The sequence below is a fragment of the Pseudomonas sp. LAMO17WK12:I1 genome, from assembly GCF_900177315.1.
In the GTDB taxonomy this organism is placed as follows: domain Bacteria; phylum Pseudomonadota; class Gammaproteobacteria; order Pseudomonadales; family Pseudomonadaceae; genus Aquipseudomonas; species Aquipseudomonas marginalis.
The window spans coordinates 55,378-110,214 of sequence record NZ_FWZV01000014.1 but is presented as its reverse complement, the minus strand read 5'-3'; the positions used below and the strand labels follow the sequence as shown (position 1 = coordinate 110,214).

Sequence of the window (54,837 nt, the reverse complement as noted above, 5' to 3'; positions counted from 1 at the left end):
TGAAAGTGGTCAGCATCGCCATGTTCGACTGTGCTTCAACCAGGCGCTTGGCCACGGTGGCACGCACGCGGGTCATCGGCACACGCTTCTCGGTGCGGTCGCCGGCAGCGAACACAGGCGCAGCGGCAGCCGGGGCAGCAGCCTTGACAGGCGCGGCAGCCGGAGCGTTTTTCTTGGCTTCAACAGCAGCGACCACGTCTTCCTTGGTCACACGGCCGTCTTTGCCGGTGCCTTTGATGGAAGCCAGGTTGATGCCGTTTTCTTCAGCCAACTGGCGAGCAGCCGGTGCGGCGATTGGATCTTCGCCACCCGCAGCCGGAGCGGCAGCAGGTGCCGAGGCAGCGGCCGGTGCAGCAGCGGCAGCAGGAGCAGCGGCAGCGCTGCCCTCTTCGATCGAGCCGAGTACCTGGTTCGACAGAACGGTAGCGCCCTCTTCGGCAACGATTGCGCCCAGCACGCCGTCAGCTTCGGCCAACACTTCCAGCACGACTTTGTCGGTCTCGATGTCGACGATCAGGTCGTCACGCTTGACGGCCTCACCTGGTTTCTTGTGCCAGGTGGCAACGGTGCCATCGGCAACCGATTCCGGGAATGACGGGGCTTTGATTTCGATAGCCATTATCTGTGGGTCCTTAAAATTCGGTTTCAGTCAGCGCGAAGGCGTTAAACAGTGAAAGCATCTTGCAGCAGTTTTTCCTGCTGCTCGGCGTGCATCGACGCATAACCACACGCAGGTGCAGCGGAAGCATCACGGCCGGCGTACTCCAGGCCCAGGGCCTTGTTGTGGTTACCGATGCTGCGACGCAGGTGATGCTGGCTGCTGTACCAAGCGCCCTGGTTCATCGGCTCTTCCTGACACCACACCACGTTAGTGAGGTTGGTGTAAGGCGCGATGGCCTCCATCAGGTCGTCTTCCGGGAACGGATAAAGCTGCTCGATACGCACGATGGCGATGTCTTCGCGGCCTTCGGCACGGCGTTTTTCCAGCAGGTCGTAGTAGACCTTGCCGCTGCACAGCACCAGGCGAGTCACCTTGGCCGGGTCCAGCGTGTCGATTTCTGGAATAACGGTCTGGAACGAGCCATCCGCCAGATCTTCCAGGGTCGAGATGGCCAGTTTGTGACGCAGCAGCGACTTCGGCGTCAGCACGACCAGCGGCTTGCGCAGCGGGCGGATTACCTGGCGACGCAGCAAGTGGTAGATCTGTGCCGGGGTGGTCGGCACGCACACCTGGATGTTGTGCTCGGCGCACAGTTGCAGGTAACGCTCCAGACGGGCCGAGGAGTGCTCAGGGCCCTGACCTTCATAGCCATGTGGCAGCAGCATGGTCAGACCGCACAGGCGACCCCACTTGTGCTCGCCGCTGGTGATGAACTGGTCGATAACCACTTGGGCGCCGTTGGCGAAGTCGCCGAACTGGGCTTCCCAGATCACCAGCGCATTCGGCGTGGTGGTCGAGTAACCGTATTCGAACGCCAGTACCGCTTCTTCGGACAGGAACGAATCGTACAGGTCGAAACGTGGCTGGCCTTCGTAGAGGTGCTTCAGCGGAACGTAGGTGCTTGCGTCTTTCTGGTTGTGCAGAACCGCGTGACGGTGCGAGAACGTACCACGGCCGATGTCCTGGCCAGTCATGCGGATCGGGTGACCTTCGAACGCCAGGGTCGCGTACGCCATGGTTTCGGCGTAACCCCAGTTGATCGGCAGGCCGCCGGCTTGCATCTTCTGACGGTCTTCGTAGATCTTCGCAACCTGGCGCTGCACCACGAAGCCTTCCGGAATTTCCAGCAGCTTGGCGGACAGTTCCTGCAGGGTCTTCAGATCGAACGAGGTGTCGTGACGCGCCGTCCAGGTGTGACCCAGGTACGGACGCCAGTCAACGAACAGCTCTTTGTTCGGCTCCTTGACCAGGCTTTTTACGACATGCAGACCATTGTCCAGCGCGTTGCGGTATTCATCGATCTTCGCCTGAACACGTTCATCGTCAACGATACCGGCCTTGGTCAGGCTTTCGGCATACAGCTCACGGGTGGTGCGCTGCTTGGTGATCTGCTGGTACATCAACGGCTGGGTGCCGCTTGGTTCGTCGGCTTCGTTGTGACCGCGGCGGCGGTAGCAAACCAGGTCGATCACCACGTCACGCTTGAATTGCATGCGGTAGTCGACAGCCAGTTGGGTCACGAACAGCACGGCCTCCGGATCATCGCCATTCACATGGAGGATCGGCGCCTGGATCATCTTGGCAACGTCGGTGGCGTACTCGGTGGAACGCGCGTCCAACGGGTTGCTGATGGTGAAGCCAACCTGGTTGTTGATGACGATGTGAACGGTACCGCCGGTCTTGAAGCCGCGGGTCTGCGACATCTGGAACGTTTCCAGGACCACGCCTTGACCGGCGAATGCCGCGTCACCGTGGATGGAAATCGGCAGGACCTTTTCACCGGTGGTGTCGTTACGACGATCCTGGCGAGCACGGACCGAACCCTCGACCACTGGAGAAACGATTTCCAGGTGGGATGGGTTGAACGCCATGGCCAGGTGAACTTCACCGCCGGTGGTCATCACGTTGGACGAGAAGCCCTGGTGGTATTTAACGTCACCGGAACCCAGCTCGACCTTCTTCTTGCCTTCGAACTCGTCGAACAGCTCACGCGGGTTCTTGCCGAAGGTGTTGACCAACACGTTCAAGCGACCACGGTGGGCCATGCCGATCACGATTTCCTTGGTGCCGTAGGAACCGGAACGCTGGATCAGCTCGTCGAGCATCGGAATCAGGCTCTCGCCGCCTTCCAGGCCGAAACGCTTGGTGCCCGGGTATTTGGTACCCAGGTATTTTTCCAGGCCCTCGGCTGCGGTCACGCGCTCAAGCAGGTGGCTGCGCACGTCGGCGGACAATACCGGACGGCCACGCACGCCTTCCAGGCGATGCTGGAACCAGTGGCGTTGCTCCGAATCGGTGATGTGCGTGAACTCAGCGCCGATGGTGCGGCAATATGTCTGCTGCAACGCTTCGTGAATTTCGCGTAGGCTCGCTTCCTCTTTGCCGATGAACAGGTCGCCGGCACGGAAGGTCGTATCAAGATCGGCATTGGTCAAGCCGTAATGATTGATCGACAGGTCAGCAGGTGCAGGACGCTGCCAGAGCCCCAGCGGGTCAAGCTGGGCCGCCTGGTGGCCACGCATCCGGTAGGCCTGGATCAGTCGCAGTACTTCAACTTGCTTCTTCTCGTGCTCACTGCTCACGCTGCCGGCGGAAACCGGTTGGGCGCGGCGCTGGTTCTTTGCCAGCAGCACGAACTGATCGCGAATTGTTGCGTGCGATACATCGGTGGCAGCGTTGCCGTCTGAAGACAACGTCTGAAATTTGGTGCGCCATTCTTCTGGCACAGCGTTAGGGTCGTGCAGGTAGAGCTCATAAAGCTCTTCCACATAGGCAGCGTTACCACCTGAAAGATAGCCGCTGTTCCACATGCGCTGCATCACGCTTTCTTGCATGCTTGGTCACCCTCGATTTGGGGACACCACCGGCGAAAACACCGAGTTTGCTTGCAAAAGGCCAAGTGCAGCGACCAAAACAAGCCACTTAGGATCACGCTGATAGTTCGGGTACCAACCCGAATGCCCCTGCTTGTCTCATTTCTTCAAAATAAGAGCTGCGGCTTTGTAAGTCGCTGCTCAAGTTAAAACTACGGCGCCGGTTGAAGCCTGCGCCGTAGCATTTACGGGCACAACGGTCCTGCTTTGTTACAACGTCAGTTACACACCGCTTTGCAGCAGCATGTTACGGATGTGACCAATGGCCTTAGTCGGGTTCAGGCCTTTGGGACATACGTTGACGCAGTTCATGATCCCGCGGCAGCGGAATACGCTGAACGGGTCATCCAGCGAAGCCAGGCGCTCGGACGTCTTGGTGTCGCGGCTGTCTGCCAGGAAGCGGTACGCTTGCAGCAGGGCAGCTGGACCCAGGAACTTGTCCGGGTTCCACCAGAAGGACGGGCACGACGTCGAGCAGCAGGCGCACAGGATGCACTCGTACAGGCCATCGAGCTTTTCACGCTCTTCTGGGGACTGCAGACGCTCGATGGCCGGAGCCGGCGTGTCGTTCTGCAGGAACGGCTTAACTTTCTCGTATTGCTTGTAGAAGATGCTCATATCGACGACCAGGTCACGGATAACCGGCAAACCTGGCAGAGGACGAACGATCAGCTTGTTGCCTTTGACAACGGCGGACAGCGGCGTGATGCACGCCAGGCCGTTTTTGCCGTTGATGTTCATGCCGTCGGAACCGCACACACCTTCACGGCAAGAGCGACGATAGGAGAAACCTTCGTCCTGCTCTTTGATCAGTGCCAATACATCCAGCACCATCAGGTCTTTACCACCGGTATCGACCTGGAACTCCTGCATGAACGGCGCAGCGTCCTGATCAGGGTTGTAGCGATAAACACTGACTTTCAACATGGCAGCCACCCTTAGTAAGTCCGAATCTTCGGTTCAAACGTCGGAACCGTCTTCGGCGAGAAGTTCACGGCACGCTTGGTTACGCGCTTGTCACCCGGGAAGTACAGGGTGTGGCACAACCAGTTTTCGTCATCGCGATCTTCAAAGTCTTCACGAGCGTGGGCACCACGGGATTCCTTACGAACCTCGGCGGCGATCGCAGTCGCTTCAGCCACTTCCAGCAGGTTTTGCAGTTCAAGGGCTTCGATACGAGCGGTGTTGAACGCCTGGCTCTTATCGTTGATCTTGACGTTGGCGATGCGCTTGCGCAGATCGGCCAGCTGGGCAATACCCTTCTGCATGTATTCGCCGGTACGGAATACACCGAAGTAGTTCTGCATGCAGCTTTGCAGCTCGCGACGCAGGGTTGCCACGTCTTCGCCATCAGTGCGCTCGTTCAGAGCGTTCAGGCGCGCCAGGGCGGCCTCGATGTTGGCGTCGGTGGCGTCATCGTATTCGATGCCGTCGGTCAGGGCTTTTTCCAGGTGCAGGCCAGCCGCGCGGCCGAATACCACCAGGTCGAGCAGCGAGTTGCCGCCCAGGCGGTTGGCACCGTGTACCGATACGCAGGCCACTTCGCCTACCGCGAACAGACCGTGGATGATCTCGTCCACGCCTTCGGCGTTCTGGGTGATCGCCTGGCCATGAATGTTGGTCGGAACACCGCCCATCATGTAGTGGCAGGTTGGAACAACCGGAACCGGAGCAACCACCGGGTCCACGTGGGCAAAGGTCTTGGACAGCTCACAGATACCCGGCAGGCGGCTGTGCAGCACTTCTTCACCCAGGTGATCGAGCTTCAGCAGTACGTGGTCGCCATTCGGGCCACAGCCGTTACCGGCGATGATTTCCTTGACCATCGAACGGGCAACGACGTCACGACCCGCCAGGTCTTTCGCGTTCGGAGCATAACGCTCCATGAAACGCTCGCCGTGCTTGTTGATCAGGTAACCACCTTCACCACGGCAACCTTCGGTGACCAGTACACCGGCGCCGGCGATGCCGGTCGGGTGGAACTGCCACATTTCGATGTCCTGCACCGGCACGCCGGCACGCAGTGCCATGCCGACGCCGTCACCGGTGTTGATCAGGGCATTGGTGGTGGAAGCGTAGATACGGCCTGCACCGCCGGTCGCCAGAACGGTAGCCTTGGCGCGGATGTAGGTGGTTTCACCGGTTTCGATGCAGATGGCGATCACGCCAACGAATGCACCGTCGGCGTTCTTCACCAGATCCACTGCGTAGTATTCGTTCAGGAACGTGGTGCCGGCTTTCAGGTTGCCCTGATAAAGCGTGTGCAGCAGCGCGTGACCGGTACGGTCGGACGCGGCGCAGGTACGGGCAGCCTGGCCGCCTTTACCGTAGTCCTTCGACTGGCCGCCGAATGGACGCTGGTAGATGCGACCCTGTTCGGTACGGGAGAACGGCAGGCCCATGTGGTCCAGCTCGAACACCGCGGCCGGGCCTTCCTGGCACATGTATTCGATAGCGTCCTGGTCACCGATGTAGTCGGAACCCTTGACGGTATCGTACATGTGCCAGCGCCAGTCATCGTTCGGGTCGGCGGACGCGATGGCGCAGGTGATGCCACCCTGGGCCGACACGGTGTGGGAGCGCGTCGGGAATACCTTGGTGATCACGGCAGTCTTGTGACCGCCCTGGGCCAGCTGCAGCGCTGCGCGCATGCCGGCACCGCCGCCACCAATGATGATGGCGTCGAAGGAAATAGTTGGAATGTTAGCCATGAATCAGATACCCCAAAGAATCTGCACACCCCAGACGAAGTAAGCGAACATCGCGACGCCGCATACTGCCTGGAAGAGGAAACGGACTGCGGTCGCGGACTTGCCCAGCGCCATCGGCGTCAGGTAGTCGGTCGCGATGGTCCACATGCCGACCCAGGCGTGAGCGCCCAGGGCTACAAGGGCCAGCAGGCTGAAGATTCGCATCGCATTGTGGGAAAACAGCCCGTGCCATTGCTCGTAGCCGATGCCCGGGTTTGCGACGAGGTATCCGATCAGGAAAATGAAATAAGCCGCGAGAACGACCGCAGACACACGCTGCGCCATCCAGTCATAGAGGCCCGAACGCGATAGGTTCGTAACGCTGGTTACCATATCCAAACTCCTGCCAGAACGATCAGCACCACGGAAATGGCGATGATGATTTTCGAGCCCAGGCGGCCGCCTTCCAGCGTCTCACCGATGCCCATGTCCATGATCAAGTGGCGCACACCGGCTACCAGGTGATACAGCAGAGCGGACAGGAGGCCCCATGCTACGAACTTGGCCAGCGGGCTGGTCAAGCATGCCTTCACCTCGGCGTATCCTTCCTCGGAACCCAGGGATTTGCTCAATGCATAAAGCATGATGCCCAAGCCCAGGAACAGGATGATGCCGGAAACACGGTGCAGGAACGACGTAACGCCGGTGATGGGGAGTTTGATGGTCCTTAGGTCTAGGTTTACAGGTCGTTGGCTATTCACGGCTTTTTTTCACACTGAAGAGCCCCTAACAATCAGGGCAAAGTTGTTGGGGAGTGCGACTGGTCAGGTAAGCACCACCCAGGGAGTGCGACCCCCAATGAAAGCAAGCCCAAAAGCCCTTGGCGGTCGGTGGCCGAGTATAGACAGTTAGGTTACTAATGACAACGCGCGCACCTCACCCTAATAGCGGATTGCGCTGGCGGGATAAAAGGCGTAAATGGCAGGCAATTTCGAGGAAAAAGTCCGGTTAAAGCCTTCTGGGGCAAGACTTTAGGCAAATTGACATCTGAATTTATCTCACTATAGTGGTGCGGGCCCTGCGTGGGGGGTCTGTCTGATGATTTGAAGCATAAATAGGAGGCCACATGGCTGACAAAAAAGCGCAGTTGATCATCGAGGGCGCAGCCCCCGTCGAGCTGCCCATTTTAACCGGCACCGTTGGTCCCGATGTTATCGACGTACGGGGCCTGACGGCCACGGGCCGTTTCACTTTCGACCCAGGCTTCATGTCGACCGCCTCTTGCGAGTCGAAGATCACCTATATCGACGGCGACAATGGCATCCTGCTGCACCGGGGCTACCCGATCGAGCAACTGGCGGAAAAATCGGACTATCTGGAAACCTGCTACCTGCTGCTAAATGGCGAATTGCCAACAGCCGAGCAAAAAGCCCAGTTTGTCAGCACCGTGAAGAACCACACCATGGTTCACGAGCAGTTGAAGACCTTCTTCAACGGCTTCCGTCGCGACGCCCACCCGATGGCGGTCATGTGCGGCGTGGTCGGCGCCCTGTCGGCCTTCTATCACGACTCCCTCGACATCAATAACCCGCAGCATCGCGAAATTTCCGCGATCCGCCTGGTTGCCAAGATGCCGACCCTGGCCGCAATGGTTTACAAGTACTCCATGGGCCAACCCATGATGTACCCGCGCAACGACCTGACGTACGCGGAAAACTTCCTGCACATGATGTTCAACACCCCGTGCGAGATCAAACCGATCAGCCCGGTGCTGGCCAAGGCAATGGACCGGATCTTCATCCTCCACGCCGACCACGAGCAAAACGCCTCCACCTCCACCGTGCGCCTGGCAGGCTCTTCGGGTGCCAACCCGTTCGCCTGTATCGCCGCCGGTATCGCCGCACTGTGGGGCCCTGCCCACGGCGGTGCGAACGAAGCCGTATTGACCATGCTCGATGAAATCGGCGATGTGTCCAACATCGACACGTTCATCGCCAAGGCCAAGGACAAGAACGATCCGTTCAAGTTGATGGGCTTCGGTCACCGGGTCTACAAGAACCGCGACCCACGCGCCACCGTCATGAAGCAGACCTGCGACGAAGTGCTGAAGGAACTGGGCATCAACAACGATCCGCAACTCGAACTGGCCATGCGCCTGGAAGAGATCGCCCTGACCGACCCGTACTTCATCGAACGCTCGCTGTACCCGAACGTCGACTTCTACTCGGGGATCATCCTCAAGGCGATCGGCATTCCAACCAGCATGTTCACCGTGATCTTCGCCCTGGCGCGGACCGTGGGCTGGATCTCCCACTGGAAAGAAATGCTCTCCAGCCCATACAAGATTGGCCGCCCGCGCCAGCTGTACACAGGCTACGAGTCGCGTGACATTACCAAGCTGGAAGATCGCAAGTAAGCACCTTTCAGCAGCACCGAAAACGGCCTCCCTCAGTGGAGGCCGTTTTTATTTGTGGCGCCTGATCTACCGCCATCGGGGGCAAGCCCCCTCACACATTTGAACGTATTCATAGATCAAGTGTGGGAGGGGGCTTGCCCCCGATGAGGCCAGTAGCAGCCCCCCCCATAAACCCCAGGCAAAAAAATACCCCGGCCTTTCGACCGGGGCATTTCTTTATCCAGCTACAACCTTAGTGATTAACCGCCCCACTCGCCCCCAGGCCAGTCTGCGAACGCACAAACTGCGGGAAGTACAGCGCACGCTCTTTCTCTGCCGCCGCCGACTTGTCGGTGATGGAGAAGAACCAGATACCGATGAACGCAATGATCATCGAGAACAGCGCCGGGTATTCGTACGGGAAGATGGCTTTTTCGTGATGCAGGATCGAGACCCAGATGGTCGGACCCAGGATCATCAGGCCAACGGCACTGATCAGGCCCAGCCAACCGCCAATCATCGCGCCACGGGTGGTGAGGTTTTTCCAGTACATGGAAAGCAGCAACACCGGGAAGTTACAGCTGGCGGCAATCGAGAACGCCAGGCCGACCATGAACGCGATGTTCTGGCTTTCGAACAGGATGCCCAGGCCAATCGCCAACACTGCGAGGGCGATGGTGGTGATCTTCGATACGCGAATCTCATCCTTTTCGTTGGCCTTGCCTTTCTTGATCACGCTGGCGTACAGGTCATGGGACACCGCCGAAGCACCGGCCAGGGTCAAGCCGGCAACCACGGCGAGGATGGTGGCGAAGGCCACCGCCGAGATGAAGCCCAGGAAGATACTGCCGCCCACCGCGTTGGCCAGGTGCACCGCCGCCATGTTGTTACCGCCCAGCAAGGCGCCTGCAGCATCCTTGAACGCCGGGTTGGTGCTGACCAGCAGGATCGCGCCGAAGCCGATGATAAAGGTCAGGATATAGAAGTAGCCGATGAAGCCCGTGGCATACAGCACGCTCTTACGCGCTTCCTTGGCGTCGCTTACGGTGAAGAAGCGCATCAGGATATGCGGCAGGCCGGCGGTACCGAACATCAGTGCCAGGCCCAGGGAGAACGCGGAGATCGGGTCTTTCACCAGGCCGCCGGGGCTCATGATCGCTTCACCTTTAGGGTGGACCTTGATCGCCTCGGAGAACAGCGTGTTGAAGTCGAAGTTGACGTGCTTCATCACCATCAGCGCCATGAACGAAGCACCGGACAGCAACAGCACCGCCTTGATGATCTGCACCCAGGTGGTCGCCAGCATGCCGCCGAACAGCACATACAGGCACATCAGGATCCCGACCAGGATCACCGCCACATGGTAGTCGAGGCCGAACAGCAGCTGGATCAGCTTGCCCGCCCCCACCATTTGCGCGATCAGGTAGAACGCCACCACGACCAGGGAACCACAGGCCGACAGGCTGCGGATCTGGGTTTGCCCGAGGCGATAGGACGCCACGTCGGCAAAGGTGTACTTGCCCAGGTTACGCAGGCGCTCGGCGATCAGGAACAGAATGATCGGCCAGCCCACCAGGAAGCCGATCGAGTAGATCAGGCCGTCGTAGCCGGAGGTGAACACCAGTGCGGAAATACCCAGGAAGGACGCGGCCGACATGTAGTCGCCGGCAATCGCCAGGCCGTTCTGGAAACCGGTGATCTTGCCGCCGGCCGCATAGTAGTCGGCCGCCGACTTGTTGCGCTTGGACGCCCAGTAGGTGATGCACAACGTCGCGCCGACAAAGGCCACGAACATCAGGATCGCTGCGATATTCAGCGGTTGTTTGTGCACTTCACCGGTCAATGCATCCGCCGCCCACACCGCAGGAGCGAAGACCGAAGCGCCGAATACTGCCAATAGACGACGGATCATTGCGCAGCCTCCTTGAGAATCGCATTGTTCAGGTCGTCGAATTCGCCGTTGGCGCGTCGCACATAGATGCCGGTGAGGACAAAGGCCGACACAATCAGCCCGACCCCGATGGGGATGCCCCAGGTGATGGATGAGCCGGGGCTGAGTTTAGCCCCCAGTACTTGTGGCCCGTAGGCGATCAACAGGATGAATCCGGAGTACAGCCCTAGCATGATCGCCGAGAGAATCCAGGCGAACCTTTCCCTTTTTCTTACCAGCTCCTTGAAACGCGGGCTGTTTTGAATCGAGAGGTAAATGCTGTCGTTCATTGTTTTTATCCTCGCAGCACAGCTTTTTTATTATTGGTACGTATCCACTGTATGCGGCTACGGAACAGGTTCCAGACGACCTTAGTATTAGACGGAGTGTAGCGAGGGATTGAGAGGGCGCAGAAACATTTGCGGGTGACGAAAATAATGTGGGAGGGGGCTTGCTCCCGATAGTGGTGAGCCAGTCAGATCATTGACGACTGACACACCGCAATCGGGGGCAAGCCCCCTCCCACAGGGGGTTGTATCAAGGCATTGGGGGGTTATTTACCGGTCCACTCGGCTACGCGCTCAGGGTGCTTGGCCACCCAGTCCTTGGCCGCTGCATCAGGCTTGGCGCCTTCCTGGATAGCGAGCATGACTTCGCCGATCTCATCCTTGGAGGCCCACTGGAATTTCTTCAGGAACGCCGCGACTTCCGGCGCTTTCTTCTCCAGGCCCTTGCTGCCGATGCTGTTGACGGTTTCAGCAGCACCATAAATCCCTTTTGGATCGTCCAGGAAACGCAGTTTCCACTTGGCGAACATCCAGTGTGGCACCCAGCCGGTGACCGCAATGGATTCCTGTTTGTCTTCGGCACGGGTCAGCTCGGCGATCATCGCCGCACCCGAACTGGCTTGCAGTTTGTAGTCGAGGCCGTACTGCTTGATGGCTTCGTCGGTCTTGAGCATCACGCCTGAACCGGCGTCGATGCCGACGATCTTGTTCTTGAAGGTGGTGTCGGTCTTGAGGTCTTCGATGGACTTGGCCTTGACGTACTCCGGCACGATCAAGCCGATCTTCGCATCCTTGAAGTTGGGGCCGTAGTCGACCACCTTGTCCTTGTTCTTGGTCCAATACTCGCCGTGGGTCACCGGCAGCCAGGCGGAGAGCATGGCATCGAGCTTGCCGGTGGCCACGCCCTGCCACATGATCCCGGTGGCGACCGCTTGCAGTTTGACGTCATAACCGAGCTTTTCCCTGATCACCTCTGCCGCCACATGCGTGGTGGCAACGCTGTCGGACCAGCCATCTACATAACCGATGCTCAGGGTTTTGCTGTCGGCGCTGGCCAGTGTGGAGCTCATCGCAACTACCAGAGTGGCAGCTGCGCCCAAGAGTCGTCGCATCTTCATCGTACTTCCCCGAAAGTGCTGCGCCCGACGGATGTCGAGCGACGTCAACCTGTTGTTATGTGGTGCGCCGCGCCCCCTTCACGCGCATCGATCCGGCTGCTGCGACATCAGTGGAGTGCTGACACGTCGATCATCAACCTGCCGCAGCCTTCGACCTGCTCTGTCAGCGACCTCATGCAAGCAAGAAACGACATCACATCGCCAGTAGGACTTTTTGTAGGACTTAACCCCACGATCCCGCCTGAACTTTGCATGTCAAAATTATGCAGCCCCACTGGGATAGCGCAAATCCGGGTAAGATGCGCGCCTTTGCTCCCCCAGATAAGCCGACCATGCCCGCGACTGCCCGCTTCCCTGCCCTGCCCTATTGCTTCGCTTTGATCCTCGGCCTGCTGGCCCTTGTCGGCTACTGGTATGGCCTCGGCCGGCCGGTGGTGCTGCCGGATGTGGCCAGTGCCAGTCACAAGCTGCAATGCGCGTCGTACACACCGTTCGACAAGGACCAATCGCCCTTCGACCAACCGTTCACACTGCGCCCCGCGCGCATGGACGCCGACCTGGCCCTGCTGGCCACCCGCTTCGAGTGCATCCGCACTTACTCCATGACCGGCCTGGAAGCCTTGCCGGACCTGGCGCGCAAGCATGGGTTAAAGGTGATGGCGGGCGCCTGGGTCAGCAGCGACCCGGTCGCGACCGAAAAAGAGGTCGACCAACTGATCGCCTCGGCGAATGCCAACCCCGATGTGGTTACCTCGGTGATCGTCGGCAACGAAGCGCTACTGCGCAAGGAAGTCACCGCCAAACAGCTGGTGGCGCTGATCCATAAGGTCAAAAGCCAGATCAAGCAGCCGGTCACCTACGCCGACGTCTGGGAGTTCTGGCTGCAGCACCCGGAAATCGCGCCGGCGGTGGACTTCCTGACCATCCACCTGCTGCCTTACTGGGAAGATGACCCCTCCGGCATCGACCAGGCCCTCAAGCATGTGGGCGATGTACGCCAGACCTTTGGCAACAAATTCGCGCCCAAGGACATATTGATCGGCGAGACGGGCTGGCCCAGCGAAGGCCGCCAACGCGAAACCGCGGTGCCAAGCCGGGTCAATGAGGCCAAGTTCATGCGTGGCTTCGTGGCCATGGCTGAAGCCAACGGCTGGCACTACAACCTGATCGAAGCGTTTGACCAGCCGTGGAAGCGCGCCAGTGAAGGTGCCGTGGGCGGTTACTGGGGCCTGTTCGATGCCGACCGCCAGGACAAGGGCATCCTCGCCGGGCCGGTGACCAATGTGCCGCACTGGCCGCTGTGGCTGGGGGTCGGCGGGATTATCCTGCTGGGCACGCTGGTGCTCGGTGGTCGCGTCCGCAGCACGCGCGCCGCGATCGCCCTGCCCCTGCTGGGTGCAGTGGCTGCCTGCGCCATCGGCACCTGGGCCGAACTGACCCGCGTGACTGCGCGCTTCAACGATGAGTGGGCATGGGCCGGTTTACTCGTGGCGCTGAACCTGCTGGTACTGGCCCACGCGGCCCTGGCCCTGAGTGCCCGTGAAGGCTGGCGCGAACGCCTGTTCAGCTGGCTGGAACACCGTGCCGGCTGGCTGGTGGCAATCGCCGGGTTCGCGGGCGCCGTGATGATGCTGGCACTGGTGTTTGACCCACGCTACCGCAGCTTCCCGAGTGCGGCGCTGCTGCTGCCGGCGTTGGTGTACCTGGTCCGTCCGGTGACCGGACCACGCCGGGAGATTGCCTTGCTGACCTTTATCATCGGGGCCGGCATTGCGCCACAGCTGTACCGTGAAGGCTTGCTGAACCAGCAGGCGTGGGGTTGGGCGGTGGTCAGTGGGTTGATGGTTGTGGCTTTGTGGCGGTGCTTGCGGATGCGCAAGGCTTAAGAGCGCCATCGGGGGCAAGCCCCCTCCCACCTTTGGACTGCGTTCTCATGTGGGAGGGGGGTTGCTCCCGATTGGTCTTGTCAGGCGCCCCGCGACTGCCTGACCAACCGCAACCCCGCAATCACCACCGCAAACACCGCAAAGGTGGTGTTGTACAACGCCAGTGCCGGAAAGCCGAACACCAGCCCCAGCACCGCCAAGCCCCAGCCCGCACGGCCCGGCACGAAAAACGCCAGCACCGAGGTCACCAGCGCGGCCCAGCCCAGCACCTTGAAGTGAATCATCAAGCCCAGGTTCGAACGTACCTGGCATTCCCAGCGGCTGGCCTCGTCGGCACAAATGCCGACCCACTGGCCATCTTCCATAAAGCCGTAACGCGCGCCATAACTGGCAGCCAGCCATAACGGCAGGGCAATAAGCAGCAAAATCAACGGCAAGCGGCGGGACATGGAGCACTCCGATAGGCAAAAACGGCGCTCAGCTTAATGCGCCGGCGGCCGTTAGCAAGGTGCATACACACAATTAGTGTTCACTAATGCATGGCAAAGTGTATCGTCTCGCTACTATTACCCCGAATCCGACGTTATTTTCCGACTTTTCGTGCCGAGAGCTGGCACTTCGGTGGCAACGCGGTGGTCATAGCCTGCGAACTTCATTAAGCACGTTTCCTCTTAGGGATTAAGTCATGCTCCGTTCCTTGCGCTGTGCTGCCTTACTGGGCAGCCTTTTTTTGAGTGCGTCAGCACTGGCCGTCGATATCGACCAAGCCAGCTATGGCTACCCTTTGACCAACCCATTCGAAGCGACCATCGCCACCACACCGCCTGACCTTCGGCCGACATTGCCGACCGATGACGAGATCAACCAGTCCGACTACACCCTGAACATGCGCCCCGAGCGCGAGTTCAGCCTGCCGGACAACTTCTGGGCAGTGAAGAAACTCACGTACCGCATCGCCAAGCAGGACCGGGCCGCGCCGCTGATCTTCCTGATCGCAGGCACCGGTGCGCGGTTTGACAGCAGCATCAACGAATACCTGAAAAAACTGTATTACCAGGCCGGCTACCACGTGGTGCAACTGTCGTCGCCCACCAGCTTCGACTTCATCGCCTCTGCGTCGCGCTTCGCCACCCCCGGCATCAGCCAGGAAGATGCCGAAGACATGTACCGCGTGATGCAGGCCGTGCGCGCCCAGAACGCTTCGCTGCCGGTGACCGACTTCTACCTCACCGGCTACAGCCTCGGCGCGCTGGATGCGGCATTTGTCAGCAAGCTCGACGAGACCCGCCGCAGCTTCAACTTCAAGAAAGTGCTGCTGCTCAACCCGCCGGTCAACCTCTACACCTCGATCACCAACCTCGACAAGCTGGTACAGACCGAGGTCAAGGGCATCAACAACACCACCACCTTCTATGAACTGGTGTTGAACAAGCTGACCCGTTACTTCCAGCAAAAGGGCTACATCGACCTCAACGACGCCCTGCTCTACGACTTCCAGCAATCCAAGCAGCACCTGACCAACGAACAGATGGCCATGCTGATCGGCACCTCGTTCCGCTTCTCGGCGGCCGACATCGCCTTTACTTCGGACCTGATCAACCGCCGTGGCCTGATCATCCCGCCGAAGTACCCGATCAGCGAAGGCACCAGCCTCACGCCGTTCCTCAAGCGCGCACTGCAATGCGACTTCGATTGCTACCTCACCGAACAGGTGATCCCAATGTGGCGCGCCCGCTCCGACGGCGGCAGCCTGTTGCAACTGGTTGACCAGGTCAGCCTGTACGCCCTCAAGGACTACCTGCACGCCAGCCCGAAAATCGCCGTCATGCACAACGCCGATGACGTGATCCTCGGCCCGGGCGACCTTGGTTTCCTGCGCAAGACCTTCGGCGATCGCTTGACCGTCTACCCCCTGGGCGGCCACTGCGGCAACCTCAATTACCGCGTCAACGCCGACGCCATGCTGGAGTTCTTCCGTGGCTAAATATCTTCTGCTGCTTGCCGCCCTGATGTGCGCAGGCGTTGCCAATGCCGACAACAGCAAGGCTCACGCGCCTGTGGTGATGGACTCCGACGGATTCAAGGAGCCGTTGAGCAAACTCAAGTTCAACCCGGGTCTGGACCAACGCGAATTCGAACGCTCGTCGGTCAACGCCCTCAACGTGTATGACCCGCTCGAATCGTGGAACCGCCGCGTGTACCACTTCAACTACCGCTTTGACCAATGGGTGTTCCTGCCGGTGGTCGACGGTTACCGCTACGTCACGCCAAGCTTCCTGCGCACCGGCGTGAGCAACTTCTTCAACAACCTGGGCGACGTGCCCAACCTGTTGAACAGCCTGCTGCAACTCAAGGGCCACCGTTCCCTGGAAACCACCGGGCGCCTGCTGCTCAACACCACCGTCGGCATCGCCGGCCTGTGGGACCCGGCGACCGCCATGGGCCTGCCGCGCCAGAGCGAAGACTTCGGCCAGACCCTGGGCTTCTACGGCGTGCCCGGCGGTGCCTACCTGGTGCTGCCGATCTTCGGCCCGTCGAACCTGCGCGACACCGGCGGCCTGCTGGTGGACTACACCGCCGAGTCCCAGATCAACTTCCTCAACGTCTCCGAAGTCAGCTCCAACCACCCGGAAATCTGGGCCCTGCGCGCGGTGGACAAGCGCTACCAGACCAGCTTCCGCTACGGTCAGATGAACTCGCCGTTCGAGTATGAGAAGGTGCGGTATATCTACACGGAATCGCGCAAGTTGCAGATTGCCGAGTAAATAACGCCCGTAAAAAAGGCCATTCGATTGAATGGCCTTTTTTGTGTCGGCGATTTATGCCCTGAGCGCTTTCCAGCTCTTGCCCACCACACTGACCACTGCCACTACCACCGCCCCGGCAACAATCCCCGCCACCGCATTCAGTAACGTCGGCATCAACCACGCCAATCCACCTGTGCTCTGGCTCACACCCTCGATCCAGTGATGCACCACCGGCACGCCATGGGTAAGGATGCCACCGCCGACCATGAACATCGCCGCCGTGCCGATCACCGACAGGCTCTTCATCATGTACGGTGCCGCCCGCAGGATGCCGCCACCGATACGGCGAGCCATCTGGCCAGGCTTCTGGGTAAGCCACAGGCCCAGGTCATCCAGCTTGACGATGCCAGCCACAAGCCCGTAGACGCCGATGGTCATGACGATGGCGATGCCCGACAACACGATCACCTGCTGCATCAGCTGCGCATCAGCCACGATACCGAGGGTGATCGCGATGATTTCCGCCGAGAGGATGAAGTCGGTGCGGATAGCGCCTTTGATCTTGTCCTTTTCGAAAGCCACCAGATCGGTCGCCGGGTCGGCCACGGCTTCGACCAATTGGGTGTGTTCGGCCTGGTCTTCAGCCTGGCTGTGCAGAAATTTATGCGCGAGTTTTTCGAAGCCTTCGAAACACAGGTACGCACCGCCGAGCATCAACAAGGGCGTCACCGCCCAGGGTGCAAAGGCGCTGATCAACAGCGCCGTCGGCACCAGGATCAGCTTATTGACGAATGACCCCTTGGCCACCGCCCACACCACGGGAATTTCCCGCTCGGCGCGCACACCGGAAACCTGCTGGGCGTTAAGCGCCAGGTCGTCACCCAGCACGCCGGAGGTCTTCTTCGCGGCCACCTTTGTCATCAAGGCAACGTCATCGAGTACCGCGGCGATATCATCAATCAACACCAACAAGCTGCTTCCTGCCATGAATCGGGCTTCCTTAAGAGAGGGATGGGCGGAGCATAACGCGGCGCAGGGCTTTGCGGGCACATTGTTGAGGCCCGCGGATAGCCGGTGCTACCATGCGCAACCGCCTGTCCTGGCAAGGAAACTCCCCGTGCTCAGTTTCATAGATACGTTTCTCTTTTGGCGAGTGGCTGTTGTCGTCAGGCAAGGAGCCGCGACGACTCATAGCTCGCTATGGGGAGGAGCGGCGACGCAGAATGGCGGCAACAGACGCCGTCAAACAGAAACAGTATCTGTGAGACTGAGCACTTTATGAGCACCATTCGCGAGCGCAACAAAGAAAAGATCCTGCGGGCGGCGAGCGAGGAGTTTGCCGACAAGGGCTTCGCCGCGACCAAAACCAGCGACATCGCCGCCAAGGCCGGGCTGCCCAAGCCCAACGTCTATTACTACTTCAAGTCCAAGGACAACCTCTACCGCGAGGTGCTCGAAAGCATTATCGAGCCGATCCTGGCGGCGTCCACGCCGTTCAACCCCGAGGGCGAGCCTTCAGCGGTGCTGAGCAACTACATCCGCTCGAAAATCCGCATCTCCCGCGACCTGCCCTTCGCCTCCAAGGTGTTCGCCAGCGAAATCATGCATGGCGCACCGCACCTGAGTGCCGAGCAGGTCCAACAACTCAATGCCCAGGCCAAGCACAATATCGACTGCATCCAGAGTTGGGTGGATCGCGGGGTGATCGCGGCTATCGACCCTCATCACCTGATGTTCAGCATCTGGGCGGCGACGCAGACCTATGCGGATTTCGACTGGCAGATTTCCGCGGTGACCGGCAAGGCCAAGCTGGATGAGGCCGATTATGAAGCGGCGGCGCAGACGATTATTCGGTTGGTGCTCAAAGGCTGCGCGCCGGACTGATGCACCGAGGTGCCTGTGCCAATCGGGGGCAAGCCCCCTCCTACCTATTGAACCGTGAATACGCTCAAGACTGTGGGAGGGGCTTGCTCCCGGTGAGGCCCTTACAGTCACACACCACTCAAGCTGATACCCCCGCATCCGCCCTCAACCCAAGCCCTTCGATCGCCGTGATCGCACACTGCTCATCAATATCCGACGTATCCCCGCTGATCCCGATCGCCCCCAGTACCGCCCCCGCCTGATCCCGAATCAACACCCCACCCGGCGCCGGCACCACGCTGCCTTGCCCCAGGCTGTTCAACGCCGCGATAAACGCCGGCCGTTGCTGTGCGTCCAGCGCCAGCAAGCGCGAGCCCTTGCCCAGCGCAATCGCGCCCCAGGCCTTGCCGATGGCGATGTGCGGGCGCAGCAGGCTGGCGCCGTCTTCGCGCTGCACGGTGATCAAGTGGCCACCGCTGTCGAGCACCGCAACGGTCAGCGGTGCGGCTGAGATCGTGCGCCCTGCGCTGAGGGCCTGGCTGGCCAGTTGGGTGGCAATCTTCAAGGTTAAAGCGCTCATGGTGCCGTCCTTCTTTTGTTATTGGGAAAGCGGTGGAGGTCTGTTTGATCAGATGCTCGATCAAACAAATAGAACACAATGACATTTATTTTTGTATACAATATTTTCAAACAAAGGCTCCACACGTCGAAAAAAGCGGTTCCGACGAACGCAAAGACCAACCAATAAAATGGATTGACCTGCGCCGCCCGCCGTGAATACACTTTGGACAGACACCACTTGTATACAATTACAAAACGCAAGAGGCACCAAAATCATGAGCAAAATGAGAGCAATCGAAGCCGCCGTCCTCGTCATGCGCCGCGAGGGCGTGGACACCGCCTTCGGTATCCCAGGCGCTGCGATCAACCCGCTGTACTCAGCCTTGCATAAGGTGGGTGGCATCGATCACGTCCTTGCTCGCCACGTTGAAGGCGCCTCGCACATGGCCGAGGGTTACACCCGCACCAAGGCCGGCAATATCGGCGTATGCATCGGCACCTCGGGCCCGGCGGGCACCGACATGGTCACCGGCCTCTACAGCGCCTCCGCCGACTCGATCCCGATCCTGTGCATCACCGGCCAGGCACCGCGGGCCCGCATGCACAAGGAAGATTTCCAGGCCGTGGACATCACCAGCATCGTCAAGCCGGTGACCAAGTGGGCGACCACCGTCCTCGAGCCGGGCCAAGTGCCGTACGCGTTCCAGAAAGCCTTCTATGAAATGCGCTCCGGGCGACCTGGTCCGGTGCTGATCGACCTGCCGTTCGACGTGCAGATGGCCGAGATCGAATTCGATATCGACGCCTACCAGCCGCTGCCACTGGCCAAGCCATTGGCCACCCGCATCCAGGTCGAAAAGGCCCTGGCCCTGCTGGATCAGGCTGAACGCCCGTTGCTGGTGAGCGGCGGCGGTGTGATCAACGCCGACGCCAGCGAGCTGCTGGTGGAGTTCGCCGAACTGACCGGCATCCCGGTGATCCCAACGCTGATGGGCTGGGGCACCATTCCCGACGATCACCCACAGATGGTCGGTATGGTCGGCCTGCAAACCTCCCACCGCTACGGCAACGCAACGCTGCTCAAATCGGACGTGGTGCTGGGTATCGGCAACCGTTGGGCCAACCGCCACACCGGTTCGGTCGAGGTCTACACCGAAGGGCGTAAATTCATTCACGTCGACATCGAACCGACGCAGATTGGTCGCGTATTCACCCCGGACCTGGGCATCGTGTCCGACGCCGGCTCCGCGCTGACGATGTTCATTGAAGTGGCCCGTGAGTGGAAAGCCGCCGGCAAGCTCAAGGACCGCAGTGCCTGGCTGCATGACTGCCAGCAGCGCAAGTCGACCCTGCAGCGCAAGACCCACTTCGACAACGTGCCGGTCAAGCCGCAACGGGTGTACGAAGAGATGAACCAGGTGTTCGGCAAAGACACCTGCTACGTCAGTACCATCGGCCTGTCGCAGATTGCCGGCGCGCAGTTCCTACATGTGTACAAGCCCCGCCACTGGATCAACTGCGGCCAGGCCGGCCCGTTGGGCTGGACCATTCCGGCGGCGCTGGGCGTGGTCAAGGCCGACCCGGGCCGCAAGGTGGTGGCGCTGTCCGGCGACTATGACTTCCAGTTCATGATCGAAGAGCTGGCCGTGGGCGCGCAGTTCAAGCTGCCGTACATCCACGTGGTGGTGAACAACTCTTACCTGGGGCTGATCCGCCAGGCCCAGCGCGGGTTTGAAATGGACTACTGCGTGCAATTGTCTTTCGACAACCTCAACGCACCGGAGCTGAACGGTTATGGCGTCGACCACGTCGCAGTTGCCGAAGGCCTGGGTTGCAAGGCCCTGCGCGTATTCGAGCCGGGGCAAATCCAGCCGGCATTGCGCCGCGCCGAGGAAATGATCGAAGAGTTCAAGGTGCCGGTGATCGTCGAGATCATTCTGGAGCGCGTGACCAATATTTCCATGGGCACCGAGATCAACGCCGTCAACGAATTCGAAGACCTGGCCCTGGTCGGCAACGATGCGCCGACCGCCATTTCCCTGCTCGATTAAGGAGAACCCTATGCCACGCTTTGCCGCCAACCTGTCCATGCTGTTTACCGAACAGGACTTTCTCGCGCGCTTCAAGGCCGCTGCCGAGGCCGGGTTCCAAGGTGTCGAGTACCTGTTCCCCTATGAATTCAGCTCGGCTGACATCAAGGCCCAGCTCGACACCCATGGCCTGACCCAGGTGCTGTTCAACCTGCCGGCCGGTGACTGGGCCAAGGGCGAACGCGGCCTGGCTTGCCACCCGGACCGGGTCGAGGAGTTCCGCGCCGGGGTCACCCTGGCCATCGCCTACGCCCAGGTGCTGGGCAATACCCAGATCAACTGCCTGGCGGGGATTCGGCCGCAGGGTGTGGATGATGAAACCGTGGAAAAGACCTTTGTCGCCAACCTCAAGTACGCCGCCGACAAGCTGCAAGCAGTAGGCATCAAGCTGGTCATGGAAATGATCAACACCCGCGACATTCCGGGCTTCTACCTCAACAACACCGCCCAGGCCCTGTCGATTCGCGAACAGGTGGGCAGTGACAACCTGTTCCTGCAGTACGACATCTACCACATGCAAATCATGGAAGGCGATCTGGCCCGGACCATGGCCGCGCACTTGGAGGAGATCAATCACATCCAGCTGGCGGACAACCCTGGGCGCAATGAGCCGGGAACCGGGGAGATCAACTACCGCTTCCTGTTCGAACATCTGGACCGCATCGGGTACGCGGGCTGGGTCGGCTGTGAATACAAGCCGCTGACCACCACCGAAGCGGGTTTGGGCTGGCTTAAAACCCACAACGCCGTCTAACCGACACCACACAAAATCTTGTGGGAGGGGGTTTGCTGTGGTGATGGGGGGCTTTACCACTGCCCCCCATGGGGCTGCTACGCAGCCAGCGCGGGACAAGCCCGCTCACCACAACAAGCCCGCTCACCACTGCAAGCCCAGCGCCCACAGAGCATAAAAAGAGGATTTCATCATGGCTAAAATCGGATTTATCGGCACCGGCATCATGGGCCAACCCATGGCCGCAAACCTGCAGAAAGCCGGTCATCAACTGTTGCTTTCCGAACACCACGGCAAGGCGCCGGCCGAGCTGATCAGCGCCGGCGCAGTGGCCCTGGCCACCCCGCAGCAAGTGGCCCAGGAAGCCGAGTTCATTATCGTCATGGTCCCCGACACCCCGCAGGTCGACGACGTGCTGTTCCGCGCCGACGGTGTGGCGGCGGGCCTGTCGCCGAACAAGGTGGTGATCGACATGAGTTCGATCTCTCCCACAGCCACCAAGGCGTTTGCGGCAAAGATCAACGAGCACGGCGCGCAGTACCTCGACGCCCCGGTGTCCGGCGGTGAAGTCGGCGCCAAGGCCGGTACCTTGAGCATCATGGTCGGTGGCGAACCACAGACCTTCGAACGTGCCCTGCCGCTGTTCCAGAGCATGGGCAAGAACATCACCCTGGTGGGCGGCAATGGCGATGGCCAGACCGCCAAAGTGGCCAACCAGATCATCGTCGCGCTGAATATCCAGGCGGTGGCCGAAGCGCTGCTGTTCGCCTCCAGGAACGGCGCCGACCCGGCCAAGGTACGTGAAGCGCTGATGGGCGGCTTTGCCTCATCAAAGATCCTCGAAGTGCACAGCGAACGCATGATCAAGGGCACCTTCGATCCGGGTTTCCGCATCAACCTGCACCAGAAGGACCTGAACCTGGCCCTGGCCGGTGCCAGGGAACTGGGGATCAACCTGCCGAACACCGCCGGCACCCAGCAGGTGTTCAGCACCTGCGCGGCGCTTGGCGGCGGTAACTGGGACCACTCGGCGCTGATCAAGGGGCTGGAGCATATGGCGAATTTCTCGATTCGCGATAAGTAATCCCCCTTTGAAAGGGCTGTACCTCTAATAACAAAAATACCCGGGAGCCCGCTTATGTCGGTCGATCCGCAACACCTGCTTCGCGAGCTGTTTGCCACAGCCATCGATGCCGCCCACCCCCGGCACGTCCTCGAACCCTGCCTGCCCGCCGACCGCAGCGGCCGCGTGATCGTGATCGGCGCCGGCAAGGCGGCGGCCGCCATGGCGCTGGTCGTCGAGAATTGCTGGCAAGGCGACGTCTCAGGCCTGGTGGTGACCCGCTACGGCCACGGCGCCCCTTGCCAGAAAATCGAAGTGGTCGAAGCCGCCCACCCGGTGCCCGATGCCGCCGGCCTGGCGGTGGCCAAGCGCGTGCTGGAATTGATCAGCAACCTGAGCGAAGACGACCGGGTGATCTTCCTGCTCTCCGGCGGCGGCTCGGCACTCCTGGCACTGCCTGCCGAAGGCATCAGCCTGGCCGACAAGCAGGCCATCAACAAAGCCCTGCTCAAATCCGGCGCCACCATTGGCGAGATGAATTGCGTACGCAAGCACCTCTCGGCGATCAAGGGCGGTCGGCTGGCAAAGGCGGCCTGGCCGGCCACGGTCTACACCTACGCGATTTCCGATGTGCCGGGCGACCAGGCCACGGTCATCGCCTCCGGCCCCACGGTCGGCGACCCGAGCACTTCGCAACAGGCTCTGGCAATCCTCAAGCGCTACGGTATCGATGCCCCGGCGTCCGTGCGCAGCTGGTTGCAGAACCCGGCCTCGGAAACCGTCAAGCCCGGCGACCCGGTACTCGCCCGCAGCCACTTCCAGTTGATCGCACGCCCACAACAATCACTGGAAGCGGTCGCGGTGAAAGTCCGCCAGGCCGGTTTCAGCGCGCTGATCCTCGGCGACCTGGAAGGCGAAGCACGGGACGTGGCCAAAGTGCACGCCGGCATCGCGCGGCAAATCGTGCAGCACGGCCAGCCGTTGGCGGCGCCGTGCGTGATCCTCTCCGGTGGGGAAACCACCGTCACCGTGCGCGGCAATGGCCGTGGCGGGCGCAACGCCGAATTCCTGTTGAGCCTGACCGACAGCCTCAAAGGCCTGCCGGGCGTGTACGCCCTGGCCGGCGACACCGACGGCATCGACGGCTCGGAAGACAACGCCGGCGCAATCATGACCCCATGCAGCTATGCGCGCGCCGAAGCCCTGGGCCTGTCGGCCAGCGACGAGCTGGACAACAACAACGGTTATGGCTACTTCGCCGCCCTCGACGGCTTGATCGTTACCGAGCCGACCCGCACCAATGTCAATGACGTGCGCGCCATCCTGATCCTTGAGACTGCCCGCCATGACGCCTGACAAGAAGGTCAAGATCCTCGCCACCCTGGGCCCGGCCACCGACGGTATCGACGACATCCGCGAGCTGGTGCAAGCCGGGGTGAATATCTTCCGCCTCAACTTCAGCCACGGTGAGCATGCCGATCACGCCCGGCGCTACCACTGGATTCGCCAGGTGGAGCGCCAGCTCAACTACCCGCTGGGCATCCTCATGGACCTGCAAGGGCCGAAGCTGCGCGTCGGCACGTTTGCCGAGGGCAAGGTGCAACTGGTGCGTGGCCAGGCCCTGCGCCTGGACCTGGACCCGACGCCGGGTGACCAGCGCCGGGTCAACCTGCCCCACCCGGAAATCATCGCCGCCCTGGAACCGGGCATGGACCTGTTGCTCGACGACGGCAAGCTGCGCCTGCGCGTGATCACCCGGCACGCCGATGCCATCGACACCACCGTACTGAATGGCGGCGAGTTGTCCGACCGTAAAGGCGTCAACGTCCCACAAGCCTTGCTGGAACTCAGCCCGCTCACCGCCAAGGACCGTCGCGACCTGAGCTTCGGCCTGGAGCTGGGTGTGGACTGGGTGGCGCTGTCGTTTGTGCAGCGCCCGGAAGACATCCGCGAGGCTCGCGAGCTGATCGGCGACAAGGCCTTCCTGATGGCCAAGATCGAGAAGCCCTCAGCCGTACAACGCCTGCGGGAAATCGCCGAGCTGAGCGACGCGATCATGGTGGCCCGGGGCGACCTGGGCGTGGAAGTGCCGGCGGAGAGCGTGCCGCAAATCCAGAAAGACATCATCCGCACCTGCCGCCAGTTGGGCAAACCGGTGGTAGTGGCGACGCAGATGCTGGAGTCCATGCGCTTTTCGCCGGCGCCAACCCGCGCGGAAGTGACGGATGTCGCCAATGCAGTGGCCGAAGGCGCGGATGCGGTGATGCTGTCGGCGGAAACCGCGTCGGGCGAGTACCCGCTGGAAGCCGTGCAGATGATGAGCAAGATCATCCGCCAGGTGGAAAACGGCCCGGACTACCAGACCCAACTCGACGTCAGCCGGCCCAAGGCCGATGCCACGGTGTCGGACGCCATCAGCTGCGCGATCCGGCGCATCAGCAGCATCCTGCCGGTGGCGGTGCTGGTGAACTACAGCGAGTCGGGCAGCTCCAGCCTGCGCGCGGCGCGGGAACGGCCGGTGGCGCCGATTCTCAACCTCACGCCGAACCTGTCCACCGCACGCCGCTTGAGTGTGGCGTGGGGCGTGCATTCGGTGGTCAATGATCGACTGAGGCAGGTGGATGAGGTGTGTTCCACCGCGCTGGAGATTGCCCAGGCCCAGGGCATGGCGCAGCGCGGGGATACCTTGGTGATTACTGCCGGGGTGCCGTTCGGGCAGCTGGGGTCGACCAACTCCTTGCGCATAGAGACGCTGATCTAGCGCCTGTAGAGGCCCCATCGGGGGCAAGCCCCCTCCCACATTGGACTGCATTCACACATCTAACTATGTGAACCCCGATCAAGTGTGGGAGGGGGCTTGCCCCCGATGGAGACAACTCGGTCCCACTGACTCACTAAACATGCACAACCCAACCTGCCCCGACTGGGCCGAAGCCCTGCTCAACGGCTTCAGCCAGATCTTCCTGCAACGCCATCCGCTGTGCGGCCTGCTGTGCCTGTTGGCGATCCTGGTCGGCGCTCCGGCCTTGCTCGGCGGTGCACTGCTGGGTGGTGTCGCCGGGTTGCTCACGGCCCAGCGGCGCGGCTATCCCAAGGCCGAGCGCCAGGCGGGTGTCTATAGCTACAACGGCGTATTGCTGGGCCTGTTGATCAGCCAGCATTTCGCCTGGTCGGCGTTGTTGCCGCCGCTGATCCTGGCGTGCGGCGGCCTGAGCGCGATCCTCACGCGGCAGTGGCTGAAACACGCCAGCCGGCCGCATGACCTGCCCGCCTACACCGCGCCCTTTGTCGGCCTGGGCTGGCTGCTGCTGGGCAGCGTCCCACACAGTGCCTTGGCCCTGGGCGAGCCCGATACCCTGGCGGTGCTCGGCGCGCCGTTCACCGGCCTCGCGCAAATCATGCTGCTGGACCAGCCGCTGGCGGGCGTGCTGATTGCCCTCGGCCTGTGGCTGGCGAACCGGCGTGCCGCGGTCTGGGCCGTGATCGGCGCCAGCAGCGGCGTACTGATCGGATGGCTGCTGGACGACACCAGCGCCGCCCTCCTCGGCCTGCACAGCTACAACCCCGCTCTCGCGGCCCTGGCGCTGAGCCAGGCACGGCGCCAACCCTGGCTGCCGCTGCTCGGCATCCTGCTGGCGATCCTTCTCACACCGGGCTTTGCCGCCGTGCACCTGCCCGCACTCACCGCGCCGTTTATCCTCGCCTGCTGGCTGGTACGCGCCGGCGCCCGAATACTCAGGAAACCCCGCATGGACAGCCCCTTCGAATCCCCCTAGGCTTGCTCGATATTCGATTCAGGCGGGCTTTATGGACAGCAACAACGACTGGCGTCAGCGGCTCTACATCATGGTTTTTCAGAGCGACACCGTCGCCGGGCGGCGCTTTGACGGCATCCTGCTGTTGATCATCCTCGCCAGCCTGGTGATCGTGATGCTCGACAGCATCGACCAGGTCCACCAGAACTACGCCGATGTGCTGGCCTACATTGAATGGGGCTTCACCCTGATCTTCCTGATCGAGTACGGGTTGCGCCTGTACTGTTCGCCCAAGCCGTTGCGCTACGCCTTCAGCTTTTACGGGCTGGTGGATCTGCTCGCCATCGTGCCCGGCATCCTTGCGCTGTACTACAGCGACGCGCAATACCTGCTGATCATCCGCATCATCCGCATGCTGCGGATTTTCCGCGTGCTCAAGCTCAGCCCGTACCTCAAGCAGGCCAACTACCTGATGGCGGCGCTGCGCGGCAGCAAGCAGAAGATCGTGGTGTTCCTGGTGAGCGTATGCACCCTGGTCACGGTGTTCGGCACCTTGATGTATGTGATCGAAGGGCCGGAGCACGGCTTCACCAGTATCCCCAAAGGCATCTATTGGGCGATCGTGACGCTGACCACTGTGGGCTTTGGCGATATCGTGCCCAAGACGCCGTTGGGCCAGGTGATTTCGTCGCTGGTGATGATCACCGGTTACTCGATCATCGCCGTGCCCACGGGTATTTTTACGGCCGAACTGGCCAGTGCCATGCGTGGTGAGCAACTGCAGCACGACTGCCCGGTGTGCAGGAAAAACAGCCATGAGCCCAACGCGGCGTTCTGTTCGCGCTGTGGCAGCGCTCTTTTTAAGAAAGTGGAATAAGCAAAGTTCTTTTTAATCTTTAAGCGACTAAGTGCCCCCGGCTATAGTCGCTGGCAATGTGCCTCCCCTCTTCTCCCGAACAACAAGGAATGAGCAGTGAAAAAACTCGTAAGCGCCTCTCTCCTGGCCGCCGGCCTTGCCCTTGCGGGCGCCGTCCAGGCCGCCCCGGTCACTCTGCTCAACGTCTCCTACGACGTGATGCGCGATTTCTACAAGGACTACAACGCCGCCTTCCAGAAGCACTGGGAAGCCGAGCACCCGAACGACAAGCTGACCCTGCAGATGTCCTTCGGCGGTTCCAGCAAACAAGCGCGCTCGGTGATCGACGGCCTGCCGGCTGACGTGATTACCATGAACATGGCCACCGACATCAACGCCCTGGTCGACAACGGCAAACTGGTGCCGGACAACTGGGTCACCCGCCTGCCGAACAACAGCGCGCCGTTTACCTCGGCCACCGTGTTCATCGTGCGCAAGGGCAACCCGAAAGCCCTGAAAGACTGGCCGGACCTGCTCAAGGATGGCGTGCAGGTGATCGTGCCCAACCCGAAAACCTCGGGTAACGGCCGCTACACCTACCTGTCGGCCTGGGGTTATGTGCTCAAGAACGGCGGCGACGAAGACAAGGCCAAGGCCTTTGTCGGCAAGCTGTTCAAACAGGCGCCCGTGCTGGACACCGGTGGCCGCGCCGCCACCACCACGTTCATGACCAACCAGATCGGCGACGTGCTGGTGACCTTCGAGAACGAAGCGGAAATGATCGCCCGTGAATTCGGTCGCGATCAGTTCGAAGTGATCTACCCAAGCGTCTCCGCCGAAGCTGAGCCGCCGGTGTCGGTGGTGGATAAAGTGGTCGAGAAGAAAGGCACCCGCGTGGCGGCTGAAGACTACCTGAAGTACCTGTGGTCGCCGCAAGGCCAGGAAATCGCTGCCAACAACTACCTGCGCCCGCGTGACCCGAAGGTGCTGGCCAAGTACACCGACCGCTTCCCGAAAGTCGACTTCCTGTCGGTGGAGAAGACCTTTGGTGACTGGCGCACCGTGCAGAAAACCCACTTCAATGATGGTGGGGTTTTCGACCAGATCTACTCCGGTCAGTAACTGACAAATGTGGGAGGGGGCTTGAACCCTCCCACATTTAGATCCGGGTTTTGCAGTTACATCGGCGGTGTCACGCCATCCTTGCCGGCTGAAATGGCTTGGGCAGTGATTTTCCCATCCGCCCCCTGCGCGGCAAACAACACCACCTTCACCCCCGGCTTGAGCAAGCTGCGGTCCCCCGGTTCCAGGTTGACGATCGGCACATCCTCCGGCACCACGATCTTCTGTTCGCCGCCTTTGTATTTCACGGTCAACGTCCGCCCTTTGCTGACCACCAGGTCGCCGACGGTGCCGTTGGTCATGCTGCTGCCTTCCTTCAGGTCAAACGCCCGATGCCCGTCCCCCGTGCCGGCCATGGCCGGTGGGAACACATGCACTTCCAGCGCCGTCAGGGTGCCGTCGGCGTTGGGCATGGCGGCCGAGCCGATGTAGCTGCCGGGTTTTATTTCGTCGATCCTGGCCAGGGTAACGGCGCGCACCTGGGTGTCCTTGGTCAGGTGCACGGTGACGTCTTCACCGCTGTTGACCTTGACCTGCATCGCATCACCGTCCATCGCGGTGATTGCCCCGCGTACGCCTACGCGCGGTGCATCGGCGGCATTGGCCAGGCCGAGGGCCATCGCAACAGCGAGGCTTGAAGCCAGGAGTATCTTGTTGAGCGTGATTTTCATGGCGCTGGATTTCCTGTTTCGGCAGTTGTTTCTGAATGTATCATCACCCGGCATAAGTGATATCACCACAAACGGCCTACTCGCCGTTGAGCCTTGTCTTTACTCTCGCTCGCCATCTACCTTCGCTTTTATGAGAACACCATGAATGCTACCCCCCATGCTACGAGCACCATGACCCGCGCAATGGTGATGCTGTTTGCGTTTTGCTGCGGCGCCATCGTCGCCAACATCTACTACGCCCAGCCGATCATCGAACTGATCGCACCGGACATCGGCCTCACCCCGGCGATGGCCAGCCTGATTGTGTCCCTGACGCAGATCGGCTATGCCCTCGGCCTGTTCTTCCTGGTCCCCCTGGGCGACCTGCTGGAAAACCGCAAGCTGATGATCATCACGACCCTGGTGGCGATTGCCAGCCTGCTGGGTGCGGCCTTTACCGAACAACCGAACCTGTTCCTGCTGGTGTCGTTGCTGATCGGCTTCAGTTCGGTGTCGGTACAGATCCTGATCCCCCTGGCCGCACACCTGGCGCCCGCCGAGTCTCGGGGTCGGGTGGTCGGCAGCATCATGGGTGGGCTGCTGTTGGGCATCCTGCTGGCGCGGCCAGTGTCCAGCGTCGTGGCTGACCATTTTGGCTGGCGCGCGATGTTCATGGCCGCCGCCGCGTTGATGGTATTTATCAGCGTGGTGCTGATGCTGACCATCCCCAAGCGCCAGCCGGACCACAGCGCCAGCTATGGCCAATTGCTGCGCTCCCTGGGCACCCTGTTGCGAGAACAACCGCTGCTGCGTCAACGCGCGTTTTACCAAGGTTGCATGTTCGCCACGTTCAGCCTGTTCTGGACCGCCGCCCCGCTGGAGCTGGTGCGCAACCACGGCCTGAGCCAGACCCAGATCGCGATCTTCGCCCTGGTCGGTGCTATCGGCGCCATTGCCGCCCCCATCGCCGGACGCCTGGCCGATGCCGGTCACACCCACCGCGCATCGCTGCTGGCCATGGTCTTTGCGGTATTGAGCTTCCTGCCGGCCTTCGTGCACCCGCTGTACAGCGTCATCGGCCTGGCGGTGACCGGCGTGGTTCTGGACTTCTGCGTGCAGATGAACATGGTCCTCGGCCAACGCGCCATCTATGCACTCGACGCCAACAGCCGCAGCCGCTTGAACGCGCTGTACATGACCAGCATCTTCATCGGTGGTGCCTTCGGCTCGGCGATTGCCAGCAGCGTGTACGAACACGGCGGCTGGCTGGGTGTGATGCTGGTGGGCAGCGCGTTCCCGCTGGTGGCGTTGTTGCGGTTCCTCAGTGCGTCGCGGCAAACGGCTGTCGCCACCGCCTAGGAACGCACCAACTTCTCCAAAGCCGCATCCGCCAGAAATGACGAGCGGCTTTTGACCTTGTGCTCGCGCACATACCGGTCAATTCGCTGGATGACATAGCCGGGCAAGGTCACATTGACCTTCTCGGTCTTGCCCAGATACGGCGAGATGTCCAGTTCCAGCATGCCCCAGCCCATCCCGGCATAGTCTTCATGGGTGTGATGAGTGCCCACCGACCTTGGCATCGGAATCACCCCGCCCTCGGCGGCGATCTCCTGCAGCAGGATGTGCGCGACTTCCACCGCGGCGTTGTAGGCCTCTTCGAAACTGTCCCCGGCGGTGACTGCGCCTGGAATATCGGGGATCTGGATACCGGTGGCGGTGAAGTCATCGCCCCATTCGATACAGATTGGGTATTGCATGAATGCTCTCCTTAAAACTGAAACAGCCCGGCACGTTTCCTGATGCTTCTGATGGTGCCCAGCGGCAGATCCTTCTTCGGATGCGGCACCGGGATCGTGTACGGGTTATAGCGGTGGGTAAAAATAGGATGACTGCCCGTGACCCGATCCAGCACCCAACCCGCCTCTTGCAGCGCCTTGATCAATAGCCTGCCTTGCACACCAGCCTCCTTGGCTCGGCCTAAATAAAAGCAACCCTAGAGTTATCTTTACTCAAGCACAAAATAGGTCAGGCTGACTGATGGTTGTTTTGCGCGATGTTGAAAACCGCCAACCGAATGACATGCCATGGGTATTCCCCACAGGCTTGTCTGTGCATGGCAAGGGCCAGGGCGCCGGCGTTTGCCGACCATGGCAGGCGCTGATCAAGGCCTGAGCCTGTCAGCGCCTCGTCATGGCAGTGTTATCTGCGGGCATCCGACGGCTGGACGATGTTTTGTATCCACTGCAACAAGGCTGAGAACGCCTTGATCATTACCTCGCGTAACGCTGCAAGCGGGTCCGTGCTGCTATCCAGCGGGGGCGCCGGCGGCGGCGCAGGGGCCGGTGTGGGGACAACCTTCGGTGCGGGTTTAACCTCCGGCTTTTGCCCCTGCCACTGCACATCGCCGGGTTTGATCTGGCCAATGCTCTTGACCACCAGGTCGGCGCTGCCGCTCCCCTTCAGATCTATCTCCAGGCTTGAACGCCCGGTGGCCGCGTCGTGCCTGAGCAATGCCTCGCCGGCGCGACCAGAGAATCGATCAGTGAACGTCAGGGCACCGACGCGCGCCTCTTTCAATGCACCCGAGACGTCAATCTTGTCCGTCCCGCTGGTAAAGTCCTCGATCAGGTCAGGCTGCTGCGGTGTGGAGTCGCTGGCCTTGTCGTAGTCAAAAATATCCGCCCCGCCGCCGCCCCGCAGCCTGTCTGCACCCAAGCCGCCCTTGAGCCGATTGTCCGCGTCATTCCCCGTCAAGACATCACGTCCGGCCCCTCCGATGGCGTTTTCAACCACGCAGCCCTTGGCGATGGAAACATTGCCCTTCAAGCCGCCCACATCAGAAAACGACTCGGCTTTCAAATTGATGTTCTGGTTCTGGGAAAACCCGGAACAATCCAGGGTGTCGTTACCGCCCCCATCCCATATGCAAAAGATAGCTTTATCCCTCGCACTGGTGAGGGTCATGGCGTCGCGGCCGGTATTGGAATTGAAGCCGTAGGTGGTGTCGGTGTTGCGGGTTTTGTGATTGGCCCCATAGAGCCGCTGAGCGGCTGCGATGTCATCCATCATCGGGGCAGAGGGATTCGAATACCGAAAATTATGGCCGGCCTGGTTCGTCTCCGACCAGTAGCTCATCACACTGCGTGCCTTGGTATCGCCGGCATACCTGGCACCATTGTTGTAATCAGCGCCGCCGCCATTGTAGTCACCCGGATGCTGCAGGCCGATGGCGTGGCCGATTTCATGCACGGTAGTGACTGAAAAGTGACTGCCCTGCGCCGGCGAACTACTTTCTCGCAGTGTGCCGACCGTGGCCGTGGTGGTGGTAATGCCGCGCGAGGGTGAGCTGGCGACGCCACGGTCACCGTGCGGGTTGTTTTTGATGTGAACCGTGCCGTCGGCGCCGGCTGCCCGCTCCTTGAAACTGATGTTGGCCACGTCCTCCCAATATTGCACCGCCTGGCGCACTCGGCGCTGCTGCGCGGCGCTGAACGTCGGGTCCACCGTATAGGAGAGATCGATCCGCTTGTCGCCATTACGGTCGTGGAAGTGCAGGTTGTCGCGGGTGATGTACTTTCCGGCCTGTTCCGTCGTGAAGGTTGGTTTGCGACCGGCGCCCACACCATAGGGGCCAGGATCGGAAGGCGGCAGGTTTTCAAGTGAGAAGTTGAGCCGAGAACGTTCAGAGCAAATCATGGGACAGTGCGCTCCCTATAGTAAGTTGATGAGTCGAGTCAATCAGAATCGACGCAATAAACTCCCATGCAGAAAACGCTCAGGACAGCGCTGATTTAGTTCGTACTGAAACACCTTAAGGCGGCGCAACATGCGCTAAGACAGGCACTAAACCACTTGCAATTTAAACAACTGAACACACACTTTCGCGCAAAAAAACCTATTGGATTCTCAGGAAAAAAACATAATCCTACAAAACCGTGCTGCTTCGACTACACCAAATCCGCCTTCACCCAGATACATGCACTTAACTTTTTCCGCCGAGTTCGCTGCATGTCAGGATCTCGCCGCTTGACATGCCCCGCACCTCACCGGTGCAGAGCAGGGTCAGGTCAATACGCAATGCCTCTGGTTCAGGCAACACAGCAGGCGCTCGACCGTGTGCTCCAGTGGCCCGGAGTTATCCAGCACAAACAACCCCGAGCCATTGCCGGCGATCAGGTCGGCGGTGAACCGTGCATTGCGCGCCAGGCGCTCCTCGATATCCGCCAGGGCCTCACGCCCCCGCGCCACCAGGCGCTGGCGCAATACGGCTTGATCCACCGCCAGCAACAGCACCCACACATCCGGGTAGCGCTCGCGGGTCTGCGCCAGGTGCGCGCGAGAACCATTGACCAGCACGTCCTCCCCCGCCGCCAGCCATTCGTCGATGACCTTGGGAATGCCGTAGGACAACCCGTTGGCGTGCCAACTGAGGGCAAACGCGCCCTCGGCCTGCATCACGGCGAATTGCTCCGGGCTGACACCCTGGGCCGCCTCACCCACCGCTTCCGCCGAGCGCGTGATCACGCGGCGCACAATCCGGCAACCGCGCTCGGCCAATCGTGGGCGTGCAGCCTCCAACAGGCTGTCCTTGCCCGAACCCGATGGCCCGATGAGATAGATCAACCTGCCCGCCATCAAAACACCCTCTTCGCTTGTTGCCAGATTGGTTGCACCACGGGTCGCCCTGCGCGGCTCCTGGCTTGGACCAGGTCGGCGCGCAGGCCAATGGCGATTTGGCCCCACACTGGAAAGTATATCCAGCAATCCCTCGGCAGCGGCCACATTACCGAAGTGCGCGCCGCCTCAATATTTTCTGGGCGTAGTGCTTACTCAACCCTGACGGGTTGGTGAGGTTTTTTGAAAGTCGCGTGTTGCGGTGATTCAGTCCGTTTCAAAGGGCGAGATAGCCGGAAGTATCTTCAATTCAAAATCTTCCAGAGCCAACATCGCCCCATTTGAAAGCTGCCAGGTGTAGAAATCCGAGAAGTCCCCTCTGGCCAATGCACGAATCACCTTTGCCACAAAACCATGTGCCACCAGCAAAACAACCTGTGTTGGATAAAGCGACGTTAACTGGACCAAGCCTTGGTGTACTCGCGTGACCACATCAGCTATCGACTCACCACCGTCAGGCCCTGCCGCCCATTGGCGCGTGATGTCCTGTGCCCAAAGCGCTGGATGCATGGCCTTGGCCTCCGCCTGAGTCAACCCTTCGAACACACCCACATCGCGCTCGCGGAAGCTGTCAATCGTCACAGGTTCAAGGTTTAACACACGGTTAAGAATCTGCGCCGTTTGCCGCGCCCGCAAGCGTGGAGAAACGATCAACACCTCAATACCGCCGGGTAGTTTTTCGCTGAGCAAAACAGCCTGTTCCCGGCCCCGCTCGGTCAGTTCCGGGTCGAGTGCGCCGAGGTAGCGATGCTCCGCGTTGGCCCACGTTTCGCCGTGGCGTATGACGTAGAGGTTCATGAGGGTCCGTCTCGTTGAAGGGTGGGGAGTTAATCTGGTCCTGATGATAGTGCCGCCTATCGCCTAATGATCGCTCCCATGCTCCGGGTGATCAATCAAATCAGCGAAACGCTAACAGGACGTTTCCTACGATCTCTGTGGCTTGCAGTAGCTATAACGCACCGTTAGCCTCTCGCAGTCGCTGCTCATCAGCGATCAGGCTTGGTCGCCTGGATTAGAATGGCGCACAGTGCCGCGCAAGCGGCATTATTGTGTTCGCGTTATGGCGAGCTGTGCGTGGGAGGGCTTAGGGCCCTGCCGGGTTTCCATTCCCTGGTCGACCAACCTGCGTACAGCTCGCCGCCTTTCCGCTTGGTCGCGGATGTGGTGAGCTCCAACTGAATGGAGATTTACTGCATGAAAAAAGTCACGCCAAATCCCCCGCCATCCTCCATGGATGACACCCCGCAAACCCCACCCAACCTCATCTTCAGCGTCCACCCCGGCCTCAGCACCGAAGCTGCCTTGAGCAATGCCAGCGAGATGCTGGAGTCGGCGACTGTGTGTGCCTACGACTGTGCCGAGCACTTGGATGGTTCAAGCCGCAGGCAGGTGCTGGCGGTGGTACAGATGGTTGAGATTGCGCAGTTGTTAGTGGGGGCGGCGCTGGAGCGGGAGTGTCCCGTGGCTTGATGGCTGAGGAGATCTCCTGTGGGAGGGGGCTTGCTCCCGATAGCGGTAGGTCAGTCAGACATTAATCAACTGAAACACCGCTATCGAGGGCAAGCCCCCTCCCACATTTGCCCTCCAGTGTTTGGAAGAATGGGTTTCACAGGCATGAAGAAGGCGACCCGAAGGTCGCCTTTTGTCATTGCGCGTACTGCTTGCTCAAGCCCGGCGGCACGCCCTGCACGTCGGTGTCTTCCCAGGGTCCGTTGGGGCTGATGGAGCGGCTCCAGCCGTTGCTCCAGCGGTAGTAGGTGCGCTGGCGGTAGAAGGTGTCGGGCTGGTCGTCGAGCACGTACACCTGCATCTTGCCGTCCCAGTGGCTGGCGGCGCCCGGTGGTGGGGCGAAGGTGGGCGATTTGGTCGGCAGTGGCTTCGGCGGCGGGGTCACCGGGCCAGAGGGCTTGGTGCTCGGCTGGGTCGAAGGGCCTGACGGCGGGATGGTCGGGCCGGTCGGCGCAGGCGGTGGGCGGTGGACCGCACAGGCGCTCAGGCCCACTACCAGGCTGAGCAGGGTGATGCGTGCAAATGCGGTCATGGGCGTTTCCTCGAAATTACTTGTCCGGACTGTCGATGGTCAGCTGCTGCAGCGCAGTGGTGCTGCTGGCCAGGGGTTGGCTGCGGCCGATCCACTCGCCGGTGGTCGGTTGACCGGCCCGGGATATGCGCGCAACCAGTTGGACTTCGGGGAAGTTGGACAGTTTCAACTGCGGCATCATCGCGTCGGCATCGCCGAGTTCAACGGTGACGGGCAGTTCGGCGACGGTGACGCGTTTGGCCGCCAGGGGGGCCGGCGGGCCTTTTACCGCGCGGGCGAAGATGAATACGCTGTCGCTGGGCAAGGCCTTGGCCTTGACCTCGGCGGACAGGTCCACGCGGACGTTCATCACCGCTTTCTGCGCCACGCTACCGCCGCCTTCCTTGAGTTTTTCCGCAGCACGGTCAATGCCGCCTTGCAGCGCCACGCGGGAATTGTCTTGCGGTGGCAGTTGCGCCAGCAGGCGGCTCCAGTAGTCGATGGCCTCTTGATAACGCTGGCCTTCGAAGGCGGCGATACCGAGCAGGCCGAGGCTGGTGACTTCCTTCGGGTCAAGCTTCAAGGCTTCGTCGGTCAGCGCCTGGACCTTGGGCGACCACTGTTTGTTGTCGGCAAAGTACTGCGCCTGGGCCCACTGGCCGAGCAGTTCCGGCTGGCGCCCGGCCAGCGCCACGGTACGCTCGAAGACCTTGGCGGCATCGGCGGAACGGTCCTGGGCCATATAGGCGCGACCGAGGAAGTACAGGCCTTCCGCCGAGTCCGGTTGGGCGGCGGCGGCGCGTTCCAGGCGCCGGGTCATGTCTTCCATGGACACCGGCGGCTGGGAAAATTCGCGGGTCAGTTCAACCTTGTCGCTGGCACCGAAATGCATATACAGGCCCAGGCCAAGCACCGGCACAAGGACGGCGGCGAGCAAGGGCAGCGGCTTGCCCAGGCGCGATTCGCGGGGCTTTTCCACGCCTTCGGTGTCGGCCAGCAGCTCGCGGGCGGCTTCGGCGCGGCCGCTGTCGAGCTGCGCGGCGTTGAGCACACCTTCGTCCTGCTGCACTTGCAGCTCGGCCACACGTTCTTGGTAAAGCGCCACGTTCAGCGCGGTGCGATCCTCTTCACGCTGGGCGCGGCGGCCGCGCAACACAGGGATCAACAGGAAACTCAGGGCAATCAGAAGCAGCAAGCCGGCTGCGAGCCAGAAATCAATCATCAGTCTTGGTGTCCAGCAATTGGTCGAGGCGTTTACGCTCTTCGGGGGATAGCGCGTCGGAACCATCGGTAGTCGCGGCGCGGCGACGGCGGACGATCACGGCCATCACCACCACGCCGGCCAGCAGCAGCCCGGCGGGGCCGAACCAGAGCAGCGCGGTCTTGCCGGTGAGGGCCGGTTTGTAGCGCACGAAATCACCGTAGCGGTCGACCATGAAGTCGATGATCTGCTGGTTGTCCTTGCCCTCCCCCAGCATGCGGAAGATTTCCTTGCGCAGGTCGGCGGCGATGGGCGCGTTGGAGTCGGCGATGTCCTGGTTCTGACACTTGGGGCAGCGCAGCTCCTTGGTCAATTCGCGAAAACGCTCGCGGTCACTGTCCTTGGCGAATTCGTAAGTGTCGATCGCGGCGTGGGCCATCCCGGCCAAGCCCAGCGCCAGCACGGCAGCGGCTAACAGGCGCTTCATGGCTTGGCCTCGTCGACCAGGGCCTGGTACTTGGCGGCCAGTTGCTCGCGCCAGACCACTTCGTCGATCACGCCGACGTATTTGTCGCGGATCACGCCCTTGGCGTCGATGAAGAAGGTTTCCGGGGCGCCGTACACGCCGAGGTTCAAACCGAGGTTGCCGTCTTCATCACGGATATCCAGCTGGTAGGGATTATGGAATTCCGCCAGCCACTTCAAGGCCTCCGCGTTGTCGTCCTTGTAGTTGATGCCGTAGATCACCACGCCCTTCTCGGCCAGCTTGTTCAGCACCGGGTGCTCGACGCGGCAGGAGATGCACCAGGTGCCCCACACGTTGACCAGCGCCGGTTTGCCGAGCAGGTCGGCCTGGGTCAGGGTCTTGTCACCCTGCACGTTCGGCAGGCTGAACGCGGGGAACGGCTTGCCGATCATCGCCGAGGGCAGCTCGGCCGGGTCCAGGTACAAGCCGCGATACAGGAATACCGCCACTACCAGAAACAGGGCCAGCGGCACGACCATCAACCAACGCTTCATACCGCCGCTCCTTGCAGGCCCAGCGCTTCACGCACCCGGCTCTTGACCTTGACCCGGTACCGGCGGTCCAGCGCCGCGAGCAAACCACCAAAGCCGGTGAGCAAGCCACCGAACCAGATCCAGCGCACAAACGGTTTCACATGCACGCGCACGGCCCAGGCGCCATCGCCCAAGGGTTCACCCAGGGCCACGTAGAGGTCACGGGTGAAACCGGCGTCGATACCGGCTTCGGTCATCATCGAACTCTGCACGGTGTACAGGCGTTTTTCCGGGTGCAGCACGGCGATCTCTTTACCGTTACGCACGACCCGCACGGTGCCTTTGTCTGACGTAAAGTTCGGCCCTTCGAAGTGCCTGGCGCCTTCGAAGATGAACTGGTAACCGGCCAGGTCCATGGACTCGCCCGGCGCCAGGCGCAGGTCGCGCTCGGCACTGTTCTGGCTGGACAGCACCACACCGAGGGCGCACACGGCGATGCCGATGTGGGCGATCTGCATGCCCCAGTAGCTGCGGGTCAGGGTCGGCAGGCCTTTGACCAGGCCTTTGTGGCGGGTCTTGTCGACGATGTCACGCACACCGGCCAGCAGTACCCAGGCGGCGAGCAGGAAGGTGGCGAGCACCGCCCAGTTGAAGTCGCCATAGGCGATACCGGCGACCACGGCCAGGGCCACGCTGCCGAGCAGCACCGGCATCAGCATACCGGCCAGCCATTTGACCGGGGTGTCCTTCCAGCGCACCAGCACACCGACCGCCATCACCACCATCAACAGCCCCATCAACGGAATAAACAACGCGTTGAAGTACGGCGGGCCGACGGACAGCTTGGCGCCGCTCAGGGCATCCAGCACCAAGGGGTACAAGGTGCCGAGCAGGATCATCGACGCGGCCACCACCAGCACCAGGTTATTGCCCAGCAGCAGGGTTTCCCGCGACCACAGGTTGAAGCCGACCTGGCTCTTGACCACCGGTGCGCGCAGGGCGAACAAAGTGAGGGAGCCGCCGACCACAAACAGCAGGAAGATCAGGATGAACACACCGCGCTCTGGGTCGGACGCAAACGCGTGCACCGAGGTCAACACGCCCGAACGCACGAGGAAGGTGCCGAGCAGGCTGAGGGAAAAGGCCGCGATGGCCAGCAACACGGTCCAGCTCTTGAACACGCCACGTTTTTCGGTGACGGCCAGGGAGTGAATCAGTGCCGTGCCGACCAGCCATGGCATGAACGAGGCGTTTTCCACCGGGTCCCAGAACCACCAGCCACCCCAGCCGAGTTCGTAGTAGGCCCACCACGAACCGAGGGTGATGCCGATGCCGAGGAACGCCCAGGCGACGATGGTCCACGGCCGCGACCAGCGCGCCCAGGCCGCATCAAGGCGCCCGCCGAGCAAGGCGGCGATGGCGAAGGCAAAGGCCACGGAGAAACCCACGTAGCCCATGTAGAGCATCGGCGGGTGCACGATCAGGCCGATGTCCTGCAGCAGCGGGTTGAGGTCGTGACCGTCCGCCGGGATCTGCGGCAGGATGCGGGTAAACGGGTTGGAGGTCATGATCAGGAACAGCAGGAAGCCGATGCTGATCATGCCCATCACCGCCAGCACCCGCGCGAGCATGACTTGCGGCAACTGCCGCGAGAACACCGACACCGCGAAGGTCCAGCCGCCGAGGATCAACGCCCACAGCAGCAGCGAGCCTTCGTGGGCGCCCCACACCGCGCTGAACTTGTAGTACCAGGGCAAGGCGCTGTTGGAGTTATTCGCTACATAGGCGACGGAAAAGTCGTCGGTCATAAAGGCGTAGGTCAGGCAGCCGAACGCGAACACCAGGAACGCGCACTGGCCCCAGGCGGCCGGCTGCGCCAGGCTCATCCACAGGCGGTCACCACGCCAGGCGCCGAGCAACGGCACCACCGCCTGGACGATGGCAAAGCACAGGGCGAGGATCATCGCCAACTGGCCCAGTTCCGGAATAAACAATGCAGACGTCATCACTTAGCCCTCCTTGGCGGGGGTGGGTGCGGACTGGCCGCTGTCTTTCAAGGCCTTGGTGACTTCCGGCGGCATGTATTTCTCATCGTGCTTGGCCAGCACTTCATCGGCCACCACCACGCCGTCGGCGTTGAGCTTGCCCAGGGCGACGATGCCCTGGCCTTCGCGGAACAGGTCCGGGAGGATGCCACGATAAGTGATGGTCACGGCCTTGTTGAAATCGGTGACCACGAAGGTGACGTCGAGGGAGTCGCCGGAACGCTTCAGCGAGCCCTTCTCCACCATGCCGCCGGCGCGGATGCGCGTGTCCAGCGGCGCTTCGCCGTTGGCGATCTGGGTCGGGGTGTAGAACAGGTTGATGTTCTCCCGCAGGGCGCTCATCGCCAGGCCCACGGCAATACTGACGCCGGCCAGGATGGCAAGGATGATCAACAGACGCTTTCTACGCAGCGGATTCACTTTTCGGTCTCCCGGCGCAGACGACGCGCCTCTTGTTGCAGGTAACGCTTGCGGGCCAGGATCGGCGCGGCGACGTTGAGGGCCAGCACGGCCAGGCAGATGCCATAGGCCGTCCAGACATACAGGCCGTGGTGGCCCATGGCGAGAAAATCACTGAAAGAAGCAAAACTCATCCACGCGCTCCCAGGCAGCTTTGCACTTCGGCCTTGACCCAGCTGGCGCGGGCTTCACGCTTGAGCACTTCGAGGCGCATGCGCATCAGCAGCACGGCGCCAAAGAAGCAGTAGAACCCCAGCACCATCAGCAGCAACGGCGCCCACATTTCCACGGGCATCGCCGGTTTTTCGGTGAGGGTGAAGGTGGCGCCCTGGTGCAGGGTGTTCCACCACTCCACCGAGTACTTGATGATCGGGATGTTGATCACGCCGACAATCGCCAGCACCGCGCAGGCCTTGGCGGCGCTGTCACGATTGCTGATCGCGTTGCCCAGGGCAATAAGACCGAAGTACAGGAACAGCAGGATCAGCATCGACGTTAGTCGCGCATCCCACACCCACCACGAACCCCAGGTGGGTTTGCCCCAGATCGCGCCGGTGACCAGCGCCACGGCGGTCATCCACGCACCGATGGGCGCGGCGCATTGCAGGGCGACGTCCGCGAGTTTCATCTTCCACACCAGGCCGACGACGCCGCACACCGCCAGCATCACGTAGCAGGACTGGGCCAGCATCGCGGCAGGCACGTGGATGTAGATGATGCGAAAGCTGTTGCCTTGCTGGTAGTCCGGCGGTGCAAAGGCCAGGCCCCAGACCAGGCCGATGCCGATCAGCAACACGGCGGCGAGGCTGAACCAAGGCAGCAGTCTGCCACTGATGCCGTAGAACCATTTGGGCGAGCCGAGCTTGTGAAACCAGGTCCAGTTCATTGCTGTTTCCATCACGGTTGCTTCTTGTCTTGGCAAGAAGCGTAGGGTCTTTACTGACTATGCGTATACCGCCCAGTCAGACCTCATTATTCACCGACGCTGATCTTCAGGCCGGCGGCTATAGCAAAGGGTGTCAGGGTTACCGCCAAGGCGGTCAGGCTGCCAAGCCACAGGAGGTAACCGGTCGCCGGCATGCCCATGAGCGCGGCTTGCAACGCGCCGCTGCCCAGGATCAGTACCGGGATGTACAAAGGCAGAATCAACAGGGCCAGTAACAGGCCACCCCGTTTCAAGCCGACGGTCAACGCGGCACCCACCGCCCCCAACAGGCTGAGTACCGGGGTGCCGAGCAGCAGGCTCAGCAACAGGATCGGCAGGCATTCGCCGGGCAATCCCAGCATCATCGCCAGCAGTGGCGAGAGCAAGACTAGCGCCAGGCCGGAAAAAGCCCAGTGTGCCAGTACCTTGGCCAGGACCAGAAGTGGCAGGGGGTGCGACGAAAGGACCCACTGTTCGAGGGAACCGTCTTCGAAATCACTGCGAAACAGCCCGTCCAGCGAGAGCAGGACGGACAAAAGGGCCGCGACCCACACCAGTCCCGGAGACAAGGTTTGCAACAGTTTAGTCTCCGGGCCGACCGCCAACGGGAACAACGCAATCACGATGGCAAAGAACACCAGCGGGTTGGCCAGTTCGGCCGGGCGGCGGCACAGCAAGCGGGCTTCGCGGGCGATCAACAGGGCAAACACACTCATACCGACCACCGCCCCAGGTCGAGGTCGCGGTAACCGCCGGGCATGCGCGCCAGGGTGTGGTGGGTGGTGAGCACCACCTGGCCGCCCTGCTCGCAGTGCTGCGCCAGGTGCTGTTCCAATTGGGTGACGCCTTGTTTGTCGAGGGCGGTGAAGGGTTCGTCGAGAATCCACAGCGGCGGGCCAGGCAGGTACAGGCGCGCCAGGGCCACGCGGCGCTGCTGGCCGGCGGACAGGGTGTGGCAGGGAACGTCTTCGAACCCCTTGAGGCCGACGGCGGCCAGGGCTTGCCAGATGGCGTCGCGGGTCGCGGGATGATGCAGGGCGCTGAGCCAACTGAGGTTTTCTTCGGCGGTGAGCACATCCTTGATCCCGGCGGCGTGGCCGATCCAGATCAGGTTGCGTGCCAGTTCGGTGCGTTGTTCGTCGAGGGGCCTGCCGTTGAGTCGCACTTCACCGGCCGTGGGTTGCATCAGGCCGGCCAGCAGGCGCAGCAAACTGGTCTTGCCGCTGCCGTTGGGGCCGCTGATCTGCACCATGTCGCCGCCCGCCACACGCAGGTCGAGGTGCTCGAACAGCAGGCGCAGGTCGCGTTCACAGGAGAGCGCTACGGCTTCAAGAAGAGGGCTGGTCAAGAGATCACGGGCCTTTACGGTTCAAGTCGGCGGTGCAGCGGCCGTTATAGAAAGAAGCACAATAACGGCTTTGGCGACCGATTTTAGAGAGCTGGATCAAATAGTTGTGAGGTTTTTACCGCTCTCTTTGCAGACGGGCGGCATTATACATGCGATGCCCTACGCTAAAGAGGGCTATTTCCCCAGAGACGATGCGCACGATGACCGGCGAGATCAACCTTCCTACGCTTCCTCCCACCCCGGCAACCGGGCAAAGCCCTGCGCCTGCGCCCGGGGCGCTGCTGAAACTGCTGGAGCCGCAGATCGGGCTGATCGACCCGGGCAAAACCGTGAATGCCGAGGTGCTCGCCCTGAAACAAGGCGGTGAGGCGTTTCAGCTGTTGCTCAAGCTGACCCTTGAAGGCGGCCGCCAGACGCTGGTGCAAGCCAGCAGCCCACAACCCTTGCCGTTGGGCAGCAATGTGGCCGTGAGCCAGACGCCCGCAGGCAACCTGGCCATCAGCCTGCAACAAGCCCTGAGCGCCAATGTTGCCGCCCTCACCCGTATCGATACGGCCAGGATGCCGGAAGGCACACTGCTGCAGGCCAAGGTGCTGACCACCCAGGCCCTGCCCCAAGGCAGCGCGCAGCCGGCGATCTACCGTTCGTTGGTGACCGTACTCAATAGCGCCCTGGCCGGCGCGACCCTGACACTGGAAAGCCCGCAACCGTTGCGCGTGGGCAGCTTGCTCAGCGCCGTGGTGCAGAACGCGCAAACCCTGAATTTTGTGCCGTTGAGCGGGCTCAAGGATCAACTGGCCGTCACCCAGCAACTGGCGACCCAGCAAAGTCGCCAGGGCTCCCTGGATGCGGTGTTCACGGCGTTGCAAAATCTGCCCCGCGGCGACAGCACCTCCGCCGACCTTCGCGCTGCCGCCGACCGTTTGCTGGCGGCCTTGCCCGACCTGGCACAGGTGAGCAACCCCAAGGTGCTGGCCCAGGTGATCCAGAACAGCGGCGCCTTTCTTGAAGCCAAGTTACTCGCCGGGCAAAACCCGCAGGTGCCACCGCTGGATATGAAGGGCGCGCTGCTGCGCCTGGTCGCCGACCTGCTGCCCGCCCTGCCCGCGAGCACCAACCTGAATGCCATTCTTGCCGCCAACACCCTGGCCCAGGTGCTGCCCAACTTTGTGCGCAGCCCATTGGGCACCCTCGGCCAGGTCGGCGCGCGGCAGGCGCCGGTCAGCTTCCCACTGCCGGAGCGGCTGATGGCGAAACTGGAGGGCGAAGGCGACCTGGAAAACCTGCTGCGCCTGGCCGCCGGGGCCATTTCCCGCCTGCAGAGCCACCAGCTGTCGAGCCTGGAGCAAACCGGCACCACCGCCGATGGCCGCCTGCAAACCACCTGGCAGTTGGAGATCCCCATGCGCACCCTGCAGGACATCGTGCCGTTGCAGGTCAAGTTCCAGCGCGAAGAGCCGGCGCCGGACAAGGACCAGCCCGAACGTAAGGATTCCAAGGAGCCCAAACAGATGCTCTGGCGCGTCGAACTGGCCTTCGACATGGAGCCCCTGGGGCCGTTGCAGGTCCAGGCGCAACTGACCCAGGGCAAGCTGTCCAGCCAACTGTGGGCAACCCGCGCTTTCACCGCCAGCCTGATCGAAAGCCATTTGGGCAGCCTGCGCGAGCGCCTGGTGTCGTCGGGGCTGAATGTCGGCGACCTGGACTGCCACCTGGGCACCCCGCCACGCGGGCCGAAAACCGGACTGGAACAACGCTGGGTGGATGAAACCGCATGAACAACGCCAACCCGCCACGCCAGGCGATTGCCCTCAAGTACGACGGCCAGCAGGCGCCGACCCTGACCGCCAAGGGCGACGATGCCCTGGCCGAAGCCATCCTCAAGTTGGCGCGGGAAAATGAAGTGCCGATCTATGAAAATGCCGAGCTGGTGAAACTGCTGGCACGCATGGAACTGGGCGACAGTATTCCGGAGGAGTTGTACCGCACCATCGCCGAGATCATTGCATTTGCCTGGACGTTGAAGGGCAAGTTCCCGGTGGGCTATGACCCGGATGCGCGGCCGGTGGAGCGGGATGTGACCGAGCGTGGCGACGATTACTGAATCGTCGCACCGCCCCTCCCACATTTGGATCCGCGGTCAGTTGAGCAATTCGCTTAGCGGAATGAAACTGACCCGATCACCCACCTCCAGCGTCGTCCCTTCCAACACCTCCACAACCCCCTCCGCCCACGCCGCGCTGCGCAGCACGCCGGAGCTCTGGTTGCGGTAGATGATCGCCTTGCCCTGTTCGATGCGCCCGCGCAGATACTCGCGGCGGTTGCCCGGCTTGGGCCAGGTGAACCCCACCGGCACGTCGAAACGCAGCGGCTCCACGTCTGCCACACCCTGGCGGCGCAGCAAGTAGGGGCGCGCCAACAGCGCAAAGGTCACCAGGGTCGAGGCCGGGTTGCCCGGCAGGCCGATCACCGGCACGCCACGGAAATGACCAAAGGTCAGGGGTTTGCCCGGCTTGATCGCCAGCTTCCATAACGCCAGCTCACCCTCCTCGCGCAGGGCGATACCGAGGAAATCCGCCTCGCCCACCGACACACCGCCCGTGGACAAAATCAGATCAACCGCGCTCAAGCCTGCCAGGCGCGAACGGGTCTGCTCCAGGTCGTCCGGCAGGATGCCTGCGTCGATGACTTCGCACCCCATGCGCTCAAGCCAGGAACACAACACGCGGCGATTGCTGTTGTAGATCTGGCCCGGACCGAGGGGCAAACCGGGCTCGATCAGCTCATCGCCGGTGGACAACACCGCGACACGCGGGCGGCGGATCACGTCCAGCCGATCACGGCCAAGGGAAGCCGCCAGGCCCAGCTCGATCGGGCCCAGGCGCGTACCGGCCGCGAGCACCAACTCACCGACGGTGGTTTCCTGGCCTTGGGGGCGGATGTTCTGGTTGGGCTGCAACGGTTCGCTGAAGCTCACGCGCTCATCGGCGTGGACCACGGCGTTTTCCTGCATTTCCACGCAGTCCGCGCCTTCCGGTACCGGCGCACCGGTGAAGATGCGTGCACAGGTGCCGGCCGCCAGCGGCTGCGGCGCCTGGCCGGCAAAGATGCGCTGGCTGACGGGCAAGGGTTCACCGGTCCAATCCGCCAGGCGCACGGCGTAACCGTCCATGGCGCTGTTGGGCCAGGGCGGCAGGTCGAGGGTGGAGACCAGGTCCTGGGCCAATACACGGCCGTCGCACTCGGCCAGGGGCAGCACGTGCTGATCGCGGATCGGCGCGGCTTCGGCCATCGCCAGCAGCTGTTGCAAGGCTTGTTCTACCGGCATCAGGGCGCCGGTCTTGCCGGGCTTACCCACGGGATTCACAGGGTTCGGCCAACTTCAGGTGCGGCACGAAGTTGCACGGCCGATGACGGTTATCCAGTTGCTCGGCGAGGATGCCATCCCAACCGGTGCGCACCGCATTGGTGGAGCCCGGCAGGCAGCACACCAGGGTGCCGTTGGCCAGGCCGGCCAGGGCACGGGATTGCACGGTGGAGGTGCCGATGTCGGCCACGGAGATCTGGCGGAACAGTTCGCCAAAGCCGTCGACTTGTTTGTCGAGCAGGCAGCCGACCGCTTCGGGGGTGCTGTCGCGGCCGGTGAAGCCGGTGCCGCCGGTGATCAACACCACTTGCACCACGTCTTCAGCGATCCAGTGGGCGACCTGGGCGCGGATCTTGTAGAGGTCGTCCTTGAGCAGCACGCGCTCGGCCAGGTGGTGGCCGGCGGCGGTGAGGCGGTCGACGAAGACCTGGCCCGAGGTGTCGGTGTCCAGGGTGCGGGTGTCGCTGACGGTCAATACCGCGATATTCAGGGGTACGAAGGGTGCATCGGCCTTGGCTTTCATGGCACGGTCCGGTTGTCGAAGGAACGGCCCGATGTTATATCACAGGCCCCTGTTCAGCTGCCTGCGCGGAACCCACATGCCACTCGATTCAATCCCCCTGCCCTGTTCGATCCTGCTGCTGGCCGGTGGCCGCGGCCAGCGCATGGGCGGCCAGGACAAAGGCCTGCTGGACTGGCACGGCCTGCCCTTGATCGCACACGTGCAGCGCCTGGTACGGCCACTGACCGATGACCTGATCATCTCGTGCAACCGCAACCAGGCGCAGTACGCCGCCTATGCCGACCAGCTGGTAAGCGACGACAGCCCGGATTTTCCCGGGCCATTGGCCGGTATCCGCGCGGGACTCGCCGCCGCGCGCCATGGGCACTTGCTGATCCTGCCGTGCGATGTGCCCCATATCGACGCTCGACTCCTCGCCGACCTGCGTGAAACCGCACAACGCCATCCCTTGTTGCCGGTGATGGTGCGCCACGGTGAATTCTGGGAACCCTTGATCTGCATCATCCCCATCGGCCTGCGAACCGAGGTAGAACAGGCCTGGCATGCCGGTGAACGCAGCCCGCGAAAGATCCTCCTGCAATTGGGCGGCGTGGGCCTGGAATGCCCAACCGATGACCCGCGCCTGGCCAACCTGAATACACCAGAGCTGTTGCGCCCAAGGTCTGACGTGTCAGAATGAACCTTCGCACAAGGAACTTTGGCGACGTCTCACACGTCTCAAGGTCAGCAATCAAAAAGTATTCTCTTGGAGACAACACCCATGACTCAACGGACCATCGCCGCTCTCATGCTTGCACTGGGCCTGGCTACCCTCGCCGGTTGCGCCTCGCCGACAGTGATCACCCTGAATGACGGTCGCGAAATCCAGGCCGTCGACACCCCGAAATACAACGAAGATTCGGGTTTCTACGAATTCGAACAGCTTGATGGCAAGCGTACCCGCATCAACAAAGATCAGGTTCGCACCGTTAAAGACCTGTAAGCCTCAGCGCTTGCACACAAGGCCCGCCTCGCGCGGGCCTTGTCGTTTCCGGGGGTTACCAGTCGAGGGTGATCTGGCTGCAGAAATGGCGTTCCTCACCGGTGACGGGGTCGATAAACCGCACGCCCTGGGCCAGCAGCTTGAGGGGATTGGCGTAATCGTCCACGGCATCCTTGATCACGTCCGGGTAGAACGGATCGTTGCAGATGCTCGCCCCCAGCGCGGTCATGTGCACGCGCAGCTGGTGCTTCTTGCCGGTCACGGGAAACAGGCCGTAGCGCCATAAGTCGCCGTTCTTTTCCCGCACCTCCACGGCTGTTTCGGTGTTGCTGGCGCCAGGGCCTTCCTGCATGCGGAAGAACGGTTCGCCATCCACCAGGCGGCTTTTGTGTAGCAACGGGAATGTCAGTCCCGGTAAGGCCGGGGCAATGGCTTCGTAGAATTTATCGATCCGGCGCGTGGGAAACAGCTGCTGATAGGCCGAGCGGCTGGCCGGGTTGGCCGAGAACAACACCAGCCCGGCGGTGTGTCGATCGATGCGGTGCAGGGGCACCAGCGCCGGGTTGTCCAGGCGGCGAATCAGGCGGCGCAGCAGGGTTTGCTCGACGTACTCGCCGGCCGGGGTCACGGGCAGGAAGTGCGGTTTGTCCGCCACCACCAGGTGCTCGTCGGCGTAGAGGATGGTTTCCTGCACCGGGATGACTTTTTCGTTGGGGACTTCACGGAAGTAATAGATGCACAGGCCTTCCCTGTAGGCCAGGTCCAGGGGGATCGGGCTGCCAGTGACATCCAGCACCCGCCCACGGGCGATGCGGTCCAGCCAGTGTTCGCGACTGATCGCCGCAAAGTGCTCGCACAGGCACTCCAGCACCGTCGCCCAGGGGCCAGGTGGCAGGTACAGGGTGCTGGCCTGGTGCTGGGACGCGGAAAAAGCGGATGTGGACATGCTCGAAGCCTTGAAAAAACAGGCGGGCATTATCCCGCATCAAGCGGGATGAAACCTAGGGCGGATCTCAGGCCTTGGCCAATTCCGCGCGCAGGATCGGCGAAGCACTCGCCGCCTCGGTGAACTCCTTGAGCCAGCGCAGCACGTCTACCGCTTCCCAGCGGCCGGGATCGTAAAGCGCGTACAACAGACCCTGGTAACCCACCACATCGAGCTGCTTGTGATAACCGGCGCGCTGGAACAACGCCTCGATCTCGGCAAAGCAGGTATTGAAATGCACTTTGTTAAACGGCGTCTTGCCTTCCGTGACCAGGCCGTCGAGGCGCAGCTCGTTCACCGCGTCGCGCACGACATCGGCAGACATGCGATTGACGCTGCTTTTCAGTTGTTCAACATTCACCACGGGCGTTCCCTCTATTCAATCGCTGTACAAACATACAGTAACGTAATATTCGGAAACCCGCCATCGCATAAACGTCAGCGCAGGAAGGCGACAACCTGATCCGCATCGAAGGGCCAATCCAGTTCAGCCCCGGTGTCCACCCGCCGAAGCACCGGAATCCTTAGGCCGTAGGCGTCGGTCAGGTCGTCGGGGTCGGTGATATCAACCAACTCGACCAGCAACCCGCGTTCGACGAGCGGCATGATTTCGGCTTCGGCAATTTCACAAAGATGGCAACCCAGGGTGCCGAACAACTGGCATTCAGGAAGCATGACGAATGGCCCTGATCAGTAAGTAGACAAGCATTCTAAGCCTGACAAAAACCTGTGGCGAGCGGGCTTGCCACAGGTACAGCGTTCGCTCTCCGGAAATCCGCCGGCCACAATAAACCCTGACCCAGATCACCATGGCCTATAACTGATTCAGCGATTCTCGCGGCTTTTTGCCCGCTCCCCCTGCAACGGAGATGCTTGTGTTCGCCAACCTGCTGATCATTCTGGCCTCATCCCTGGTGGTGATTGCGCTGTTTCGCCGGCTGCAACTGCCACCCGTGCTGGGCTACCTGTGCGTGGGCCTGGCCGTGGGGCCGACGGCCCTGGACTGGGTGAATGACAGCGAAGAACTGCCCGACCTCGCCGAACTGGGCGTGGTGTTCCTGCTGTTCTCACTGGGCCTGGAGTTTTCCCTGACCAGGATGCTCGCCCTGCGCCGCGTGGTGTTTGGCCTCGGCAGCTTGCAGGTGCTGGGGTGCAGCGTGCTGCTGGGGGGCCTGTTGATGGCCTTTGGCGTGGCGCCGGGCATCGCCTTGTTGCTGGGTGCGGGCTTGGCGCTCTCGTCCACGGCGATCGTCAGCAAGGAACTGACCAGCCTCGGCGAAATCTTCAGCAGCCATGGCCAGAATGCGATCGGCGTGTTGCTGTTCCAGGATGTGGTGGCGGTGTTGCTGCTGACGCTGGTGCCGGTGTTCGCCGGCAGCAGCGAGCAGGCCTGGTACTGGGCGTTGCCGCTGACGCTGGGCAAAACCGTGGTGTTGTTCGTGGGCCTGTTGCTCGCCAGCCGCTGGTTACTGCCGCGCTTGTTTCATGAGGTCGCCGCTTCCCATTCGGCAGAGCTGTTTGTGCTGCTGGCGCTGGTGATCGTCTTGCTGACCGCCTGGCTCACCCACTTGCTGGGCCTCTCCCCTGCCCTCGGTGCCTTCCTGGCCGGCATGCTGCTGGGCGAAAGCCATTACCGCCATCAGATCGAAGCGGATATCCGGCCCTTTCGCGACATCCTGCTGGGGCTGTTTTTCGTCAGCATCGGCATGCTCATCGACCTGCAGTTGTTCGTCAGCCACAGCCTGTTGATCCTCGGCATGACCCTCGCGCTGATGCTGATCAAGGGCGGTGTGGTGGCCGCGCTGGTCAAGCTGCGCGGCAGCGACAGTGAAACCGCCTGGCGCAGCGGCCTGGCCCTGGCCCAGGGCGGTGAGTTCTGTTTCGCCCTGATGGCGCAGATGCAACAGAGCCGGCTGATACCCGATGAGTTCAACGGTTTGCTGCTCGCCGCGACGTTCTGTTCAATGCTGTTGACCCCACTGCTGCTGCGCGCCGCACCGGCGATGGCCCTGCGCCTGCACCGCAAGCCCAACCAACAGGTACAACTTGAAGAAATTACCGCCCTCAATGCGCAATTACACGGGCATGCGGTCATCTGCGGCTATGGCCGGGTCGGGCAATCCATCGGGCGCTTTCTGCGCAATGAGCAACAGGCGTTCATCGCCCTGGATGACGACCCGGAACGGGTCCAGGAAGCCGCCACCGAAGACAGCAGCGTGCATTACGGTGACTGTCGCCGTGGCGCCTTGCTCAGTGCCGTGGGCCTGGAACGCGCGCGCCTGGTGGTGATTGCCGTGGACAACAGTGATGTGGCCCTGGCGGTGCTCAAGGAAGCCCGCCATATCAACCCCGACGTGCCGATCCTGGTGCGCACCCGCGATGACAGCCAGTGGGCTGAATTGAAAGCAGCGGGCGCCAGCGAAGTGGTGCCCGAGCTGCTGGAGTCAAGCCTGATGCTCGCCTCCCACGCCTTGATCCTGCTGGGCCTGCCGGACCAACAGGTGCAGGCGCGGGTCGATGAAGTCCGGCATAACCGCTATCGCCTGCTGCACGGTTTCTACACGCACCCGAGCACCGACGAAGAGGCGCCGATCAATCCTGACTGACCGCACCGATCTTGTGGATCGACAGATCTGCGCCGTAATACTCCTCTTCCTGGCTCAGGCGCAGCCCGTGCACGCGCTTGATCACGCCGTACACCAGCAGGCCGCCGCCAAACGCGACGACCACACCGAGCCCCGTACCGATCAATTGGCTGATCAGGCTCACACCGCCCAGTCCACCCAGCGCGGTCTGACCAAAGATGCCGCAGGCAATCCCGCCCCATACACCGCACAGGCCATGCAGTGGCCACACCCCCAGCACATCGTCGATCTTCCAGCGGTCCTGGGCGGCGATAAAGCACCACACAAACAACCCGCCCGCGACCACGCCGGTGACCAGCGCGCCCACCGGATGCATCAGGTCGGAACCCGCGCAAATCGCTACCAGCCCGGCCAACGGACCGTTATGCAGGAAGCCGGGGTCGTTGCGGCCGATCACCAGGGCGGCGACGGTGCCGCCGACCATGGCCATCAGCGAGTTCACCGCCACCAGGCCGCTGACGCCGTCCAGGGTTTGCGCGCTCATCACGTTAAAGCCGAACCAGCCGACAATCAGGATCCACGAGCCCAACGCCAGGAACGGAATGCTCGACGGCGCGAATGCCACCAGGCGCCCTTCGCGGTAGCGCCCATTGCGCGGGCCCAGCAGCAGCACCGCCGCCAGCGCCAGCCAGCCGCCCATGGCATGCACCACCACAGAGCCGGCAAAGTCATGGAAGCTGGCGCCGAACGCCTTGAGCAACCAGGCCTGCAAACCGAAATTGCCGTTCCATACCATGCCTTCGAAAAACGGGTAGATAAACGCCACGATCAACGCGGTGGCGCACAACTGCGGAGCGAACTTTGCGCGCTCCGCAATACCGCCGGAGATGATCGCCGGGATCGCTGCCGCAAACGTCAGCAGGAAGAAGAACTTCACCAGGCCATAACCATGGTCGGCGCTGATCACGGCCGCCGGTTGCATGAAGCTCACCCCGTAGGAGATCCAATAGCCTATAAAGAAATAGGCCAGGGTGGAGATGGCGAAGTCGCTGAGGATCTTCGACAGGGCGTTGACCTGGTTTTTCTGGCGCACCGTCCCGACTTCCAGAAACGCGAAGCCGGCGTGCATGGCCAGGACCATGACCGCACCGATCAGGATAAACAGGGTATTGGAGCTGTGGACCAGAGTGTCCACCGCACTTTGCAGATTTTCCATGGAGGTTGGCAGGCCTGTGTAAAGGCAAAAAGCACCAAAGCGGTTCAAGCCAGGGGTTGCGCGCACTAAATTGGCACCACCGGCACCGCCCCTCTTCAGAGGGCGTGAACCGCTTTAGCGCAGCGTTCAACACAACCGGCCGTTGCCGACAGGGTTTTTCCGCGAGTTTGAGTTATTTAGGGTAAGGTTTTTCGAGACCTGCGCCCCGACCGCCCGGATTCAGCGCAAGCCACGGGGCGTGCGCACCAAGGCAAAGCAAAAGCTGTACCAGACAATTGCACTGAACCTTCACCGATACCGGTGACTCGAAACCACACGTACCGATCAGCCAATCACGGAGATAACCATGGCCAGAAGAACTGCAAAGACTGCTCAAGAAATACTGATGGCGGATTTTCAAACCCTGGTGACTGACACCGAAAGGTTGCTGGACGACACCAAGGTGCTTGCGGGCGACCAGGCCGATGAGCTGCGCGCCAAGATTCATGACACGCTGTTGCAGGCCCGCGAAACCCTCAAGCAAACCGAAGACTCCCTGCGCGAACGCGGCCAGGCGGCGGTCACTGCGACCGAAGATTACGTGCAGGCCAACCCTTGGCAGTCGGTAGGCATTGCCGCCGGCGTGGGCTTTCTGATCGGCCTGCTGGCCACAAGGCGCTAATCATGTCTATCGGCGAAACTGGCTCGTCCACGGGTACCACCTCACGACGCCTGGGCGCGGCCGTTCTTGGCTTGCTGCACAGCCACGTCGAACTGTTTGGCATCGAATTGCAGGAGCAGAAGGCCCGTACCGTCAGCCTGCTGCTGTTTGCCGGCCTGGCGCTGGTGTTTGCCCTGTTGTTGCTGGTGGGGTTATCGACTCTGGTGATGATCCTGGTATGGGACACCGGCTACCGCCTGACCGGGATCATCTGCCTCTGCGTGTTCTACAGCCTGGCCGCTGCCTTCTGCGGGGTGCGCTTGAAAGCGGCGGTGTTCGATGAGTCCACGCCGTTCCACGCCACCCTCGAAGAGCTGGCCAATGATCGGGAGCGCCTGCTGCCATGAGCTCGAATGAAATCCAGCAAACCTCCCGCCGGGAAATGCGCAAGGCTTTGATCCGCCTGCGCATGGAGATGCACCGCCAGGAGATACGCCACGAATCCCAGCAATTGATGGCGCCGCTGAACAAGGTGCGCAACCTGGGCCAAAACTTTCAGGGCGGCCTGGGCATCAAGCACGCGCCGCTGTGGGGCGTGGCCGCTGTAACCCTGATCGGTTTCTTCACCGGCAAGGGCGCCAAGGGCGGCGGTATCAGCAGTGTGACGCGCCTGGTGCGCCTCGGTGCCGGCCTGATCCCGCTGATCAAACTGGCCATGCAGGGCAATTCACGCAAAGGTTGAGCCTGCTGGCTGCATTCTTGCTAAAAGAATGGCCCGGTCCTCGTTTTCGAGGGCCGGGTCTTTTTTCGCCAGTGTTTTTAAGGAGGCCCCGTGATCGACGGGCAACCGCTCGCCTGCTTCCAACCGTTTATCGATACCGCCACCGGGCGCATTGCCGGCGTCGAGGCCTTGGGGCGTCTACGCCAGGCTGATGGCCGCCTGCAGTCCGTTGGCCCGCTGTTCGCCGACCCACGCACGCCAGGCGCGAGCTTGCGCCGTCTCGACCGGCAGATTCGCGACAACGCGTTAAGCCGCCTGCATGAAGCCCCCGAAGACTGGTTCCTCAGCCTGAATATCTCGCCGCGCTGGATCAACCAACTGCGCCCGGGCCAGGCGCTGCCGAGCCTCAAACAGATCCACAGCCATGGCGTCGACCCGCAGCGCATCGTGTTCGAGATCACCGAACTGGGCGGCGACATCCAGCGCCTGGCCGAGGTGGTGGCACGTTATCGCGAGGCCGGTGCGCGCATCGCCATCGATGATTTCGGCGCCGGCTATTCCCAGCTTGACCGGGTATTGGCGCTGCAGCCGGACATCCTCAAGCTGGACATGCGCCTGTTCCAGCAAGCCGCCAGGGGCGGACCGAGCAGTGACGTCGTGCGGGCGCTGGCGCAGATGGCGGAAAAGACCGGCTGCTGGATCATTGCCGAAGGCGTGGAAACCGAGGCGCAGCTGAGCTTCGCCCTGGAATGCGGTTCGCGCTACGTGCAGGGCTATCTGTTTGCCCAGGCGCAATTGGACTGGTTCGCCACCGACGCCTTCGTGCCGCGCTTTGACCAACTGCGCGCGGCGTATGTCCAGCAG

At 61.7% G+C, this 54,837-nt stretch carries 58 protein-coding genes and 1 pseudogene (2 of these 59 cut by a window edge); 24 read left to right on the top strand and 35 right to left on the bottom strand.

All coding sequences use genetic code 11. The features are described 5' to 3' along the window. The 6 genes from odhB to sdhC all read right to left on the bottom strand — a co-directional run. Positions 1–619, bottom strand: partial view of a 2-oxoglutarate dehydrogenase complex dihydrolipoyllysine-residue succinyltransferase gene (gene odhB, locus B9N88_RS24990; RefSeq protein WP_027607059.1) — the 5' portion only. 605 nt of this gene lie to the left of the window's left edge; the window shows 619 of its 1,224 coding nt (coding positions 1–619); the start codon lies at positions 617–619; its stop codon lies off the left edge, out of view. Between the two features lie 44 nt (positions 620–663). Beyond that, complete coding sequence (locus tag B9N88_RS24985) at positions 664–3,495, bottom strand: 2-oxoglutarate dehydrogenase E1 component (protein ID WP_027607058.1); 2,832 nt, start codon at positions 3,493–3,495, stop codon at positions 664–666. Between the two features lie 261 nt (positions 3,496–3,756). Further along, a complete protein-coding gene (locus B9N88_RS24980; protein ID WP_003172807.1) occupies positions 3,757–4,461 on the bottom strand; it encodes a succinate dehydrogenase iron-sulfur subunit in 705 nt (234 codons plus the stop codon). Between the two features lie 11 nt (positions 4,462–4,472). Next, a complete protein-coding gene (sdhA, locus tag B9N88_RS24975) occupies positions 4,473–6,245 on the bottom strand; it encodes a succinate dehydrogenase flavoprotein subunit (RefSeq protein WP_027607057.1) in 1,773 nt (590 codons plus the stop codon). A 3-nt stretch (positions 6,246–6,248) separates the two neighbouring features. Next, on the bottom strand, positions 6,249–6,617 hold the full coding sequence (gene sdhD, locus B9N88_RS24970; protein WP_003172805.1) for a succinate dehydrogenase, hydrophobic membrane anchor protein: 369 nt from the start codon (positions 6,615–6,617) through the stop codon (positions 6,249–6,251). Further along, positions 6,611–6,985 carry a succinate dehydrogenase, cytochrome b556 subunit gene (gene sdhC, locus B9N88_RS24965; RefSeq protein WP_003172804.1) on the bottom strand — a complete coding sequence of 125 codons (375 nt, stop codon included), beginning with the start codon at positions 6,983–6,985 and terminating at the stop codon, positions 6,611–6,613. Before sdhC ends, sdhD begins: the two co-directional genes overlap by 7 nt. Positions 6,986–7,350: 365 nt before the next feature. On the opposite strand from sdhC, the gene gltA reads away from it, so the two are divergent. Next, positions 7,351–8,640: a citrate synthase gene (gene gltA / locus B9N88_RS24960; RefSeq protein ID WP_027607056.1), complete on the top strand. Its 1,290-nt coding sequence runs from the start codon at positions 7,351–7,353 to the stop codon at positions 8,638–8,640. Between the two features lie 232 nt (positions 8,641–8,872). On the opposite strand, the gene B9N88_RS24955 is transcribed toward gltA, so the two are convergent. The 3 genes from B9N88_RS24955 to B9N88_RS24945 form a co-directional block, all read right to left on the bottom strand. After that, positions 8,873–10,531, bottom strand: coding sequence for a cation acetate symporter (locus B9N88_RS24955; protein WP_027607055.1), 1,659 nt, complete (start codon positions 10,529–10,531; stop codon positions 8,873–8,875). Continuing rightward, the gene (locus tag B9N88_RS24950) at positions 10,528–10,839 is read right to left on the bottom strand and encodes a DUF485 domain-containing protein (RefSeq protein WP_027607054.1); all 312 of its coding nucleotides are present in this window, start codon (positions 10,837–10,839) and stop codon (positions 10,528–10,530) included. The genes B9N88_RS24955 and B9N88_RS24950 overlap by 4 nt, the downstream gene beginning before the upstream one ends. A 263-nt stretch (positions 10,840–11,102) precedes the next feature. Beyond that, complete coding sequence (locus B9N88_RS24945) at positions 11,103–11,954, bottom strand: glycine betaine ABC transporter substrate-binding protein (RefSeq protein ID WP_027607053.1); 852 nt, start codon at positions 11,952–11,954, stop codon at positions 11,103–11,105. Positions 11,955–12,286: 332 nt separating this feature from the next. Here B9N88_RS24945 and B9N88_RS24935 point away from each other — a divergent pair, with 332 nt between their 5' ends. After that, positions 12,287–13,840 (top strand): glycoside hydrolase family 17 protein, encoded by a 1,554-nt coding sequence (locus B9N88_RS24935; protein WP_027607052.1) that lies wholly within the window; start codon positions 12,287–12,289, stop codon positions 13,838–13,840. 80 nt (positions 13,841–13,920) lie between these two features. On the opposite strand, the gene B9N88_RS24930 is transcribed toward B9N88_RS24935, so the two are convergent. Beyond that, positions 13,921–14,289 (bottom strand): hypothetical protein, encoded by a 369-nt coding sequence (locus tag B9N88_RS24930; protein WP_027607051.1) that lies wholly within the window; start codon positions 14,287–14,289, stop codon positions 13,921–13,923. Between the two features lie 236 nt (positions 14,290–14,525). Here B9N88_RS24930 and B9N88_RS24925 point away from each other — a divergent pair, with 236 nt between their 5' ends. Together B9N88_RS24925 and B9N88_RS24920 are read left to right on the top strand one after the other, a co-directional pair. Further along, positions 14,526–15,824, top strand: a complete 1,299-nt coding sequence (locus B9N88_RS24925) for a serine/threonine protein kinase (RefSeq protein ID WP_027607050.1) — start codon at positions 14,526–14,528, stop codon at positions 15,822–15,824. Beyond that, positions 15,817–16,605 (top strand): MlaA family lipoprotein, encoded by a 789-nt coding sequence (locus B9N88_RS24920; protein ID WP_027607049.1) that lies wholly within the window; start codon positions 15,817–15,819, stop codon positions 16,603–16,605. Before B9N88_RS24925 ends, B9N88_RS24920 begins: the two co-directional genes overlap by 8 nt. A 54-nt stretch (positions 16,606–16,659) precedes the next feature. On the opposite strand, the gene B9N88_RS24915 is transcribed toward B9N88_RS24920, so the two are convergent. Beyond that, positions 16,660–17,574 carry a DUF808 domain-containing protein gene (locus tag B9N88_RS24915; protein ID WP_027607048.1) on the bottom strand — a complete coding sequence of 305 codons (915 nt, stop codon included), beginning with the start codon at positions 17,572–17,574 and terminating at the stop codon, positions 16,660–16,662. A gap of 291 nt (positions 17,575–17,865) precedes the next feature. Between B9N88_RS24915 and B9N88_RS24910 the strand changes: the two genes are divergently transcribed. Beyond that, entirely contained in the window at positions 17,866–18,471 is a 606-nt protein-coding gene (locus B9N88_RS24910) for a TetR/AcrR family transcriptional regulator (protein WP_027607047.1), read from the top strand. A gap of 118 nt (positions 18,472–18,589) precedes the next feature. On the opposite strand, the gene B9N88_RS24905 is transcribed toward B9N88_RS24910, so the two are convergent. After that, positions 18,590–19,030, bottom strand: coding sequence for a GlcG/HbpS family heme-binding protein (locus tag B9N88_RS24905; protein WP_027607046.1), 441 nt, complete (start codon positions 19,028–19,030; stop codon positions 18,590–18,592). A 256-nt stretch (positions 19,031–19,286) separates the two neighbouring features. Between B9N88_RS24905 and gcl the strand changes: the two genes are divergently transcribed. The 8 genes from gcl (at position 19,287) to B9N88_RS24865 (ending at position 28,630) form a co-directional block, all read left to right on the top strand. Next, entirely contained in the window at positions 19,287–21,062 is a 1,776-nt protein-coding gene (gcl, locus tag B9N88_RS24900) for a glyoxylate carboligase (protein WP_027607045.1), read from the top strand. Between the two features lie 10 nt (positions 21,063–21,072). Then, positions 21,073–21,855: a hydroxypyruvate isomerase gene (hyi, locus tag B9N88_RS24895; protein WP_027607044.1), complete on the top strand. Its 783-nt coding sequence runs from the start codon at positions 21,073–21,075 to the stop codon at positions 21,853–21,855. A gap of 172 nt (positions 21,856–22,027) precedes the next feature. Next, the gene (locus B9N88_RS24890; RefSeq protein ID WP_027607043.1) at positions 22,028–22,918 is read left to right on the top strand and encodes a 2-hydroxy-3-oxopropionate reductase; all 891 of its coding nucleotides are present in this window, start codon (positions 22,028–22,030) and stop codon (positions 22,916–22,918) included. Positions 22,919–22,972: 54 nt separating this feature from the next. Then, positions 22,973–24,253: a glycerate kinase type-2 family protein gene (locus B9N88_RS24885; protein ID WP_027607042.1), complete on the top strand. Its 1,281-nt coding sequence runs from the start codon at positions 22,973–22,975 to the stop codon at positions 24,251–24,253. After that, a complete protein-coding gene (gene pyk, locus B9N88_RS24880; protein ID WP_027607041.1) occupies positions 24,243–25,658 on the top strand; it encodes a pyruvate kinase in 1,416 nt (471 codons plus the stop codon). Before B9N88_RS24885 ends, pyk begins: the two co-directional genes overlap by 11 nt. A gap of 139 nt (positions 25,659–25,797) precedes the next feature. Beyond that, positions 25,798–26,673 carry an urea transporter gene (locus tag B9N88_RS24875; protein ID WP_027607040.1) on the top strand — a complete coding sequence of 292 codons (876 nt, stop codon included), beginning with the start codon at positions 25,798–25,800 and terminating at the stop codon, positions 26,671–26,673. A gap of 31 nt (positions 26,674–26,704) precedes the next feature. After that, positions 26,705–27,529: an ion transporter gene (locus B9N88_RS24870; protein WP_027607039.1), complete on the top strand. Its 825-nt coding sequence runs from the start codon at positions 26,705–26,707 to the stop codon at positions 27,527–27,529. Positions 27,530–27,625: 96 nt separating this feature from the next. Beyond that, positions 27,626–28,630: a sulfate ABC transporter substrate-binding protein gene (locus tag B9N88_RS24865; protein WP_027607038.1), complete on the top strand. Its 1,005-nt coding sequence runs from the start codon at positions 27,626–27,628 to the stop codon at positions 28,628–28,630. 56 nt (positions 28,631–28,686) lie between these two features. On the opposite strand, the gene B9N88_RS24860 is transcribed toward B9N88_RS24865, so the two are convergent. Next, positions 28,687–29,301, bottom strand: coding sequence for a DUF5666 domain-containing protein (locus B9N88_RS24860; RefSeq protein WP_027607037.1), 615 nt, complete (start codon positions 29,299–29,301; stop codon positions 28,687–28,689). A 141-nt stretch (positions 29,302–29,442) separates the two neighbouring features. On the opposite strand from B9N88_RS24860, the gene B9N88_RS24855 reads away from it, so the two are divergent. Next, positions 29,443–30,639: an MFS transporter gene (locus B9N88_RS24855; protein WP_081744462.1), complete on the top strand. Its 1,197-nt coding sequence runs from the start codon at positions 29,443–29,445 to the stop codon at positions 30,637–30,639. On the opposite strand, the gene B9N88_RS24850 is transcribed toward B9N88_RS24855, so the two are convergent. The 6 genes and pseudogenes from B9N88_RS24850 to B9N88_RS24830 form a co-directional block, all read right to left on the bottom strand. Beyond that, positions 30,636–31,040 (bottom strand): type II toxin-antitoxin system HicB family antitoxin, encoded by a 405-nt coding sequence (locus tag B9N88_RS24850; protein ID WP_027607035.1) that lies wholly within the window; start codon positions 31,038–31,040, stop codon positions 30,636–30,638. The two genes, B9N88_RS24855 and B9N88_RS24850, sit on opposite strands and share 4 nt — an antisense overlap. Before the next feature lie 11 nt (positions 31,041–31,051). Further along, positions 31,052–31,240, bottom strand: coding sequence for a type II toxin-antitoxin system HicA family toxin (locus tag B9N88_RS24845; protein WP_027607034.1), 189 nt, complete (start codon positions 31,238–31,240; stop codon positions 31,052–31,054). 242 nt (positions 31,241–31,482) lie between these two features. After that, positions 31,483–32,979 carry a M10 family metallopeptidase C-terminal domain-containing protein gene (locus B9N88_RS24840; protein WP_051429388.1) on the bottom strand — a complete coding sequence of 499 codons (1,497 nt, stop codon included), beginning with the start codon at positions 32,977–32,979 and terminating at the stop codon, positions 31,483–31,485. A gap of 366 nt (positions 32,980–33,345) precedes the next feature. Further along, positions 33,346–33,918, bottom strand: a complete 573-nt coding sequence (gene phnN / locus B9N88_RS24835; protein ID WP_027607033.1) for a phosphonate metabolism protein/1,5-bisphosphokinase (PRPP-forming) PhnN — start codon at positions 33,916–33,918, stop codon at positions 33,346–33,348. Further along, positions 33,918–34,022, bottom strand: a pseudogene (locus B9N88_RS33375) (PhnM protein); the annotation flags it as partial. The pseudogene B9N88_RS33375 and the gene phnN, both read right to left, overlap by 1 nt. A 142-nt stretch (positions 34,023–34,164) precedes the next feature. Beyond that, entirely contained in the window at positions 34,165–34,755 is a 591-nt protein-coding gene (locus B9N88_RS24830) for a histidine phosphatase family protein (RefSeq protein WP_043293701.1), read from the bottom strand. 396 nt (positions 34,756–35,151) lie between these two features. On the opposite strand from B9N88_RS24830, the gene B9N88_RS24825 reads away from it, so the two are divergent. Further along, the gene (locus B9N88_RS24825; RefSeq protein ID WP_027607032.1) at positions 35,152–35,427 is read left to right on the top strand and encodes a DUF6124 family protein; all 276 of its coding nucleotides are present in this window, start codon (positions 35,152–35,154) and stop codon (positions 35,425–35,427) included. A 175-nt stretch (positions 35,428–35,602) separates the two neighbouring features. On the opposite strand, the gene B9N88_RS24820 is transcribed toward B9N88_RS24825, so the two are convergent. The 10 genes from B9N88_RS24820 to ccmA all read right to left on the bottom strand — a co-directional run bounded on the left by B9N88_RS24820 (position 35,603) and on the right by ccmA (position 42,954). After that, the gene (locus B9N88_RS24820; RefSeq protein WP_027607031.1) at positions 35,603–35,998 is read right to left on the bottom strand and encodes a hypothetical protein; all 396 of its coding nucleotides are present in this window, start codon (positions 35,996–35,998) and stop codon (positions 35,603–35,605) included. A 16-nt stretch (positions 35,999–36,014) separates the two neighbouring features. Further along, on the bottom strand, positions 36,015–37,199 hold the full coding sequence (gene ccmI / locus B9N88_RS24815) for a c-type cytochrome biogenesis protein CcmI (RefSeq protein WP_027607030.1): 1,185 nt from the start codon (positions 37,197–37,199) through the stop codon (positions 36,015–36,017). After that, entirely contained in the window at positions 37,192–37,665 is a 474-nt protein-coding gene (locus tag B9N88_RS24810; RefSeq protein ID WP_027607029.1) for a cytochrome c-type biogenesis protein, read from the bottom strand. The genes ccmI and B9N88_RS24810 overlap by 8 nt, the downstream gene beginning before the upstream one ends. Beyond that, on the bottom strand, positions 37,662–38,198 hold the full coding sequence (locus tag B9N88_RS24805; protein WP_027607028.1) for a DsbE family thiol:disulfide interchange protein: 537 nt from the start codon (positions 38,196–38,198) through the stop codon (positions 37,662–37,664). Before B9N88_RS24805 ends, B9N88_RS24810 begins: the two co-directional genes overlap by 4 nt. Further along, entirely contained in the window at positions 38,195–40,183 is a 1,989-nt protein-coding gene (locus B9N88_RS24800) for a heme lyase CcmF/NrfE family subunit (RefSeq protein ID WP_027607027.1), read from the bottom strand. Before B9N88_RS24800 ends, B9N88_RS24805 begins: the two co-directional genes overlap by 4 nt. Positions 40,184–40,186: 3 nt before the next feature. Beyond that, positions 40,187–40,642 carry a cytochrome c maturation protein CcmE gene (gene ccmE, locus B9N88_RS24795; RefSeq protein ID WP_027607026.1) on the bottom strand — a complete coding sequence of 152 codons (456 nt, stop codon included), beginning with the start codon at positions 40,640–40,642 and terminating at the stop codon, positions 40,187–40,189. Continuing rightward, positions 40,639–40,815: a heme exporter protein CcmD gene (gene ccmD, locus B9N88_RS24790; protein ID WP_003172771.1), complete on the bottom strand. Its 177-nt coding sequence runs from the start codon at positions 40,813–40,815 to the stop codon at positions 40,639–40,641. Before ccmD ends, ccmE begins: the two co-directional genes overlap by 4 nt. Beyond that, positions 40,812–41,567, bottom strand: a complete 756-nt coding sequence (locus tag B9N88_RS24785; protein WP_027607025.1) for a heme ABC transporter permease — start codon at positions 41,565–41,567, stop codon at positions 40,812–40,814. Before B9N88_RS24785 ends, ccmD begins: the two co-directional genes overlap by 4 nt. Before the next feature lie 86 nt (positions 41,568–41,653). Next, positions 41,654–42,322 carry a heme exporter protein CcmB gene (ccmB, locus tag B9N88_RS24780; RefSeq protein WP_027607024.1) on the bottom strand — a complete coding sequence of 223 codons (669 nt, stop codon included), beginning with the start codon at positions 42,320–42,322 and terminating at the stop codon, positions 41,654–41,656. Beyond that, positions 42,319–42,954 carry a cytochrome c biogenesis heme-transporting ATPase CcmA gene (gene ccmA, locus B9N88_RS24775; protein WP_027607023.1) on the bottom strand — a complete coding sequence of 212 codons (636 nt, stop codon included), beginning with the start codon at positions 42,952–42,954 and terminating at the stop codon, positions 42,319–42,321. The genes ccmB and ccmA overlap by 4 nt, the downstream gene beginning before the upstream one ends. A 200-nt stretch (positions 42,955–43,154) precedes the next feature. On the opposite strand from ccmA, the gene B9N88_RS24770 reads away from it, so the two are divergent. Beyond that, positions 43,155–44,732: a flagellar hook-length control protein FliK gene (locus B9N88_RS24770; RefSeq protein ID WP_027607022.1), complete on the top strand. Its 1,578-nt coding sequence runs from the start codon at positions 43,155–43,157 to the stop codon at positions 44,730–44,732. Further along, positions 44,729–45,058 carry an EscU/YscU/HrcU family type III secretion system export apparatus switch protein gene (locus B9N88_RS24765; RefSeq protein WP_027607021.1) on the top strand — a complete coding sequence of 110 codons (330 nt, stop codon included), beginning with the start codon at positions 44,729–44,731 and terminating at the stop codon, positions 45,056–45,058. Before B9N88_RS24770 ends, B9N88_RS24765 begins: the two co-directional genes overlap by 4 nt. Positions 45,059–45,094: 36 nt before the next feature. On the opposite strand, the gene glp is transcribed toward B9N88_RS24765, so the two are convergent. Then, positions 45,095–46,321, bottom strand: a complete 1,227-nt coding sequence (gene glp / locus B9N88_RS24760) for a molybdopterin molybdotransferase MoeA (protein ID WP_027607020.1) — start codon at positions 46,319–46,321, stop codon at positions 45,095–45,097. Next, a complete protein-coding gene (moaB, locus tag B9N88_RS24755; protein WP_027607019.1) occupies positions 46,305–46,844 on the bottom strand; it encodes a molybdenum cofactor biosynthesis protein B in 540 nt (179 codons plus the stop codon). The genes glp and moaB overlap by 17 nt, the downstream gene beginning before the upstream one ends. Before the next feature lie 76 nt (positions 46,845–46,920). Between moaB and mobA the strand changes: the two genes are divergently transcribed. Both mobA and B9N88_RS24745 read left to right on the top strand, forming a co-directional pair. After that, a complete protein-coding gene (gene mobA, locus B9N88_RS24750) occupies positions 46,921–47,523 on the top strand; it encodes a molybdenum cofactor guanylyltransferase MobA (RefSeq protein ID WP_027607018.1) in 603 nt (200 codons plus the stop codon). A gap of 81 nt (positions 47,524–47,604) precedes the next feature. Next, entirely contained in the window at positions 47,605–47,826 is a 222-nt protein-coding gene (locus tag B9N88_RS24745; RefSeq protein ID WP_010211805.1) for a YgdI/YgdR family lipoprotein, read from the top strand. Between the two features lie 55 nt (positions 47,827–47,881). Here B9N88_RS24745 and B9N88_RS24740 read toward each other — a convergent pair whose 3' ends face one another. The 3 genes from B9N88_RS24740 to B9N88_RS24730 form a co-directional block, all read right to left on the bottom strand. Beyond that, positions 47,882–48,772, bottom strand: a complete 891-nt coding sequence (locus B9N88_RS24740) for a pseudouridine synthase (protein WP_027607017.1) — start codon at positions 48,770–48,772, stop codon at positions 47,882–47,884. Positions 48,773–48,839: 67 nt separating this feature from the next. Continuing rightward, positions 48,840–49,175, bottom strand: coding sequence for a hypothetical protein (locus tag B9N88_RS24735; protein WP_010565034.1), 336 nt, complete (start codon positions 49,173–49,175; stop codon positions 48,840–48,842). Between the two features lie 74 nt (positions 49,176–49,249). Next, the gene (locus tag B9N88_RS24730; RefSeq protein ID WP_027607016.1) at positions 49,250–49,486 is read right to left on the bottom strand and encodes a glutaredoxin family protein; all 237 of its coding nucleotides are present in this window, start codon (positions 49,484–49,486) and stop codon (positions 49,250–49,252) included. A 194-nt stretch (positions 49,487–49,680) separates the two neighbouring features. Here B9N88_RS24730 and B9N88_RS24725 point away from each other — a divergent pair, with 194 nt between their 5' ends. Then, positions 49,681–51,417 carry a cation:proton antiporter gene (locus B9N88_RS24725; protein WP_098480045.1) on the top strand — a complete coding sequence of 579 codons (1,737 nt, stop codon included), beginning with the start codon at positions 49,681–49,683 and terminating at the stop codon, positions 51,415–51,417. On the opposite strand, the gene B9N88_RS24720 is transcribed toward B9N88_RS24725, so the two are convergent. Next, positions 51,404–52,612, bottom strand: a complete 1,209-nt coding sequence (locus tag B9N88_RS24720) for an ammonium transporter (protein WP_027607014.1) — start codon at positions 52,610–52,612, stop codon at positions 51,404–51,406. The two genes, B9N88_RS24725 and B9N88_RS24720, sit on opposite strands and share 14 nt — an antisense overlap. Positions 52,613–52,958: 346 nt before the next feature. On the opposite strand from B9N88_RS24720, the gene B9N88_RS24715 reads away from it, so the two are divergent. The 4 genes from B9N88_RS24715 to B9N88_RS24700 all read left to right on the top strand — a co-directional run. Continuing rightward, entirely contained in the window at positions 52,959–53,273 is a 315-nt protein-coding gene (locus B9N88_RS24715) for an ElaB/YgaM/YqjD family protein (RefSeq protein WP_012723021.1), read from the top strand. Between the two features lie 2 nt (positions 53,274–53,275). After that, complete coding sequence (locus B9N88_RS24710) at positions 53,276–53,659, top strand: phage holin family protein (RefSeq protein ID WP_012723020.1); 384 nt, start codon at positions 53,276–53,278, stop codon at positions 53,657–53,659. Beyond that, the gene (locus B9N88_RS24705; protein WP_027607013.1) at positions 53,656–53,994 is read left to right on the top strand and encodes a hypothetical protein; all 339 of its coding nucleotides are present in this window, start codon (positions 53,656–53,658) and stop codon (positions 53,992–53,994) included. The genes B9N88_RS24710 and B9N88_RS24705 overlap by 4 nt, the downstream gene beginning before the upstream one ends. Positions 53,995–54,084: 90 nt before the next feature. Further along, positions 54,085–54,837: the 5' portion of an EAL domain-containing protein gene (locus B9N88_RS24700; protein WP_027607012.1), read on the top strand. 411 nt of this gene lie beyond the right edge of the window; the window shows 753 of its 1,164 coding nt (coding positions 1–753); its start codon is at positions 54,085–54,087; its stop codon lies off the right edge, out of view.

Bases quoted from the DNA above. Each gene is read 5' to 3' on its own strand.
- B9N88_RS24810 (WP_027607029.1), bottom strand. From the start codon at position 37,665: ATGAAGCGCCTGTTAGCCGCTGCCGTGCTGGCGCTGGGCTTGGCCGGG.
- moaB (WP_027607019.1), bottom strand. From the start codon at position 46,844: ATGAAAGCCAAGGCCGATGCACCCTTCGTACCCCTGAATATCGCGGTA.
- B9N88_RS24740 (WP_027607017.1), bottom strand. From the start codon at position 48,772: ATGTCCACATCCGCTTTTTCCGCGTCCCAGCACCAGGCCAGCACCCTG.
- gltA (WP_027607056.1), top strand. From the start codon at position 7,351: ATGGCTGACAAAAAAGCGCAGTTGATCATCGAGGGCGCAGCCCCCGTC.
- B9N88_RS24860 (WP_027607037.1), bottom strand. From the start codon at position 29,301: ATGAAAATCACGCTCAACAAGATACTCCTGGCTTCAAGCCTCGCTGTT.
- ccmB (WP_027607024.1), bottom strand. From the start codon at position 42,322: ATGAGTGTGTTTGCCCTGTTGATCGCCCGCGAAGCCCGCTTGCTGTGC.
- B9N88_RS24870 (WP_027607039.1), top strand. From the start codon at position 26,705: ATGGACAGCAACAACGACTGGCGTCAGCGGCTCTACATCATGGTTTTT.
- B9N88_RS24855 (WP_081744462.1), top strand. From the start codon at position 29,443: ATGAATGCTACCCCCCATGCTACGAGCACCATGACCCGCGCAATGGTG.
- B9N88_RS24945 (WP_027607053.1), bottom strand. From the start codon at position 11,954: ATGAAGATGCGACGACTCTTGGGCGCAGCTGCCACTCTGGTAGTTGCG.
- B9N88_RS24955 (WP_027607055.1), bottom strand. From the start codon at position 10,531: ATGATCCGTCGTCTATTGGCAGTATTCGGCGCTTCGGTCTTCGCTCCT.
- phnN (WP_027607033.1), bottom strand. From the start codon at position 33,918: ATGGCGGGCAGGTTGATCTATCTCATCGGGCCATCGGGTTCGGGCAAG.
- B9N88_RS24805 (WP_027607028.1), bottom strand. From the start codon at position 38,198: ATGAAGCGTTGGTTGATGGTCGTGCCGCTGGCCCTGTTTCTGGTAGTG.
- hyi (WP_027607044.1), top strand. From the start codon at position 21,073: ATGCCACGCTTTGCCGCCAACCTGTCCATGCTGTTTACCGAACAGGAC.
- ccmD (WP_003172771.1), bottom strand. From the start codon at position 40,815: ATGAGTTTTGCTTCTTTCAGTGATTTTCTCGCCATGGGCCACCACGGC.
- B9N88_RS24820 (WP_027607031.1), bottom strand. From the start codon at position 35,998: ATGACCGCATTTGCACGCATCACCCTGCTCAGCCTGGTAGTGGGCCTG.
- B9N88_RS24825 (WP_027607032.1), top strand. From the start codon at position 35,152: ATGAAAAAAGTCACGCCAAATCCCCCGCCATCCTCCATGGATGACACC.
- pyk (WP_027607041.1), top strand. From the start codon at position 24,243: ATGACGCCTGACAAGAAGGTCAAGATCCTCGCCACCCTGGGCCCGGCC.
- B9N88_RS24745 (WP_010211805.1), top strand. From the start codon at position 47,605: ATGACTCAACGGACCATCGCCGCTCTCATGCTTGCACTGGGCCTGGCT.
- sdhD (WP_003172805.1), bottom strand. From the start codon at position 6,617: ATGGTAACCAGCGTTACGAACCTATCGCGTTCGGGCCTCTATGACTGG.
- B9N88_RS24885 (WP_027607042.1), top strand. From the start codon at position 22,973: ATGTCGGTCGATCCGCAACACCTGCTTCGCGAGCTGTTTGCCACAGCC.
- B9N88_RS24785 (WP_027607025.1), bottom strand. From the start codon at position 41,567: ATGAACTGGACCTGGTTTCACAAGCTCGGCTCGCCCAAATGGTTCTAC.
- B9N88_RS24890 (WP_027607043.1), top strand. From the start codon at position 22,028: ATGGCTAAAATCGGATTTATCGGCACCGGCATCATGGGCCAACCCATG.
- B9N88_RS24925 (WP_027607050.1), top strand. From the start codon at position 14,526: ATGCTCCGTTCCTTGCGCTGTGCTGCCTTACTGGGCAGCCTTTTTTTG.
- B9N88_RS24840 (WP_051429388.1), bottom strand. From the start codon at position 32,979: ATGATTTGCTCTGAACGTTCTCGGCTCAACTTCTCACTTGAAAACCTG.
- ccmI (WP_027607030.1), bottom strand. From the start codon at position 37,199: ATGATTGATTTCTGGCTCGCAGCCGGCTTGCTGCTTCTGATTGCCCTG.
- mobA (WP_027607018.1), top strand. From the start codon at position 46,921: ATGCCACTCGATTCAATCCCCCTGCCCTGTTCGATCCTGCTGCTGGCC.
- B9N88_RS24725 (WP_098480045.1), top strand. From the start codon at position 49,681: ATGCTTGTGTTCGCCAACCTGCTGATCATTCTGGCCTCATCCCTGGTG.
- B9N88_RS24710 (WP_012723020.1), top strand. From the start codon at position 53,276: ATGTCTATCGGCGAAACTGGCTCGTCCACGGGTACCACCTCACGACGC.
- B9N88_RS24985 (WP_027607058.1), bottom strand. From the start codon at position 3,495: ATGCAAGAAAGCGTGATGCAGCGCATGTGGAACAGCGGCTATCTTTCA.
- B9N88_RS24720 (WP_027607014.1), bottom strand. From the start codon at position 52,612: ATGGAAAATCTGCAAAGTGCGGTGGACACTCTGGTCCACAGCTCCAAT.
- B9N88_RS24935 (WP_027607052.1), top strand. From the start codon at position 12,287: ATGCCCGCGACTGCCCGCTTCCCTGCCCTGCCCTATTGCTTCGCTTTG.
- B9N88_RS24800 (WP_027607027.1), bottom strand. From the start codon at position 40,183: ATGACGTCTGCATTGTTTATTCCGGAACTGGGCCAGTTGGCGATGATC.
- B9N88_RS24910 (WP_027607047.1), top strand. From the start codon at position 17,866: ATGAGCACCATTCGCGAGCGCAACAAAGAAAAGATCCTGCGGGCGGCG.
- B9N88_RS24930 (WP_027607051.1), bottom strand. From the start codon at position 14,289: ATGTCCCGCCGCTTGCCGTTGATTTTGCTGCTTATTGCCCTGCCGTTA.
- sdhA (WP_027607057.1), bottom strand. From the start codon at position 6,245: ATGGCTAACATTCCAACTATTTCCTTCGACGCCATCATCATTGGTGGC.
- B9N88_RS24950 (WP_027607054.1), bottom strand. From the start codon at position 10,839: ATGAACGACAGCATTTACCTCTCGATTCAAAACAGCCCGCGTTTCAAG.
- B9N88_RS24905 (WP_027607046.1), bottom strand. From the start codon at position 19,030: ATGAGCGCTTTAACCTTGAAGATTGCCACCCAACTGGCCAGCCAGGCC.
- B9N88_RS24715 (WP_012723021.1), top strand. From the start codon at position 52,959: ATGGCCAGAAGAACTGCAAAGACTGCTCAAGAAATACTGATGGCGGAT.
- B9N88_RS24830 (WP_043293701.1), bottom strand. From the start codon at position 34,755: ATGAACCTCTACGTCATACGCCACGGCGAAACGTGGGCCAACGCGGAG.
- B9N88_RS24980 (WP_003172807.1), bottom strand. From the start codon at position 4,461: ATGTTGAAAGTCAGTGTTTATCGCTACAACCCTGATCAGGACGCTGCG.
- B9N88_RS24770 (WP_027607022.1), top strand. From the start codon at position 43,155: ATGACCGGCGAGATCAACCTTCCTACGCTTCCTCCCACCCCGGCAACC.
- B9N88_RS24765 (WP_027607021.1), top strand. From the start codon at position 44,729: ATGAACAACGCCAACCCGCCACGCCAGGCGATTGCCCTCAAGTACGAC.
- B9N88_RS24850 (WP_027607035.1), bottom strand. From the start codon at position 31,040: ATGCAATACCCAATCTGTATCGAATGGGGCGATGACTTCACCGCCACC.
- B9N88_RS24705 (WP_027607013.1), top strand. From the start codon at position 53,656: ATGAGCTCGAATGAAATCCAGCAAACCTCCCGCCGGGAAATGCGCAAG.
- B9N88_RS24875 (WP_027607040.1), top strand. From the start codon at position 25,798: ATGCACAACCCAACCTGCCCCGACTGGGCCGAAGCCCTGCTCAACGGC.
- B9N88_RS24730 (WP_027607016.1), bottom strand. From the start codon at position 49,486: ATGCTTCCTGAATGCCAGTTGTTCGGCACCCTGGGTTGCCATCTTTGT.
- gcl (WP_027607045.1), top strand. From the start codon at position 19,287: ATGAGCAAAATGAGAGCAATCGAAGCCGCCGTCCTCGTCATGCGCCGC.
- B9N88_RS24915 (WP_027607048.1), bottom strand. From the start codon at position 17,574: ATGGCAGGAAGCAGCTTGTTGGTGTTGATTGATGATATCGCCGCGGTA.